This window comes from Morganella morganii, from assembly GCF_041099235.1.
Classification (GTDB): domain Bacteria; phylum Pseudomonadota; class Gammaproteobacteria; order Enterobacterales; family Enterobacteriaceae; genus Morganella; species Morganella morganii_E.
In genome coordinates, this window is the sequence record NZ_JBFZSO010000006.1 from 57,672 (window position 1) to 114,837 (window position 57,166).

Annotated in this window: 55 protein-coding genes and 1 pseudogene (2 of these 56 only partly in view); 29 read left to right on the forward strand and 27 right to left on the reverse strand. The window is 50.3% G+C overall.

Features of this window, described 5'->3' with window-relative positions:
• The 8 genes from AB7038_RS11480 to AB7038_RS11515 form a co-directional block, all read right to left on the reverse strand.
• Positions 1–84, reverse strand: partial view of a fimbrial protein gene (locus tag AB7038_RS11480; RefSeq protein ID WP_369453344.1) — the 5' end (the start) only. It extends 456 nt beyond the left edge of the window; 84 of the gene's 540 nt are visible here — the first part of the coding sequence; the start codon lies at positions 82–84; the stop codon falls past the left edge of the window.
• A 3-nt stretch (positions 85–87) separates the two neighbouring features.
• Complete coding sequence (locus tag AB7038_RS11485) at positions 88–654, reverse strand: hypothetical protein (protein WP_369453345.1); 567 nt, start codon at positions 652–654, stop codon at positions 88–90.
• On the reverse strand, positions 632–1,309 hold the full coding sequence (locus tag AB7038_RS11490) for a fimbrial biogenesis chaperone (RefSeq protein WP_369453346.1): 678 nt from the start codon (positions 1,307–1,309) through the stop codon (positions 632–634). Before AB7038_RS11490 ends, AB7038_RS11485 begins: the two co-directional genes overlap by 23 nt.
• 85 nt (positions 1,310–1,394) lie before the next feature.
• Positions 1,395–1,946 carry a fimbrial protein gene (locus AB7038_RS11495; protein ID WP_369453347.1) on the reverse strand — a complete coding sequence of 184 codons (552 nt, stop codon included), beginning with the start codon at positions 1,944–1,946 and terminating at the stop codon, positions 1,395–1,397.
• An 856-nt stretch (positions 1,947–2,802) separates the two neighbouring features.
• Positions 2,803–3,600, reverse strand: coding sequence for an energy transducer TonB (locus AB7038_RS11500; protein ID WP_369453348.1), 798 nt, complete (start codon positions 3,598–3,600; stop codon positions 2,803–2,805).
• A gap of 3 nt (positions 3,601–3,603) precedes the next feature.
• Complete coding sequence (locus tag AB7038_RS11505; RefSeq protein WP_368889584.1) at positions 3,604–6,546, reverse strand: TonB-dependent receptor domain-containing protein; 2,943 nt, start codon at positions 6,544–6,546, stop codon at positions 3,604–3,606.
• A gap of 40 nt (positions 6,547–6,586) precedes the next feature.
• Positions 6,587–7,936, reverse strand: a complete 1,350-nt coding sequence (locus tag AB7038_RS11510) for a surface lipoprotein assembly modifier (protein ID WP_369453349.1) — start codon at positions 7,934–7,936, stop codon at positions 6,587–6,589.
• A 63-nt stretch (positions 7,937–7,999) separates the two neighbouring features.
• Positions 8,000–8,776 carry a Slam-dependent surface lipoprotein gene (locus AB7038_RS11515; RefSeq protein WP_368889582.1) on the reverse strand — a complete coding sequence of 259 codons (777 nt, stop codon included), beginning with the start codon at positions 8,774–8,776 and terminating at the stop codon, positions 8,000–8,002.
• A gap of 441 nt (positions 8,777–9,217) precedes the next feature.
• On the opposite strand from AB7038_RS11515, the gene umoA reads away from it, so the two are divergent.
• Positions 9,218–9,649, forward strand: coding sequence for a UmoA family flagellar biogenesis regulator (umoA, locus tag AB7038_RS11520; RefSeq protein WP_369453350.1), 432 nt, complete (start codon positions 9,218–9,220; stop codon positions 9,647–9,649).
• A gap of 85 nt (positions 9,650–9,734) precedes the next feature.
• Entirely contained in the window at positions 9,735–10,499 is a 765-nt protein-coding gene (locus AB7038_RS11525) for a GNAT family N-acetyltransferase (protein WP_369453351.1), read from the forward strand.
• Here AB7038_RS11525 and fdhD read toward each other — a convergent pair whose 3' ends face one another.
• The gene (gene fdhD / locus AB7038_RS11530) at positions 10,500–11,330 is read right to left on the reverse strand and encodes a formate dehydrogenase accessory sulfurtransferase FdhD (RefSeq protein ID WP_369453352.1); all 831 of its coding nucleotides are present in this window, start codon (positions 11,328–11,330) and stop codon (positions 10,500–10,502) included.
• 166 nt (positions 11,331–11,496) lie between these two features.
• On the opposite strand from fdhD, the gene fdnG reads away from it, so the two are divergent.
• From fdnG to AB7038_RS11565, 7 genes are all read left to right on the forward strand, one after another.
• Positions 11,497–14,544: a formate dehydrogenase-N subunit alpha gene (gene fdnG / locus AB7038_RS11535; RefSeq protein ID WP_369453353.1), complete on the forward strand. Its 3,048-nt coding sequence runs from the start codon at positions 11,497–11,499 to the stop codon at positions 14,542–14,544.
• Between the two features lie 11 nt (positions 14,545–14,555).
• A complete protein-coding gene (gene fdxH / locus AB7038_RS11540; protein WP_004236694.1) occupies positions 14,556–15,497 on the forward strand; it encodes a formate dehydrogenase subunit beta in 942 nt (313 codons plus the stop codon).
• Complete coding sequence (gene fdoI, locus AB7038_RS11545; protein ID WP_004240169.1) at positions 15,497–16,147, forward strand: formate dehydrogenase cytochrome b556 subunit; 651 nt, start codon at positions 15,497–15,499, stop codon at positions 16,145–16,147. Before fdxH ends, fdoI begins: the two co-directional genes overlap by 1 nt.
• A gap of 138 nt (positions 16,148–16,285) precedes the next feature.
• Positions 16,286–17,212: a formate dehydrogenase accessory protein FdhE gene (fdhE, locus tag AB7038_RS11550; protein WP_369453354.1), complete on the forward strand. Its 927-nt coding sequence runs from the start codon at positions 16,286–16,288 to the stop codon at positions 17,210–17,212.
• 20 nt (positions 17,213–17,232) lie between these two features.
• Positions 17,233–18,615: an L-seryl-tRNA(Sec) selenium transferase gene (gene selA / locus AB7038_RS11555; RefSeq protein ID WP_369453355.1), complete on the forward strand. Its 1,383-nt coding sequence runs from the start codon at positions 17,233–17,235 to the stop codon at positions 18,613–18,615.
• A complete protein-coding gene (gene selB, locus AB7038_RS11560; RefSeq protein WP_368889575.1) occupies positions 18,612–20,474 on the forward strand; it encodes a selenocysteine-specific translation elongation factor in 1,863 nt (620 codons plus the stop codon). The genes selA and selB overlap by 4 nt, the downstream gene beginning before the upstream one ends.
• 24 nt (positions 20,475–20,498) lie before the next feature.
• Positions 20,499–21,629, forward strand: a complete 1,131-nt coding sequence (locus tag AB7038_RS11565) for a GT-D fold domain-containing glycosyltransferase (RefSeq protein WP_369453356.1) — start codon at positions 20,499–20,501, stop codon at positions 21,627–21,629.
• 59 nt (positions 21,630–21,688) lie between these two features.
• Here AB7038_RS11565 and AB7038_RS11570 read toward each other — a convergent pair whose 3' ends face one another.
• Positions 21,689–22,117 carry a TOBE domain-containing protein gene (locus AB7038_RS11570; protein ID WP_004236685.1) on the reverse strand — a complete coding sequence of 143 codons (429 nt, stop codon included), beginning with the start codon at positions 22,115–22,117 and terminating at the stop codon, positions 21,689–21,691.
• Positions 22,118–22,155: 38 nt separating this feature from the next.
• Entirely contained in the window at positions 22,156–22,815 is a 660-nt protein-coding gene (locus tag AB7038_RS11575; protein WP_368889573.1) for a helix-turn-helix transcriptional regulator, read from the reverse strand.
• A gap of 90 nt (positions 22,816–22,905) precedes the next feature.
• Here AB7038_RS11575 and AB7038_RS11580 point away from each other — a divergent pair, with 90 nt between their 5' ends.
• The 3 genes from AB7038_RS11580 to AB7038_RS11590 all read left to right on the forward strand — a co-directional run bounded on the left by AB7038_RS11580 (position 22,906) and on the right by AB7038_RS11590 (position 26,343).
• Entirely contained in the window at positions 22,906–24,309 is a 1,404-nt protein-coding gene (locus AB7038_RS11580) for an MFS transporter (protein ID WP_369453357.1), read from the forward strand.
• 102 nt (positions 24,310–24,411) lie between these two features.
• A complete protein-coding gene (gene accA / locus AB7038_RS11585) occupies positions 24,412–25,371 on the forward strand; it encodes an acetyl-CoA carboxylase carboxyl transferase subunit alpha (protein ID WP_369453358.1) in 960 nt (319 codons plus the stop codon).
• 63 nt (positions 25,372–25,434) lie between these two features.
• On the forward strand, positions 25,435–26,343 hold the full coding sequence (locus AB7038_RS11590) for a LysR family transcriptional regulator (RefSeq protein ID WP_368889570.1): 909 nt from the start codon (positions 25,435–25,437) through the stop codon (positions 26,341–26,343).
• On the opposite strand, the gene AB7038_RS11595 is transcribed toward AB7038_RS11590, so the two are convergent.
• Positions 26,337–26,780 (reverse strand): DUF411 domain-containing protein, encoded by a 444-nt coding sequence (locus tag AB7038_RS11595; RefSeq protein ID WP_368889569.1) that lies wholly within the window; start codon positions 26,778–26,780, stop codon positions 26,337–26,339. The two genes, AB7038_RS11590 and AB7038_RS11595, sit on opposite strands and share 7 nt — an antisense overlap.
• 121 nt (positions 26,781–26,901) lie before the next feature.
• Here AB7038_RS11595 and AB7038_RS11600 point away from each other — a divergent pair, with 121 nt between their 5' ends.
• The 3 genes from AB7038_RS11600 (at position 26,902) to AB7038_RS11610 (ending at position 30,184) form a co-directional block, all read left to right on the forward strand.
• The gene (locus AB7038_RS11600) at positions 26,902–27,363 is read left to right on the forward strand and encodes a hypothetical protein (protein WP_368889568.1); all 462 of its coding nucleotides are present in this window, start codon (positions 26,902–26,904) and stop codon (positions 27,361–27,363) included.
• 107 nt (positions 27,364–27,470) lie between these two features.
• Positions 27,471–28,463: a dicarboxylate transporter/tellurite-resistance protein TehA gene (gene tehA, locus AB7038_RS11605; protein ID WP_368889567.1), complete on the forward strand. Its 993-nt coding sequence runs from the start codon at positions 27,471–27,473 to the stop codon at positions 28,461–28,463.
• A gap of 320 nt (positions 28,464–28,783) precedes the next feature.
• Entirely contained in the window at positions 28,784–30,184 is a 1,401-nt protein-coding gene (locus AB7038_RS11610; RefSeq protein ID WP_123569609.1) for a nucleobase:cation symporter-2 family protein, read from the forward strand.
• Positions 30,185–30,235: 51 nt separating this feature from the next.
• On the opposite strand, the pseudogene AB7038_RS11615 reads toward AB7038_RS11610, so the two are convergent.
• The 3 genes and pseudogenes from AB7038_RS11615 to AB7038_RS11625 all read right to left on the reverse strand — a co-directional run bounded on the left by AB7038_RS11615 (position 30,236) and on the right by AB7038_RS11625 (position 32,402).
• Positions 30,236–30,858, reverse strand: a pseudogene (locus tag AB7038_RS11615) (LysE family translocator).
• Positions 30,859–30,958: 100 nt separating this feature from the next.
• The gene (locus AB7038_RS11620; protein ID WP_369453359.1) at positions 30,959–31,435 is read right to left on the reverse strand and encodes a hypothetical protein; all 477 of its coding nucleotides are present in this window, start codon (positions 31,433–31,435) and stop codon (positions 30,959–30,961) included.
• 103 nt (positions 31,436–31,538) lie between these two features.
• The gene (locus AB7038_RS11625; protein WP_368889556.1) at positions 31,539–32,402 is read right to left on the reverse strand and encodes a YicC/YloC family endoribonuclease; all 864 of its coding nucleotides are present in this window, start codon (positions 32,400–32,402) and stop codon (positions 31,539–31,541) included.
• A 124-nt stretch (positions 32,403–32,526) separates the two neighbouring features.
• Here AB7038_RS11625 and rph point away from each other — a divergent pair, with 124 nt between their 5' ends.
• Both rph and pyrE read left to right on the forward strand, forming a co-directional pair.
• Entirely contained in the window at positions 32,527–33,255 is a 729-nt protein-coding gene (gene rph, locus AB7038_RS11630) for a ribonuclease PH (RefSeq protein WP_072871569.1), read from the forward strand.
• Positions 33,256–33,335: 80 nt separating this feature from the next.
• Entirely contained in the window at positions 33,336–33,983 is a 648-nt protein-coding gene (gene pyrE / locus AB7038_RS11635) for an orotate phosphoribosyltransferase (RefSeq protein ID WP_368889555.1), read from the forward strand.
• Between the two features lie 72 nt (positions 33,984–34,055).
• Here pyrE and slmA read toward each other — a convergent pair whose 3' ends face one another.
• The 3 genes from slmA to coaBC all read right to left on the reverse strand — a co-directional run bounded on the left by slmA (position 34,056) and on the right by coaBC (position 36,404).
• Positions 34,056–34,649 (reverse strand): nucleoid occlusion factor SlmA, encoded by a 594-nt coding sequence (slmA, locus tag AB7038_RS11640; RefSeq protein ID WP_004236671.1) that lies wholly within the window; start codon positions 34,647–34,649, stop codon positions 34,056–34,058.
• 104 nt (positions 34,650–34,753) lie between these two features.
• Positions 34,754–35,212: a dUTP diphosphatase gene (dut, locus tag AB7038_RS11645; RefSeq protein WP_004236669.1), complete on the reverse strand. Its 459-nt coding sequence runs from the start codon at positions 35,210–35,212 to the stop codon at positions 34,754–34,756.
• A complete protein-coding gene (gene coaBC, locus AB7038_RS11650) occupies positions 35,190–36,404 on the reverse strand; it encodes a bifunctional phosphopantothenoylcysteine decarboxylase/phosphopantothenate--cysteine ligase CoaBC (protein ID WP_368889554.1) in 1,215 nt (404 codons plus the stop codon). The genes dut and coaBC overlap by 23 nt, the downstream gene beginning before the upstream one ends.
• A 196-nt stretch (positions 36,405–36,600) precedes the next feature.
• On the opposite strand from coaBC, the gene radC reads away from it, so the two are divergent.
• The 5 genes from radC to AB7038_RS11675 all read left to right on the forward strand — a co-directional run bounded on the left by radC (position 36,601) and on the right by AB7038_RS11675 (position 40,034).
• The gene (radC, locus tag AB7038_RS11655; RefSeq protein WP_368889553.1) at positions 36,601–37,275 is read left to right on the forward strand and encodes a RadC family protein; all 675 of its coding nucleotides are present in this window, start codon (positions 36,601–36,603) and stop codon (positions 37,273–37,275) included.
• A 247-nt stretch (positions 37,276–37,522) separates the two neighbouring features.
• Positions 37,523–37,759, forward strand: coding sequence for a 50S ribosomal protein L28 (rpmB, locus tag AB7038_RS11660; RefSeq protein ID WP_015422374.1), 237 nt, complete (start codon positions 37,523–37,525; stop codon positions 37,757–37,759).
• 11 nt (positions 37,760–37,770) lie between these two features.
• Positions 37,771–37,938, forward strand: coding sequence for a 50S ribosomal protein L33 (gene rpmG / locus AB7038_RS11665; RefSeq protein ID WP_004236665.1), 168 nt, complete (start codon positions 37,771–37,773; stop codon positions 37,936–37,938).
• Positions 37,939–38,144: 206 nt separating this feature from the next.
• Positions 38,145–38,789 (forward strand): hypothetical protein, encoded by a 645-nt coding sequence (locus tag AB7038_RS11670; protein ID WP_369453360.1) that lies wholly within the window; start codon positions 38,145–38,147, stop codon positions 38,787–38,789.
• Between the two features lie 12 nt (positions 38,790–38,801).
• Positions 38,802–40,034: an O-antigen ligase family protein gene (locus AB7038_RS11675; RefSeq protein ID WP_369453361.1), complete on the forward strand. Its 1,233-nt coding sequence runs from the start codon at positions 38,802–38,804 to the stop codon at positions 40,032–40,034.
• A 19-nt stretch (positions 40,035–40,053) separates the two neighbouring features.
• Here AB7038_RS11675 and AB7038_RS11680 read toward each other — a convergent pair whose 3' ends face one another.
• Complete coding sequence (locus AB7038_RS11680) at positions 40,054–40,953, reverse strand: sugar glycosyltransferase (RefSeq protein WP_369453362.1); 900 nt, start codon at positions 40,951–40,953, stop codon at positions 40,054–40,056.
• 207 nt (positions 40,954–41,160) lie between these two features.
• Between AB7038_RS11680 and mutM the strand changes: the two genes are divergently transcribed.
• Positions 41,161–41,970 carry a bifunctional DNA-formamidopyrimidine glycosylase/DNA-(apurinic or apyrimidinic site) lyase gene (mutM, locus tag AB7038_RS11685; RefSeq protein WP_369453363.1) on the forward strand — a complete coding sequence of 270 codons (810 nt, stop codon included), beginning with the start codon at positions 41,161–41,163 and terminating at the stop codon, positions 41,968–41,970.
• Here the strand turns inward: mutM and coaD are convergent, their stop codons facing one another.
• Genes coaD through waaA form a run of 3 tightly spaced genes read right to left on the reverse strand, consistent with a single transcriptional unit; the run spans position 41,971 to position 44,509 of the window.
• Entirely contained in the window at positions 41,971–42,456 is a 486-nt protein-coding gene (gene coaD, locus AB7038_RS11690) for a pantetheine-phosphate adenylyltransferase (RefSeq protein ID WP_004236659.1), read from the reverse strand.
• Positions 42,453–43,232 (reverse strand): glycosyltransferase family 2 protein, encoded by a 780-nt coding sequence (locus tag AB7038_RS11695; protein ID WP_072871555.1) that lies wholly within the window; start codon positions 43,230–43,232, stop codon positions 42,453–42,455. Before AB7038_RS11695 ends, coaD begins: the two co-directional genes overlap by 4 nt.
• On the reverse strand, positions 43,232–44,509 hold the full coding sequence (gene waaA, locus AB7038_RS11700; protein ID WP_052926518.1) for a lipid IV(A) 3-deoxy-D-manno-octulosonic acid transferase: 1,278 nt from the start codon (positions 44,507–44,509) through the stop codon (positions 43,232–43,234). Before waaA ends, AB7038_RS11695 begins: the two co-directional genes overlap by 1 nt.
• A 225-nt stretch (positions 44,510–44,734) precedes the next feature.
• Between waaA and rfaQ the strand changes: the two genes are divergently transcribed.
• From rfaQ to AB7038_RS11720, 4 genes are read left to right on the forward strand one after another with little or no spacing between them, the layout of a single operon-like run.
• Positions 44,735–45,808 (forward strand): putative lipopolysaccharide heptosyltransferase III, encoded by a 1,074-nt coding sequence (gene rfaQ, locus AB7038_RS11705; RefSeq protein ID WP_369453364.1) that lies wholly within the window; start codon positions 44,735–44,737, stop codon positions 45,806–45,808.
• Positions 45,805–46,932 (forward strand): glycosyltransferase family 4 protein, encoded by a 1,128-nt coding sequence (locus AB7038_RS11710; RefSeq protein WP_368889548.1) that lies wholly within the window; start codon positions 45,805–45,807, stop codon positions 46,930–46,932. Before rfaQ ends, AB7038_RS11710 begins: the two co-directional genes overlap by 4 nt.
• A complete protein-coding gene (locus AB7038_RS11715; RefSeq protein ID WP_369453365.1) occupies positions 46,932–48,053 on the forward strand; it encodes a glycosyltransferase in 1,122 nt (373 codons plus the stop codon). Before AB7038_RS11710 ends, AB7038_RS11715 begins: the two co-directional genes overlap by 1 nt.
• Positions 48,054–48,064: 11 nt before the next feature.
• Positions 48,065–49,042 (forward strand): polysaccharide deacetylase family protein, encoded by a 978-nt coding sequence (locus AB7038_RS11720; protein ID WP_369453366.1) that lies wholly within the window; start codon positions 48,065–48,067, stop codon positions 49,040–49,042.
• A gap of 2 nt (positions 49,043–49,044) precedes the next feature.
• On the opposite strand, the gene rfaC is transcribed toward AB7038_RS11720, so the two are convergent.
• From rfaC to rfaD, 3 genes are read right to left on the reverse strand one after another with little or no spacing between them, the layout of a single operon-like run.
• Positions 49,045–50,022: a lipopolysaccharide heptosyltransferase RfaC gene (gene rfaC, locus AB7038_RS11725; RefSeq protein ID WP_368889545.1), complete on the reverse strand. Its 978-nt coding sequence runs from the start codon at positions 50,020–50,022 to the stop codon at positions 49,045–49,047.
• Complete coding sequence (gene rfaF, locus AB7038_RS11730) at positions 50,007–51,068, reverse strand: ADP-heptose--LPS heptosyltransferase RfaF (RefSeq protein WP_368889544.1); 1,062 nt, start codon at positions 51,066–51,068, stop codon at positions 50,007–50,009. The genes rfaC and rfaF overlap by 16 nt, the downstream gene beginning before the upstream one ends.
• 10 nt (positions 51,069–51,078) lie before the next feature.
• Positions 51,079–52,017: an ADP-glyceromanno-heptose 6-epimerase gene (gene rfaD, locus AB7038_RS11735; protein ID WP_072871542.1), complete on the reverse strand. Its 939-nt coding sequence runs from the start codon at positions 52,015–52,017 to the stop codon at positions 51,079–51,081.
• Between the two features lie 178 nt (positions 52,018–52,195).
• Here rfaD and AB7038_RS11740 point away from each other — a divergent pair, with 178 nt between their 5' ends.
• Both AB7038_RS11740 and AB7038_RS11745 read left to right on the forward strand, forming a co-directional pair.
• Entirely contained in the window at positions 52,196–53,752 is a 1,557-nt protein-coding gene (locus AB7038_RS11740; RefSeq protein WP_279797262.1) for a phosphoethanolamine transferase, read from the forward strand.
• A gap of 116 nt (positions 53,753–53,868) precedes the next feature.
• Positions 53,869–54,798 carry a hypothetical protein gene (locus tag AB7038_RS11745; protein WP_369453367.1) on the forward strand — a complete coding sequence of 310 codons (930 nt, stop codon included), beginning with the start codon at positions 53,869–53,871 and terminating at the stop codon, positions 54,796–54,798.
• A 28-nt stretch (positions 54,799–54,826) separates the two neighbouring features.
• Here AB7038_RS11745 and AB7038_RS11750 read toward each other — a convergent pair whose 3' ends face one another.
• The gene (locus AB7038_RS11750; RefSeq protein ID WP_369453368.1) at positions 54,827–55,882 is read right to left on the reverse strand and encodes a divergent polysaccharide deacetylase family protein; all 1,056 of its coding nucleotides are present in this window, start codon (positions 55,880–55,882) and stop codon (positions 54,827–54,829) included.
• 6 nt (positions 55,883–55,888) lie between these two features.
• Positions 55,889–57,166: the 3' portion of a murein hydrolase activator EnvC gene (gene envC, locus AB7038_RS11755; protein WP_052005518.1), read on the reverse strand. The gene runs 6 nt beyond the window's last position; the window shows 1,278 of its 1,284 coding nt (coding positions 7–1,284); the start codon falls outside the window, past its right edge; it ends in the stop codon at positions 55,889–55,891.

Below are 57,166 nucleotides of genomic sequence, written 5' to 3' on the forward strand. Positions count from 1 at the left end.
GTATGTGATTTTATCCGCAGCCAAAGAGACAGTAATTCCCGGAAGAAAGGAAACAAAGATTATCAACAGTAATTTTAGTTTCATAACTTAATCCTGCAAATAAATTAAACTGACAGATGCAGCAGATATTCCGGGTTTAACACCATGACTACGTTTTACGAGACTGACATGATAATTTATGTTGATCAGGTCATCAGACTGACTGTGAAATACAGCGATATCATTATTATTTTCACTGTTTTGGCAGTTTTTATTATCACTGTCACAGGCCTTTAACGTAAATCCTGTATTTGTTTCATTATTCTTACTGTAAAAAATGCCGTTTTCGACCACGGTATCGTTTGTTGCAGATGTCTGTATTTTAATTTCTTTCTGACTTCCCGGTACGAAATTTTTGCATTTTACCGTGTAGGAAAATGTTTCAGTAATAACCGGTGTTTTAATACTGGTTTTTTCGACAACGCTTGGCATCAGGTAACCACCCCCGGTTAAATCGATAACTTTATTAAAATCATTGCTGTCATCAAATTCACAGGTGCCGACGACGACCTTTGTTTTAAAGATAACTTTTGTTCCGGCAGTCCACCCTGTCGTTTGAAAAATGAATATTCCAGATGCTAATATAAAAATATTAAATATTTTTTGAATATTCATTAGTGCCACCAAGCTCATTAATCACAAACCATGTTACTGTGCCGTTCTTATGAGGTGTTATATAAAGTGAATCTGAATAAGGTGCAATGATATTGTTTTCTGCGCTTAACTTTATAAGTGACTGATTAACCTTTAGTTTCTGTAGATTAATATAATAAGGTGAATTATTTATCAGCTTTATGCCGTTTCCGGCAGGCTTTATCTCCAGACCTGCATAGGATTCTTTTGAACCTGCTGTCAGTCCGGCCGGGCGATAAAAGACTTTAATGATGTTCTCAAACCCTATTTTTACACCGGTTTTCTCATTGGTGGCCGGAACGTTTCTGGAGTGAAAATAGTACATAGATTCACGGTCAGCCGGAAAATTTCCGGGAATAGCCTGCACTTTTATTTTATTTGCAGAATTTCCGCCCAGTTTAAAGACCTGAGGTGTTATAACAAAAATATTATTACTGACAGGGTTTTTGTCTAATTGTTCTGTAATATAATTTGCGACAAGGTACGTTTCATCGCCTGTGTTTCTGACGGTAACAGTTGACGTGTTGGTATCTGCGTTAATAATAATACGGGTTTGATTTAATCCGACACCGGCAATAGCAGAAGAAGATAACAGAACAGCAAAACCAGAAATCAGGATTTTTTGAAAAAATTTCATAGAGATCCTTAAAAATAATAGGTAATAACTGCGATATTATTACCTATTTAATATAATTAATTATTATCAGTGTATTGCAGGTAACTTAGTTATATGCAACACCAAAGGTAACAGGTACGTTCAGCATCTGAGGGTTCAGGTTAGTGCCGGTTACGGTTGCAAACAATTCTGCTTTTACAGGAACAGTGTAGCTGCCGTCTTTTGCAAACTTAACTTTGTCTAATGCTGTTTTATCGTTAGCTTTCAGAGGAACCGGGTTGTTTGAACCGTCGATTGCTGACAGTTTTACACCGATCTGAGACGCTTTGGTGTCTGCAAACAGGTTCGGGTTACCTTCCAGGGTATTACCTGTTGCAGAAAGGTGCAGTGCAACACCTTCCGGATCAGTCGCATCATCGCTGCAGTTGGTCAGGTTTAAGTTAAAGTTCTCAGCAGACAGCGCATTGCTGATGTCAGTTACTGACTGAGCAGCATGAGTACCGAGATCAACGTTTTTCTGTGATGCGCTGACGTCACAGGTTGCATTGGCAATTGCACCGGTGAAGGTTACGGTTGCGTTTTTTTCAGCCATAGCGTTAGCTGATGCAATGGTTAACAGGGTCGCGGTTGTTAAAGCTGCTAATTTATTAAGTTTCATATTTTTTCCAGAGAATTTAATCTTATTTATTGTGTTGATGTTTTCCGGGCAAAGATCACTATTATTATGATAATGATACTTGTCCGGTTTTTGGGGTAAAAAATGTAATTCTTAAACGTAATGACAACGAATCTGAAATAATTTATTTTCACGTAACTAATATATTGACATCAGTTTTTAATGTTAAGTTTATATACCCAAATAATGATGGGTATATTAATTAAGTAATTATTTCTTTCTTCTTTTCGATGATTGAAATTATAGGGATAAAATTTTTGCCAGCAAGTACCCACAATATATGTATTCTTGGTATTGTATTCTTACATTTTCCTTAGTGCGATATAAAATATCATAATTTCGTCAAAAATCGAATCATACTCGTTATTAAATCTGAATTTACATCGCTAATGGATTAAATAATATGCTTTATTGTAATTTGTAAGATTTTCTTTCAGTTAATATAATATTTATGGTTTTTTCGTTTTTTACTTCGATGGTTTTGTGTGTTTTTAATGTGATGGGTTTCGTTTTATGTATTGTTTTTTAAGGTGTTTTTTTATTTTGTCAGAAGAGGGGGACTGTACGTTACTTATGATCTTAATGTGTTTTTTTAGTTATAATTAATTATAAAAAAACAAATACATTTCTATTTGTGACTTATTTTTCTATGAATAAGTATATGGTTGTGTTCTTTTTTGTTAATTAATTATGTATTTTGTTATTTTAAATAGTCCCGGCGGGAAGGTGTGACATATTTTTTTTAAAAAACAGCGCGCAGTGGTAATAAGCCGCAATACTCCTGTGTAAAACAAGGGGCTTGCGGCGGATACGGTATGTATGTCAGCCGGAAAAAATATTAAAACCCGTTATTTAGCTGAAAACGTAAGGAATAGGTAATATTCCGTTTGGCTCCCTGTGGCGGGGGCCCTATCGGAGCAATATTCATAACAGCGTCTGCCGCGGCGTCATCCAGCAGCTTATAGCCGGAAGTGCGGGTAACCCGTGGTGCAAAAGGTTTGCCGTTATCGTCGAGTGAAAATGAGATAGTGCTGATCCCCCGTTGCCCGGCGCTGCGGGCCCGGCGGGGGTAATATTTTTGTTCCTCAATTTTTTGTCGCAGCAGGTTAAAGTAATCCTCCTGTGCTTTCCGGTTATCAGCGCCTGCGGTGGCAGAATTTGTCGGGGATACCGCCTGCCCGCCGGACTGCTGCTGTGTGGTTTTATCTTCTCCGGTATCTGCGGTGGTTGCTGTGGTAACCGGTTCTGATTTCTCCGTTTTTTTGTTCACGGTTTTTACTGCCGGTTTTGCTGATGGTGGTTTGGTTGTTTTCTCCGGTGTTGTCCGGCGGGCAGTTGCCAGTTCTGCCTGAGACGGTGATTCCTGTGGTGGTGGTAATTGTTCCGCTTCCGGCTCTGTTTCCTGATATGCCGGTGCTGCATTCATCTGAATGATAACGGAAGCCGCCGGGGTTTGTCCCCGGTTATCAATCTGATGCTGTTGCGGGGTAGTCACCCGGGGGCTGCCCGTGATGAGCAGCCCGGCGACGGAGAAACACACACCGATCGCAGCAGCAGACACCATCTGCTGCCACGTTCCGGTTCTTTCCCGGGAAAACAGGAAAGACGGATGCGGTAATGCTATTGCGCCGTACATAAATCAGAACCTCGCGGAGACATTGAATTTTACGGCCCGGCCCGGTGCAGGCATCATCGAACGGGTGAGCGGGTCGAGGTAATATTCATTGGTCAGGTTGGTGGCGGTCAGCTCCAGAGCAACATCCGGGGTGATTTTATATTTGGCATAAGCATCCACCGTCAGTACCGAATTCCAGCGCATCGGGTAATTATTAAAATTGCTGTATTTTTCCGGAATAATACCCATCAGGTGTTTCTCCTGGCTGTTTTCCACCGCACTGTGGTAGAGCCAGCGGCTGCCGATTTCTAATGACTCCTGCAATAAACGCCCGCCGAGGTTAAAGGTTACAGAATAATGCGGCTGAATTTGGGTACGCAGGAACCCGCCCGGATAACCGCCGTCAATGCATGACGGAATATCTTGCAGCCCTGTCGGGTCCATAAAGGCATGGGATGTTTCATCACAGACTTTATTGGTGAGGTTATAGGTCACACCCAGATCACTGAAGATCCAGCCATGATCATAGCGGGCCTGGATTTCAATCCCTTTCAGGCGCTGTTTATCCATCTGTGTAAAACGGAAATAGTTATCACGATCAAAGACATTGAGGATATCCGTATGGAAATAATTCAACCGGATATCTGCGTGACGGTCAGCGCTGAGCAGTGATTTTCCGTTAAAAACCACACCGTATTCCCGGGTTACCGCACGTTCCGGTTTATAACGGTAACCGATATGCGGGGCAGAGAAACCGGAAAAGCCGACAGTATCCTCAAACAGGCTCGGCATACGCACGGTTTCCGCATAGCGGCCATACAGACGCAGATCATCGGTCAGGTGAACCGAGGCAGACAGCATCGGTGTCCAGGCGCTGGCCTGGCGGCGGGGTTTTTCTTTCCAGGTGTGGGTGACGGGTTGTTCTTCTCTGTCACCATGCTGAATAGGATGAGGGCCATATTCATAGAGATAAGTTTCCTGCCCGGTATAGGGATCAATACCCCGCAATGCGGTATCGATATCCGGCCGGTCTTTCTGTTTCAGGCGTCCGTCACTGGTATCTACCGGCCAGAATGCCCGTTCATGTACCATTGGCCGGTCTTTTCGGTTATCAAGATAATCACGACGCCATTTCGGGTATATAGACTGAAAAATTTTTCCTCGTATTGCTTGTTGTTCTTCCGGAGTCAGTGCGTGCCACATACCCTGCTGCCGTTTTTTATAAACCTGTGATTCTGCTTCGGTCATATTCCGGAAATAATTCAGGTAATAACCGGTAACCTCATAGTCTTGTTTACAGTAAGGGTCTTTACGGGCGGCGCACTCATTAGAAAGATCATCGACACTCCAGTATACGGTTTGTCTGCCGCCGGCACTGAGTGACAGCCAGGAGACCGGCTGCCAGTCCAGACTGACGGATTGCTGATATTCAAAGCGGCGGCCTTTACGGGCGGGAACAGCGAACATAAAGAGTTTATAGTTTTCCAGGCTGGTATTACTGTCCAGATGCTCAAACTGCATATTGGCGGCCAGGGTTACCGACAGTTCCGGGGTAAAGGCAAACTTATTGCTGAAATCCAGCCCGTAGCGCTGATTCTGTACATTCAGAGCAGCGGTGTTAATCAGTGTTCCATCGATTGCCGGGGTGATGGTGCTGATATCCCCCTGTTTATAGCCGTAGTCCATATTTTTCGGGTAGCGCGGCCAGCCGCCGGCGGAGTTGGTATTACTGGTGGTCAGGGTGGTCCACAGGCGGATATCAGAATCAATATAGGCAAGATGTGCCGGTTGTGATTTCAGATGGATATAACCGGCCTGTGCATGCAGATCAGCCAGCGGCCACTGCGGAATAATATTATCCTCAGCGCGGATCCAGCCCAGCCGGGAAGGCATAATATCGCCGAAATCCGAGCGGGTATCGCGCCAGCTAAGTTGCAGCGCGTGGTCATCATTCAGATACCAGGTATTTTTTATCAGCCAGGATTCCGTTTTTGCTGATGTGTTGGGAACTTCATTGCCTTTGCGGTAAATACGTGACACAAACGGCATATACGGGTCATAGGTTTTATTAGATGTTTGCAGAATACCGATATCATTGTCAGACATTTCATTATTATAGTTTTCGCTGTGGCGTTTACCGGCAAAATAGTTTCCCCGGTCGCGGTAAGCATAAGCCAGTAACAGATCCATATTTTCCTGACGGGTACCCACAGCCAGACGCCAGGCATAATCGCTTTTATTCAGTGCGGGGGCATTATCACGATTTTCGGGGGTTAAATGGGTGCCGGGGTCGTCAATAATAAGCCAATCGAACTGCATATTATCCACAAGGCGGTAATCTTCCCCGAGCCCCAGATTGGGTATCCGGGCTTTGGTGGTGTTACTGCTGTTTTCCAGTATCAGTGCGGCACCAAACTGGTCACCGTTTTTCACCACGTCATCGATGGTGAGTGTTTTCATAGCAACACCGCCGCCTACTGATGTTTTCAGGAGCGGGTTAAGGGACGGGCCTTTTTCAATCTCAATTTCACTGATCAGCATCGGGTCGAGGTAGTTACGGTTATTGGCACCGTTATAACCCCGGTACACCGTCACGGCCTGTTCGGTGCCGTCGATAGTGACCGGTACACGGCCCGGCCCCTGTATTCCGCGGATATTGACATCCAGCGCATTACCGTTGCGGGCATCACCGCTGAATACCCCGTTGGCGCCTTTAAGAATATCGGCGGCGGAGGCGCCTTTATAGCGCTCTATTTCTTCTTTGGTAAGGATCAGGGTGGAGACATTTTTGTCATAGATTTTATCTTTGGCGCTGTCAGCAGCAGTCTGTTCATTACGGAGCGTAATGTCGCCCAGGTGCTGATTTTTTTCCTCTGTCGCCAGTCCCGGCAGCGGGACAAATAACACGGGCAGAAGCAGTGTGATGGTTTTATATGGATGACCAGATAATGGTGAATGCGAAGACATAACGATTCCCGGATGATAAAAAAGAAATAATCAGAAAGGGTTAAAACAGCCGTTCGAAACGCAGCATGATTTCAGTCTGCCGGTAGCTATAAAGCCACGGTACAGAACTGCGGTTACGGGTGTGGATCAGCGAAAGCTGAGGCGAAATCTGCGCGAATGACGGCGGGTAGAGCGCGAGTGTTGTGCTGTACTGTCGGGTGAGATCCTCCCTGGCCTGGCGGTGTAACGGATGTGTGTGGCGATAACGTTTACGGGTGTAAACGGCATGAACAGACTGGGACACAAACGGGTGCCACAGGTAGGTCAGGCCGGTATGCAGGGCAGCCGTCCGGTAATGTTTATAGGGATCATTTTTTTTGTGAACGGTGGTTTCTGCCTGTAAATACAGCGTGGCTGCCGGATGCGGACGCCAGGTTATCTGCGGCATCACCTGGTATTCAGTGCCGCTGTGTGAATGCAGATAAGGCTGATAACGGTGCTGTCGCAGTGCCGCCAGTCCGCCCAGTGACCACTCCGGGCTGAGTTGCTGATTCAGATATGTTTGTAAGCCGTAAACGGAGGAAAAACGGCGTCCGGCGGAAAAATGCTGCTCCAGCAGCGGGGTCAGTTGCCATAAAGTATGGCGATCCTGATAGTGATAACCCGTTTTAGCGGTTAGTGTTACGGTATTAGCTACCTGATTTGCGGCATCATACCGGGTGGATACCCGGTAGTGCTGTGTCAGAAAATGGGAGCCGGACAGCGGTGTCAGCCTGCGTAAATCCCAGTCGCTGCGCCATTGTAAGACGGCATGGGGGATCTGCGGGATAAGGCTGGCATAACAGGAACCATCGGAGCTGTAGTGCAGGCAGTGTGCTTTCGGCAGCGGGGTCTGATAATAATTATCCGTGTAATGGCTGCCGGCACTGAGCAGTAATGACCAACTGAGTGCCCGGGTGAGTTCGGTAATGGCGCGGGTAATTTCCGGATAGTGGGGAGAGGTCACCGGCAGGCGCTGACTCAGTTCCCGGAACAAAAGCAATGCGTTCCCGATCTGACGATCGGCCCGGTAGCTGCGGGCCAGTTCCAGTTGTGCGGCAAAGAAATCGGGTTTCTGTTGCAGAATGGTATTATATAACCCGATAGCAACCCCGGGGCGCTGGTTTAAATAGGCCAGTTTTGCCCGGCTGAAGATAATCAGTAACGGGTCAGCCTGGTGTTCCTGCTGATAAACGGATAAGTAATGATAAATCGCTTTGAGATTATTTCTCTTTAGTGAGATATATAAATTTTGTGCAGTGTTATTTTCTGAATGATTGTTTTTTTGTATAGTTGCAGATACCGGTAATGAAAAAACAAGTAATAATAAAAAAAGAATAAATCCGTAAATTAACTTTATCTGCGACGACATATTTATATCCGCTAAACACCAGGAACAGATAATCTGTTCCTGGTGAAATGTATCAATAATGAATCAGGACTTGGTTCCGCCGAACGCGATATTCTTCGCTTTATCACTGCTGAACTCAGCATAACCGGCAACCTGTTGTGCATTGTCACCAAAGAAATGCCCGTTGGTTGTACCGCTGACGGTTGTGGTATCGGTACCGGTGGTGCTGACAGATGCAGTACCATCAAAGGCTGAACCACTGACAGTGCCGCTCAGACTATAGCTGAGGCCGGTTGAGCTGAGAGAGCCGGTAAAGGTATTAGCATCAAAATCCGTGCTGAATGTACCGCTGATCTGTTCGCCGCTGCTGTAGCCACTGAGTCCTTTAATGCTGTACTGTGCTGTCCCTTCGGATGGCATAGCTGCGGTGATATCTTTCCCTGCGTAATACACCATATGGGAATCATCGCTGAAATCAGTACCGGAAACCCATTCACCGTAATAAATATCGGCATCGGCTATTTTGGCAAAGTTAAAAGAGCCCATATTGCGGTGTGACTGAGGAGTGGAGGTGATAACAGAAACACCGTTATCGTTTGGTGCTGCACGGTTGGGTCCCTGCAGTCCGGCAAAGCTGACTTTCATTCCGTTGTGCATGCCGGAATAACCGATTCCCGGTTCTCCGCCCGGTGACGGATGTCCCTGACGTTCTGATGCAGCGGTTACGCCAACTGTGATATAAGTGCTCTCTGGTTTTTCTGAACTGCCATAGCCTGCATCAGCCTGAGCCTGTACCGCGGAGAATGCGGCACACAGGGTAACCAGTGTTGCCAGCGGGGTTTTCATGTTGAATGTATTCATAAACTAAATTCCTTGTAATTTAATGAATGACCGGGTGAATGAAGTGTTTTTCCGGTGTGATTACCGGAAGACAAATAAACGATAAAGGAGAATGAATTTTCTGTAAATGAGAATTATTATCATTTGTTTGCAATGAGAATAATTTGATTAGAGTGCTAATTAAATAACGAATTAAAAAATCACTATTTTTTATTTTTTGTGACAGATTTATTTCAAATATAGGAATGAAAATATGTGATGCATATTCAGAGTTTTTTTATGCGGTAAATAGAGTTACTAATTCATAAATATCATTAAAAGCGATGGGTTATTTTTTTCTTTTATTGATAAGGTGATTTTAAACGCAATAATAATGCCTTCAATTAACGGCTGTTATCGCATTTGATTTGGTATTTGTGTTTCATACTGTCCGGTGTTTTGAGCTGAACGGATAATCTGATAATGAAACAAATGCCGATGTTTTTGTTGTTAACGGTGCTGGCCTGCGGATCCGCATCGGCCACATGGCCGCAAATCGGGAGAAGTGATTTTTCTGAGCGTTATGAGGTGATTACCCTGACACCGGATATGCCGGTGCCCGGTGCGGCGGATAATGACCCGGCAACAAAAGGTCTGCGGCTGATCGGTCTGCGGCGTGACGGTAACGGGGAGTACACTGAGGTCACCCGGCAGTTTTCTCCGGGAGCGACAAAACACATCCGCTATAAAGGACGGCAGTACCGGGTGGTCGGGGATGTTTACCGCGCGGATAATCTGTCAGATACCGGACGCTGGGATAAAGGGCAGTCAGTGGTGACGGAAGAGTATTATGAGATTCTGGACAAAAACGGAAAACGGACAGGGAAGGGATTCCGGTTTTCCCGGTGGGACTAAGTGCGGAATTATAAAGCTAACGTTAATTATTTTTAGCTGAAAACCATTAATATATACGCAATAGGGTATGTAAGCGGAGAATCTTATGTCGTCAGTCCGGGTCCTCAGTGTTGCACAGTGTCATGAATCACTGCTGGACAGTGCAGAAGCGCTGGTTGCGGAGCAGTGGCCTTTATTTATGTTATCCAGTCCGGTCGCTGATCAGTACTGGGATACGCTGTATCTGGAGGAAAACCGGCCTTTTCAGCAGGTTGCGGTTGCCACTGTTGCAGGAAAGGATCAGGTTATCGGGCTTCTGAGTGCCGTTCCGTTCTATTTTCCGGAAGATGCGCCGCTGACTGATCTGCCGGATGAGGGCTGGGATGCGGTGCTGACGCTGGGCGCAACGGACACCCGGAAACCGACATTTGTATCAGCACTGGCGGTAACGGTTGACCCGGATTTCCGCGGACGCGGTATTCCCGCACTGCTTATCACCGCGCTGAAAGCAGCGGCTTCACAGGCCGGGCTGAGAGGCGTGGTGGTTCCGGTGCGCCCGGTGTTCAAAGCCCGTTATCCGTTACAGGATTTCGCGGAGTATTGTCAGTGGCAGACCCCGCAGGGCGAGCCGTTTGACCCGTGGATCCGCACACATGTCCGGCTGGGCGGACAGATTATCAAACCGGCGATGCGCTCGATGGATATTACGTCATCCGTTGATAACTGGTCTGAATGGACCGGTATGGCCTTTCCGCATGCCGGTCAGTATATTGTGCCGGGCGCTCTGGTGCCGGTTCAGGCCGATCCGGATAATGACCGGATCATTTATCATGAACCGAATCTGTGGATGTATCACCCGCTGGCTGAGTAGTCAGGGGATCAGGCGTTCCGGGTGGGTATAGATGGTGGCCCGCCCTTTTTTACAGAACCCGGCCAGTGTCAGGCGGCAGCGTTTGGCGGTTTCAATCGCCAGCGTGGTCGGGGCGGAAACGGCAAACAGAATTTCCGCACCGCATTGTGCGCTTTTTTGTACCATCTCATAGCTGGCGCGGCTGGATACCAGAATCACACCGTCTGTCCATTGCGCTTTTGCCCGCATACCGAGCAGTTTATCCAGCGCCACGTGACGTCCCACATCCTCACAACCACCGAGTAATTCTCCCTGCGGAGAGATCCAGCCTGCGGCGTGGGTGCAGCCGGTCAGTTTTCCGATTTCCTGTACCTGCGGAAGCTGGCTGAGTGCCTCATCAAGATGACTGAGGGAAAAGGTCTGTGTGAAATCCAGCGGCGGGATCGGGCGGAAAATCTCACTGATTTGCTCGGTGCCGCAAATACCGCAGCCGGTGCGTCCGGCCATATTGCGGCGGCGCTCTTTCAGTCCGGCAAACCGGCGGGATGATAATTCCACATGGACTTCAAATCCGCCGTGGCAGGCATCCGTGATCTCAATTCCGCGGATATCGGCAGCGGATTCGATAATGCCTTCGGAAAGCGAAAAACCGACCGCAAAATCATCCAGGTTTTTCGGGCTGGCCATCATCACCACATGGGATATGCCGTTGTACACCAGAGCAACCGGCGTCTCTTCCGCGACCCAGTCATTTTCATTATGTCCCGGTTTACTTTTTTGTTGCACGCTTGTGAGATGCGCACCGCGAATTAGACAATTATGTAACGATTCTATGGAATAAATGTCATCCATCAGATGAATTCCTGCGCTTAATAATACATAATAATAGTATGGGTAAAAGTTTACACCATTCCACCAGGCAATGAACCTGATCGCACGCACCACTGTGCGGATAAAAAGAAAGTTCGCTGCGGCGTATTGTGCAGCGGCATAAGAGCAATGTAATAAGGAGATCTCCATGCAAGTCAGCAGAAGGCAGTTCTTTAAGATCTGCGCTGGCGGTATGGCGGGTACAACGGCAGCGGCTCTGGGTTTTGCCCCGGCGGTCGCTATTGCCGGTTCGCGTCAGTATAAGCTGTTGCGCGCGCGCGAAACCCGTAATACCTGCACGTACTGTTCCGTCGGCTGCGGGCTGTTAATGTACAGTCTGGGTGACGGGGCAAAAAACGCCAAAGAATCCGTTTTTCACATTGAAGGGGATCCGGATCATCCGGTAAACCGTGGCGCGCTGTGTCCGAAAGGCGCAGGTCTGATTGATTTTATCCACAGCGAAAGCCGTCTTAAATACCCTGAAGTCCGCGAGCCGGGTACCAACGAGTGGAAACGTATCTCGTGGAATGAGGCGTTTGATCGTATCGCCCGCCTGGTCAAAGATGACCGCGACAGTAACTTTATTGAAAAGAACAGCGATGGTGTCACCGTCAACCGCTGGTTAACCACCGGGATGTTATGCGCATCTGCTGCCAGTAACGAAACCGGATTTGTCACCCAGAAATTCTCCCGCGCCCTCGGCATGCTTGCCGTGGATAACCAGGCGCGTGTCTGACACGGACCTACGGTAGCAAGTCTTGCTCCGACATTTGGTCGCGGTGCCATGACCAACCACTGGGTTGATATTAAAAATGCCAACCTTGTTGTTGTGATGGGCGGAAACGCTGCGGAAGCTCACCCTGTCGGGTTCCGCTGGGCGATGGAAGCCAAAATTCATAACAATGCCAAACTGATCGTGATTGACCCGCGCTTTACCCGTACTGCGGCTGTGGCGGATTTCTACACTCCTATCCGTTCCGGTACCGATATTGCGTTCCTGTCAGGTGTAATTAAGTACCTGATGGAAAATGAAAAAATCAACCGTGAATATGTTGAGGCGTACACCAACGCCAGCCTGATCGTCCGTGAAGATTATGCGTTCGATAACGGTTTGTTCAGCGGCTATGATGCGGAAAAACGTCAGTACGATAAAACCACCTGGAATTACGAGCTGGATGAAAATGGTTTCGCCAAACGCGACACCACATTGCAGCATCCGCGTTGTGTCTGGAATTTACTGAAAGAGCACGTCAGCCGTTATACCCCGGATGTGGTGACCAATATCTGCGGGACGCCGAAAGAAGACTTCCTGAAAGTCTGTGAATATATCGGCGAAACCAGCGCGAAAGACAAAACCGCCTCATTCCTGTATGCACTGGGCTGGACACAGCACACCGTTGGTGCGCAGAACATCCGTACCATGGCCATGATCCAGTTGCTGCTGGGTAACATGGGGATGCTGGGCGGCGGCGTGAACGCGCTGCGCGGTCACTCCAATATCCAGGGCTTAACCGACCTGGGTCTGCTGTCTCAGAGCCTGCCTGGCTACCTGACACTGCCGTCTGACAAACAGACTACACTGGAAAGTTATCTGGCTGCCAACACGCCGAAACCAACGGTGCAGGGCCAGGTTAACTACTGGGGTAACTATCCGAAGTTCTTTGTCAGCCTGATGAAAACCTTCTACGGCGACAAAGCGCAGAAAGAGAATAACTGGGGCTTTGACTGGCTGCCGAAGTGGGATAAAGGCTACGACGTTCTGCGTTATTTCGACATGATGGATAAAGGGGAAGTGAATGGCTATATCTGCCAGGGCTTTAACCCGTTAGCCTCATTCCCGAACAAAAACAAAGTAGTTAAGGCGCTTTCAAAACTGAAGTTCCTGATCACCGTCGACCCGCTGAATACCGAAACATCGAACTTCTGGCAGAATCACGGCGAGATGAACGATGTGGATCCGGCTCAGATTCAGACCACGGTGTTCCGTCTGCCGTCCTGCTGTTTCGCGGAAGAGAACGGCTCTATCGTTAACTCTGCCCGCTGGTTACAGTGGCACTGGAAAGGCGCGGATGCCCCGGGCGAAGCTATCAGCGACGGCGAAATCCTCTCCGGTATTTTCCACCGTGTCCGCAAACTGTATGAATCGGAAGGCGGTAAAGTCCCTGAGCAGGTACTGAACATGACCTGGAACTACTTCGATCGCGATAATCCGACCCCGGAAGAAGTCGCGCAGGAGAGTAATGGTCTGGCGCTGGTCGATCTGAAAGATACTGACGGCAATGTGATTGTGAAGAAAGGCGAGCAGCTCACCTCCTTCGCACAGCTGCGTGATGACGGTACCACGGCAAGCGGATGCTGGATTTTCGCCGGCAGCTGGACACCGCAGGGTAACCAGATGGCACGCCGTGATAACGCTGACCCGACCGGGCTGGGTAATACCCTTGGCTGGGCGTGGGCATGGCCGCTGAACCGCCGCGTGATTTATAACCGTGCATCTGCGGACCCGGCGGGTAAACCGTGGGATCCGAAGCGTCAGATTCTGGAATGGAACGGCAGCAAGTGGATCGGTATGGATGTGCCGGACTACAGCAACGCCGCACCGGATTCGGATGTCGGGCCGTTTATCATGCAGCCGGAAGGGATGGGCCGCCTGTTTGCTATCGATAAGATGGCGGAAGGGCCGTTCCCTGAGCACTACGAGCCGATTGAAACTCCGCTCGGTACTAACCCGCTGCATCCGGATGTGGTTTCCAACCCGGCAGCCCGTGTCTTCAAAGATGACTGGGCGCAGATGGGTAAAGCAGCGGAATTCCCGTATGTCGGTACAACTTACCGTCTGACGGAGCACTTCCACTACTGGACCAAGCATTCACGGTTAAATGCTATCACTCAGCCGCAGCAGTTTATCGAAATCGGTGAGCGTCTCGCGAATGAGAAAGGCATTTCCCACGGCGATACGGTCAGAGTCAGCTCCAAACGCGGTTATATCAAGGCGAAAGCAGTGGTCACCAAACGCATCCGTACCCTGGATGTAAATGGTCAGAAAGTGGATACCATCGGTATTCCGATTCACTGGGGCTTTGAGGGTGTGGCGGTGAAAGGCTTTATTACCAACACACTGACACCGTTTGTCGGGGATGCGAACACCCAGACGCCTGAATTTAAAGCCTTCCTGGTTAATGTGGAAAAGGTGTAAGGAGATAAATTATGTCAATGCAATCACAGGACATTATTCGTCGCTCTGCCACCAATTCCCTGACCCCCGCACCTCAGGTGCGGGATTTTAAGGAAGAAGTGGCGAAGCTTATCGACGTGACCACCTGTATCGGCTGTAAAGCCTGCCAGGTGGCCTGTTCGGAGTGGAACGACATCCGTGACAAAATCGGTACCAACGTGGGGGTGTATGACAACCCGCAGGATCTGTCCGCCAAGTCATGGACTGTCATGCGTTTCTCCGAAGTGGAAGAGAACGGCAAATTTGAGTGGCTGATCCGTAAAGACGGCTGTATGCACTGTGCGGACCCGGGTTGTCTGAAAGCCTGTCCGGCAGAAGGCGCAATCATTCAGTATGCTAACGGGATTGTCGACTTCCAGTCAGAGCACTGCATCGGCTGCGGTTACTGTATCGCGGGCTGTCCGTTTAATGTGCCGCGTATCAACGAAGAAGATAACCGCGCTTATAAATGCACACTGTGTGTTGACCGCGTGGATGTGGGTCAGGAACCGGCGTGTGTGAAAACCTGTCCGACCGGGGCGATTCATTTCGGCTCGAAAGAGGATATGAAAGCGCTGGCCGGTGACCGTGTGACTGAGCTGCAAAGCCGTGGTTACGCCAAAGCCGGTCTGTATGATCCGCAGGGCGTCGGCGGTACGCACGTAATGTATGTACTGCACCACGCGGATAAGCCGCAGTTATATCACGGCCTGCCGGAGAACCCGGAAATCAGTGCCGCGGTGAAATTCTGGAAAGGCGCGTGGAAACCACTGGCAGCAGTCGGTTTTGCGGCGACCTTTGCGGCGGCAATCTTCCATTATGTGGGTATCGGCCCGAACCGGGTATCAAAACGCGAGGAAGAAGAGGCCCTGAAAGATATTCAGGATGTTCCGGCAAAGACTGAGCAATCAGCAGGTCAGGAGGAGCAGAAATAATGCAACAGGATGATCGCGAAAAAATTATCCGCCACAAACCAATTGAGCGTGTGAATCACTGGGCTGTGGTCATTTGTTTTCTGTTCACGGCCATCAGCGGGCTCGGGTTTTTCTTCCCGTCGCTTAACTGGTTTATGAACATTCTGGGTACCCCGCAGTTATCACGTCTGCTGCATCCGTTTACCGGTGTGGTAATGTTCTTACTGTTTGTGTTTATGTTTTTCCGTTACTTTAAACACAACTTTATCAACCGTGATGATATCGAGTGGGCGAAGCAGATCGGCAAGATCATGAAAAATGAAGAAGCCGGTGATGTCGGTCAGTATAACCTCGGTCAGAAAGGGGTGTACTGGGCGGCCAGTATCTGCCTGTTCCTGCTGTTGCTGAGCGGTATCGTTATCTGGCGTCCTTACTTTGCGGAATATTTCTCCATTCCGGTGATTCGTATCGCGCTGCTGGTACACTCCATTTCCGCTATCGGGCTGATTATCACCATTATTGTTCACGCGTATGCGGCAATCTGGGTGAAAGGGTCAGTGCGTGCGATGACGGAAGGCTGGGTAACGCGCGGCTGGGCGAAGAAACACCACCCGCGCTGGTACCGTCAGATTGTGGCAAAAGAGCGCGAAGAGGATAAAAAAGGTCAGTGACCGTTTTTAAGCTTCTCGTGTGACCATTCAGAAGGCAGGGATTTCCCTGCCTTTTCGACATTTTAAGGCAGCCGGTTCATAATAGGTTTTATTTGCCGGACCGGCTTATCCTCTCCATATCAGAAGAAGAGCAATATCATGAGTATCCGAATTGTATCCAAAGAAGAGCTGGGACAGGCTCAGAAAAATGAAAAAGGGATTGGCTTTATCCCGGCCGTACTGTTTCCTAATCTGAAGAATTTGTATCAGCGCCGCGCCGAACGTTTTGATGAGCTGGCCAAAGATAACCCGTTTGCGGATTACCTGGAATTTGCGGCTGAAATCACCCGCGCCCAGCAGAAAGCCCTGTATGACAATCCGCTTGAAATGGATATGGATGCCCTGATGGCCGCCAATATGCCGGGCAAAGCCCTGCTCGACTGCCGCACCTTTCAGCGCACTGAACATTGGCGCAAACTGCTGAAAAGCATTATCGCCGAGCTGTTGCCGGTCGCGCCGGATCATGCCCGTCCGACCCTGGAAAACCTGGAAAAAGCCTCTGAAAATGAGCTGGAAGATATGGCAACCGCCTTGTTTAATCAGGAATTTTCTGCTGTATCACCGGATAAGTCCGTGTTTATCTGGGCAGCATTATCCCTGTACTGGGCACAGATGGCGTCGATGATCCCGGGCAAAGGCCGCGAAGAGCACGGTGAACACCGTCAGTTCTGCCCGGTCTGTGCGGCAATGCCGGTCTCCGGGGTAATCCAGATCGGCACCACGCAGGGGCTGCGTTATCTGCACTGCGGATTATGTGAAACCGAATGGCATGTGGTCCGTATTAAGTGCACCAACTGCGAGCAGACCCGTGATCTGAATTACTGGTCTCTGGAAAGTGAACAGGCAGCGGTGAAAGCAGAGAGTTGTGGTGATTGCGGCAGTTACCTGAAAATCCTGTCACAGGAAAAAGACGCGAAAGTGGATACCGTGGCAGATGACCTGGCAACCCTGATCCTGGATGCCCGGATGGAAGAAGAAGGATTTGCCCGCAGCAGTATCAACCCGTTCCTGTTCCCGAACGAATAAGTCAGTGAAGTGAGTCCGCTATGAACGAACGTGCATTATACAGCCAGATACCTGCCATTGACGGGTTATTACATGAAACACCGGTTGCCGCGCTGACAGAACAGTACGGACAGACCTGTATCGTCAGTGTGCTGCGGGAGATGCAGGATGATGCACGTGACGCGATCCGTGAACGGCAGCAACTGCCGGATTGGCACGATTGCTGGGCGGATGAACTGTCCCGCCGCCTGAACGGCGAGCGGGAAGCACTGCGGCCGGTCATCAATCTGACCGGTACCGTGCTGCACACCAATCTCGGCCGGGCATTACAGGCGGAAGCGGCTATTGAGGCGGTGACTAATGCCATGCGCTGGCCGGTCACGCTTGAATATTCCCTTGATGATGCCGGGCGCGGTCACCGTGACAGCATTGTCGCGGAGCGCCTGTGTCAGCTGACCGGCGCGGAAGCGGCCTGTATTGTCAATAATAATGCGGCGGCGGTATTACTGGTGCTGGCGACGATGGCGGCCGGGCGGGAGGTGATTGTTTCCCGCGGAGAGCTGGTGGAAATCGGCGGTGCCTTCCGCGTGCCGGAAGTGATGAGCCAGGCGGGCTGCCGCCTGAGAGAAGTCGGCACGACAAACCGGACGCATCTGCATGATTATAAAAATGCCGTCAGCGAGCAGACGGCGCTGCTGATGAAAGTTCACACCAGTAATTATCATATTGAAGGTTTTACGGCAGAGGTCTCCGGGCAGGAACTGGCGGAACTCGGCCGGGAACTGACTATCCCGTCGGTGATTGATCTCGGCAGCGGTGCTCTGATTGATATGACACAGTGGGGATTGCCGGAAGAGCCGATGCCGCAGCGCTATCTGGCGCAGGGAATTGATATTGTGACTTTCTCCGGTGATAAACTGCTCGGCGGGCCGCAGGCGGGGATTATTCTCGGCAAAAAAGCGTGGATTGAGGCGATACAGCGCCATCCGCTCAAACGCGCCCTGCGGGCAGATAAAATGACCCTGGCGGCGCTGGATGCCACGCTGCGTCTGTACCGCCGCCCGGAAAAACTGGCGCAGACGCTGCCGTCACTGCGCCTGCTGACCCGGTCTGCTGACGATATTTATGATATGGCACAACGGCTTGTGCCGAAAATTCAGGCATATTACGGTGATGAATGGGTGATCCGCGCAGAGCCCTGCTCCTCGCAGATTGGCAGCGGATCCCTGCCGGTGGAACGCCTGCCCGGCTGGGCAGTGACGTTTACCCCGCAAAACGGAAAAGGCAGCGCCTTAGCCACCCTGACGCAGTCTCACCGTCAGCTGACCATTCCGGTGATCGGGCGGGTGAGTGACGGGCGTCTGTGGTGGGATCTGCGTTGCCTTGAAGATGAAAACCGACTTTTACAGGCACTGTTACCATGATTTTTGCTACAGCCGGCCATGTTGACCACGGAAAAACGGCCCTTATTCAGGCGGTAACCGGCGTGGATACCACCCATCTGCCGGAAGAGAAAAAACGCGGAATGACCATCGATCTCGGCTATGCCTACTGGCCGCAGGATGACGATACGGTTATCGGTTTTGTGGATGTGCCGGGCCATGAAAAGTTTCTCGGCAATATGCTGGCGGGTATTGGCGGGATCCGCCATATCCTGCTGATTATTGCCTGCGACGATGGTGTGATGGCACAGACCCGCGAGCATCTGGCGATTTTGCGCCTGGCTGGCCGTCCGCAGATCTCTGTGGTGCTGACCAAAGCAGATCGCGTCCCGGCGGAGCGGGTTGAGGAAGTCCGGCAGCAAATCACAGAGCTGCTGTTATCTGACGGCTGGCCGGAAAGCCCGGTTTTTGTCACCTCATCCCATACCGGCGAAGGGCTGGATGCACTGCGGGCGCACCTGCGTCTGCACCATCAGCAGCAATCTTCTGACAGCCGGACAGAAAAACGTTTCCGGATGGCGATTGACCGTGTTTTCAGTGTCAAAGGTGCGGGGCTGGTGGTGACCGGTACCGCGCTGGCCGGGCGTGTCAGCACCGGTGACACATTATGGGTGACCGGCAGTGACAAATCTGTCCGTGTGCGCGGCATTCATGCTCAGAACCGTCAGCAGGAACAGGCTCAGGCCGGCGATCGTGTGGCAATCAACCTGAGCGGTGATGTCAGCAAAGAGACGGTTTCCCGCGGCGACTGGCTGCTGAGCGAAAAACCGGTGCAGTCCGCACACCGCATTCTGGCGGAAATTGAAACAGATGAGGGTCTGAAAAGCTGGCAGCCGGTGCATATTCACCATGGTGCCAGCCATATCACCGGACGGGTTTCCCTTCTGAGTGACGATAACACCTGTCCGCTGCTGGCGGAAATCACCCTTGATACCCCGCTCTGGCTGGCGGAAGAAGACCGGCTGATCCTGCGTGATATCAGTGCGCAACGCACACTGGCGGGTGCCCGGGTACTGAATTTATCCTCTCCGCGACGCGGAAAACGCCGTCCGGAATTTCTGGCATGGTTATCAGAACGGGCAGCGGCACAGGATGATCGTGACGTTCTGCTGTGCGAACTGCCGCGCGGGGAGGTTTCTCTGCCGGTATTTGCCTGGGCGCGGCAGCTGACAGCAGAAAAACTGACGGAATGTACCGCCGGGCTGAATCTGCTGATCAACGACGGTTATGCCCTTTCGGCACAACGGGTTGAAACGGCAAAAGCCATTCTGCTGGCCACCCTGGCGGATTATCATCAGTCACACAGCGACCAGATGGGCGTTGGCCGTGACCGGCTGAAACGGATGGCATTACCGGTGCTTTCTGATTCCATCGTATTTCCGGTTATTGCACAATTACTGGATGAAAAACAGATTGTCAGAACCCGTGGCTGGCTCCATCTGCCGGGATTTGGTCTGGCTTTCGATCCGGCTCAGGGCGCGCTCTGGCACAGTGCGGAACCGCTGTTTCAGCAGGAGCCGTGGTGGGTTCGTGATCTGGCCGTTAAACTCGGCATTGATGAAACTGCTGCCCGTCAGTTTCTGAAAAAAGCCGCACAGCTGGGTCATATTATGGCGATTGTGCCTGACCGCTATTATCACCGGTCACAAATCACGGAGTTCGCGCAGGTTATCCGTGAATATAATCAATCACATGAAGAAGGTATCGGCGCGGCACAATTCAGGGATAAATACGGCATGGGGCGTAAGCTGGCCGTACAGATTCTGGAGTTTTTTGACAGAACCGGTTTTACCCGCCGCAGAGGAGACAAACATATTTTGCGGGATGAGGGACTGTTTTAATTTTCTTCAAAAGGGATTTCAGGCATGAAAATTGATTTGGAAAATTTTGTCAGTGAATTCAATAAAGATAAATTCCCGAGTTATTACGTCAGAAATGCACAAATGTATGGCTGGGAAATAGCCTGTATTGAAATTGAAACCGGGGCATTTAAGGTTGCGCTCGATATTGATTTCAGAGGAAATGTCTGGCTGGTATTCAGGGATTATGAATCACTGGCTCTTTTTCAGAAGAGCCTTAAACGTGATTTTGATTTTAAAACATTGATTTATGATGGCCGGAATAAGAAATATGAATTCAGCCGGATCCCGCTGGATGAAACAGATACTGTCTCGATAGCCCGCGGAATTACCAATGAGATTATCGGTTTTTATAATGATATAGCTGCCGATTTTTATGCCCGCAAACAGACGGAGCTGACCTGTGCTATTGAATCTCATCAGTACCGTGATCTGCTGAATAAAACGCTGGATGACATGTGTCATTTCTTTAAAGGAAAGCGTTTATCCGCGCTGGAAACGGTACAGCGGATAAAAGAGCAGCAGTGCGGGTTTACCCGCTATGATAATGATGAAATCCTGCTGATGCAGGAAAAAGGCGTTTATTATCAGAAAGCAAATAAAATGCTGATGCATGAATTACGGAATATCAGCACCGGTAATTACAATACACTGGTGTGTTTTCCGGGGATGCAGACTGAGAGCGATTCATGGCTTAAATTCTGGTCTCAGTACTGGTTTCTGACAAAATGTTATTTTGATCAACCGGTTTACGGTGATACCCGTGCCACGACTCAGGACGGTTTTTATCAGTCCGGCAAAAAACTGGCGGATGCCTGGATGGATATCTGGGCCGGTAAAAACATCTGCATTGTGGCGGTGGAAAAAGTGGTGCCGGATCCTGATCATTTCCTGTTTTCAAATACAGGGAACAGAGAGGTAATCCGGGTAAAAGACACGGATGCTTATAACGATATTGATCCGCTGACCGAACAGTGTCTGATGAAGCAAGATATTGATCTCTTTCTGATTGCGGCGGGCGCGGCAGGTACGGTGCTATCTGCAAGGCTGGCAGACAACGGTAAAACAGCGCTGGATATCGGTAATCTGGTCAGCAGTTATAATACGGTTTTCCCTGAACAGCTTCAGGCGGGGTAATGACCGGCTGATAATAAGACAGGCCGCATTTGCGGCCTGTTTTGCACTGTATGCCGGAATCAGGCTTTAGTGGCTAAAATGACGCTGGAAGCTTTTATCAGTGCGACAATTTCATTACCTTCATGTAATTCCATTTCATCGCGGCTTTCATTGGTAATAACTGCTGTCAGCGGCAGACCTTTTTCGGTTCTCAGATGAATCGTGCTGTTTACCGCGCCATTCACCATTTTGCTGATTTTGCCGCGGAACTGGTTGCGGGCGGAAAAACGCAGGCCGCAATCCGGATTTGCCAGTACCACCCACGGCGCTTTAATAATCGCGACCGCTTCTTTTCCTTCGCGGATCCCTAATACGTCACAGCTCTCTTTGGTGATGACGGTTGTCAGAATTTCACCATGCTCAAGTGTTAATTCCACTTCATTATTAACAGCGCCGGCAACAACACGGGATACTTTACCGGTGAGCTGGTTACGTGCGGAAATTTTCATTGTGTGACCTCTTTCCTTTTAGTGATTAACTGAAATGGTTAATCTTCCTGTTGTATCACACGATATACGCAGCGGCGAGAGTCTGTGAGTAAATATTCGACCCGTTCCACACTTGCATTTAAAACTGTCTGAAAGAGTTCCAGCTCGGCGCGGCAGAATCCCTGACACATGCGGGCAGCGGAGCAGATAGGGCAGTGGTTTTCAATAATCAGCCAGCTTCCTTCCGGTTCTTTTTCCCACTGTGCCATATAGCCTTCCTCTGTGCGGATGGCAACGAGGCGGATAATGCGTTCTTCCAGAGTTTCTGCGCCCCGGAGTTTATCAAAATAGTCGCGGCGGGCTTCGTTCTCACGGGCGGTAATAATTTTGCCGATAGCATCCTCACCGAGTTCGCGGCGGATGGTGGTCAGGATTTTGACCGTCAGCTCAGCGTGACAATCCGGAAAGCGTTTATTGCCCAGTGCGGTCAGGTGCCAGCGCTGCACCGGACGGCCGACACCCCGGCATTCGGAATGTGCCTCAACCATGCCGTCCCGGGCCAGTTTGGTAAACTGCTGACGGGCGGCTTCCCCGGTGGTGCCCAGGTGCTCCCCGGCCTCGGATGCCTGCATCGGGCCATGCTTTTTCAGAAGAATAAGCAATTTTTCTCCGACAGATTGTGCGGAACTGAGGTTGCTTTCCAGGTTAGTTCTTGACATATTCTCGTGCCCGGTATTTATTTATCCAAGTTAATTCTTGTTTAATTTATCGTATTCAGCAAAGTATCACAAGACTAAAGGATGGTTTCTATGTTGCCCGATGACAGCCGCTGGCGTGATCTCTTCTCAGGGAAAAACGCCGCGATTTCAATCGCTCTCTCGTTCGGTGTTGTTATTCACGCCGTTAATATCTTAATGGCGACCACCATTTTGCCATCCGTCGTTGCTGATATCGGCGGCCTGAATCTGTATGCCTGGAATACCACACTGTTTGTGGCGGCATCCATTATCGGTTCTGTACTCTCCGCCCGGCTGCTTGCCGTATACGGTGCCCGTATCGCTTACCTTATCTCGGTGGTGGCCTTTTTCGCCGGCAGCCTGGCCTGTGCACTGGCTCCCCGGATGGAAATTATGCTGCTGGGGCGCACCATTCAGGGCTTCGGCGGCGGTGTTATGTTCGCACTGTCTTATGCCATGATCAATTTAGTTTATGTTCCGGCACTGTGGCCGAGAGCCATGGCACTGATTTCCGGGATGTGGGGTGTTGCCACATTAGTCGGTCCGGCAGTCGGGGGTATTTTTGCCCAGTTAAACGCCTGGCGTTTTGCTTTTGGTGTGATGTTGCCGCTGATGGTTATCTATGGGCTCTTTTTGCTTACGATTATGCCGAAAAAGCAGAAAGATGACGGCACCCGGCCGCGTCTTCCCCTGATCCAGCTGACATTACTGACTGCCGCTGTGCTGGTGGTCTCCGCCGGGAGCCTCAGTCCGGATGTGTTCCTGAATGTGGGCGGCGTGGTAGTCTCGCTGCTGTTACTGATTGTGCTAGCGCTGATTGAGCAGCGCAGCCGCATCCGGTTACTGCCGGAAAACACCTTCCGGCGCGGCAGCCATCATGCCGCGCTGTATATCACTATCTCTCTGCTGGCTATCGGGATGACCTGTGAAGTGTTCGTGCCGTACTTCCTGCAGCGCCTGCACGGCCAGTCGCCGCTGGCATCCGGTTATATGAGTGCTCTGATGGCGCTGGGCTGGACTGTCAGTGAGATCATCAGTGCCGGATGGAAAGGGGCGAAAATGCGAGCCAGTATTCTGCTCGGGCCGGTTTTTGTGCTGGCGGGGCTGGTTCTGCTGGCGCTGACGCTTTCTGTGCCGTCTGCCGGTACATGGGGCATCATGTCGCCGATCCTGCTGGGGTTATCGCTGGTCGGGTTCGGGATCGGGTTCGGCTGGCCGCATCTGCTGACCCGGATTTTACAGGTGGCCGCGCCGGCGGATAAAGAGATAGCCGCCGCCTCTATCACGACCGTGCAGCTTTTTGCCACAGCACTGGGTGCGGCGCTGGCGGGAATGATTGTTAACATCAATGGTTTCAATGACGGTACATTGACGGGCGTGATGTCTTCAGCCTACTGGCTGATGATGTTACTGGCGATTGCCCCGCTGATTGCGATTTTCACCGCCCGTCGCTGCGCGGCTATTTCTTACTGCTGATTATCCCGTTTCTGATAATAGTGTATGCCGGAATGAGGACTGTATCCTGTTCCGGCGTTTTTTTACACTGACCGGATGTTTTCTGTCAGGGTAATGTCCGTTATGTCTCAGTATCATCTCGAATTTGAAAAATCAATCATTGAGCTGGAAGAAAAAATCGCCGCATTGCAGTCATTTAAAGAGCGCAGCAGCGATTTGGGGTTTGATCCGGATGATGAAATCGCCTGCCTGCGGAAAAAATGCGAAAAGCTGACCCAATCGATTTATGCGGATCTCGGCGCATGGGAAATTGTCCGGCTGGCCCGTCATCCTCTGCGGCCCTATACCCTGGATTATATCCGTCTTATTTTTACGGATTTTCAGGCGCTTGCCGGTGATCGCGCCTTTGCCGATGACAAGGCGATTGTCGGCGGGCTGGCACGCCTTGAAGGCCGTCCGGTGATGGTTATCGGTCATCAGAAAGGGCGGGATACCAAAGAAAAGTTACTGCGAAACTTCGGCATGCCGTCACCGGAGGGCTACCGTAAGGCGCTGCGCCTGATGAAAATGGCCGAACGTTTTCATATGCCGGTGCTGATGTTTATTGATTCTGCTGGTGCCTATCCCGGTGTGGGGGCGGAAGAGCGCGGACAGGCGGAGGCGATTGCCCGTAACCTGTTTGAGCTGTCGCGGCTGAAAACGCCGGTGATCTGCTCTATCACCGGTGAAGGCTGTTCCGGCGGGGCGCTGGGGATTGGTGTCGGCGATCGTATCAATATGCTGCAATACAGTACCTATGCGGCGATTTCGCCGGAAGGGTGCGCTTCCATTCTGTGGAAAAGTGCGGATAAAGCGCCGCAGGCTGCTGAGACCATGGGGATGACCGCCCCGCGCCTGAAGGCGCTCGGTATTATCGATACCATTATTCCCGAACCGGCGGGCGGTGCTCACCGCAACTATCAGCAGGCGGCGGATAATCTGCGTGAGCAGCTGTTGCAGGATCTGGTGGCGTTATCCGCCTTACCGGAAGACGAATTACTGGCGCAGCGCTATCAGAAATTAATGTCTTTCGGCTATTGCTGAGGACAGATTAACCTGTTTGTGATAACAATAGGGATGAATATCTCTCACAACGGGGACGCTGTCATGGCGGTTGATCTGAATTTACTGCCGGTTTTTCTGGCGGTGGCGGAGCAGGGCAGTTTTACCGGTGCGGCCACCCGGCTGGGTATGCCGTCATCCAATGTCAGCCGGGCCATCAGACAGCTGGAAACTCAGACCGGATGCCGCCTGATCGAACGGACAACCCGGCGTATGCGCCTGACGGCACAGGGGCAGCAGTTGTATCAGTGCGCCGGAAAAACGGACTCCATGCTGCAGGAAACCTTTTCACAGATCCGCAATGATGATGTACTGACCGGTTGTTTCCGGCTGACGGTACCCGGTGAGGGCTGCGGGGAAATGCTGGCGCCGGTACTGGCCCGTTTTGCCGCACTGCATCCGGATTTGCAGATCCGGTGTGATACCCGGCTGACACCGGCGGATATTATCAGCGATGATATCGATCTGCTGCTGACCTATCAGCGCGGGGAGATGGCAGACAGCAGTTATCACAGCCGTCTGATTCAGTCATGGTCGTGTGTGGTGGTGGCAGCACCTGCATTACTGGCGCGGACCGGCATCCCGGTTTCCGCTGCTGAGCTGACACGGCTGCCCTGTATTTCCAGCCTGAGTGCCCTGAACGGTCAGCCGTGGGTTTTCCGCAAACCGGATGGCGGGTGGCTGACTGTGCGCATTAACAGCCGCTATCAGGTTAACGGTGCGGCACTGGCAGCGGCGGCAGCTGTTGAAGGGCTGGGTTTTGCGATTCTGACCGGGCATTTGTGTCAGCAGGCTTTCCGTGACGGCACATTGCAGGCTGTCCGGCTGAATGAAGAACCGGCTCTCATTGAGCTGAGAGCCGTCTATGCCAGCCGCCGTGAAGTTTCACCGGTTGTCGACAAATTCCTGCATTTTCTTGAATGTTCGCTGCGGGATCAGGATACTAATCAGTAGCTGCGGAATACGGTCTGTTTTCCGTCCGCATCATAGGCGATCACATCATACGGCTCTTTCATGTCCTTGTATTCCATGCCGAGGCTGCCGACCGGCATCCCCGGGACAGAAATCCCTTTGGCACTTTCCGGCAGCGTATCAATGGCATCCAGGCTGTCCGCCGGGACGTGACCAATCACATATTTACCGTTCAGTGTGGCGAGATGGCAGCTCATCAGGTTCGGGGTGGCACCGGAATCAAGCATCATTTTCTCCAGCTGTGCCTGCGGAATAATATTGGTTTCCACATCATAACCGGCTTTTTCCACTCCTTCCGCCCACTGGCCGCAGCAGCCGCAGGTCGGGGATTTATACACGGTGACGGTTCCTTTCGCTGCCATGGCACCGGCAGAGAGTGTGGTTAATAATAAAGATAACGCCCAAACGGATTTTTTCATCGGTATTCCCTGTCATGAGTCGGATAATAATGATGAGATTAATGGTTTACCTTAGGGGAAGGTCAATACAGGGGAACGTATAGTTATGCGGAGAAGTGTAAAGGTTTAAACGGAGGTCATAATGGTAACGCACCTGACATTACAGATAACAGCAACAGAAACCCGGATTTTTTCCTCAGAGGCCGGTGTGCAGCTCCCGCTCGGCGACAGTGTGATTGACGGGTTTGTTTTTCAGCACTCGCCGGTGACAGCTTATGAAGCGGAAGTGGCGATTGAGCATATTGAAAACCGGATTATCCCGGCACGGGCGGCATTGCCGGCGGGAGACCTGATTTTGCATTGCCCGGATCCGCGGCTAAACTATTTACTGACCGGTGATGAAGCGGATTTCTTATCCACAGAGGAAATAGAACGCGCGTTTAATGAGATCGTGAATGTCATCAGCGGCAGCCCGGTATCATCAACATCACTCCCTTCAGACAAACAATTCACGGCGTTTTTACTGATTATCCGTGAGATCACCCATCACTGGGGGCTGGCAGGTCTGATTCCGGAAGTCACCGGAAAAAATGATACGATTTAACATGTATACAAAATGACTCTTATCAAAATAAATTATAAAATTTGTATTATTATTTAGTCCCCGGGGCTGCTGCTCCGGCGATTGTATGATGACAGAGCAGAACAGATATGAGCATTACACTGATAAATAAGATTAAATCCGTTTCTTCCCGGTTTTCGGCCGGGTATTTCGGCATGGTCCTGGGGCTGATCGGCACCGGGATGGCATGGCGCTATGCAGCGGCTGAGCAGGGGTATCCGGCAATCATCGGCGAGGTGATTATTGGTGCCGGTTGTACGGTCTGGCTGGTGCTGATCTCTCTGTTTATTATCCGCAGTTTTTGTTTCCCGGAAAAAATGACCGACGAGTTCCGTCATCCGGTCGCCAGCGGGTTCTCTAGTCTGTTACCGGCAACCACTGTGCTGGTGGCGATGGGGCTGACACCATATTTCCCGCTGTTTTCCACCGGGTTGTTTGCCCTCGGCGCGGTAGCACAACTGTCTTACGCCGCGTGGCTGGTCGGCTCCCAGTGGAAAGGGGAATACCCGAAAGCGGCAACCACCCCGGTGCTCTATCTGCCGACTGTCGCCAATAATTTTATCTGTGCCATGGCGTGCGGCGCTCTCGGTTTTACCGACCTCGGTATTCTCTTCTTCGGTGCGGGAGTTTTCTCCTGGCTGAGTCTGGAACCGGCGATTCTGAAACGGATCCGCAGTGACGGGCTGATGGATGAAAAATCGCGCCTTTCTTTTGGTATTCAGCTGGCACCGGCACTGGTGGCATGCAGCGCCTACCTGGCGGTAAATCAGAATCACATTGATTTCTTTGCCAAAATGCTGCTCGGTTACGGGTTACTGCAACTGGTGTTTATGATCCGTCTCATCCCCTGGTTTACCCGGCAGGCATTTACCTTATCATTCTGGAGTTTTTCATTCGGTGTGTCGGCACTGGCGAAATCCTCTCTGAATATCAGTATGTCTTCAGATAATGAATTTATTCACCTGCTGGCATTCACTCTGTTTATCTTTTCCAACGCCTTTATCCTGTTGCTGGTGGTGAATTCGCTGCGTCTGCTGGTCAGAAAGCAAATCACCCGCGCCCGTATCCGCGAAGAGAATTAATGTTCAGCCGCCGTTTCCCGGCGGTTATCAATTTGATTATTTATTAACCACCATTCTCATAATGATATCTGCCCTGAAAACCGCCGGCGTCCCGCGATGTTCCGCATGGAGAGTGAACAGTTTCACAAAGTCATCAAAAACACCGTTATCAATCACATTTTATAACCCTGCTTCCCGCTAATCCGTCCTCTTGGTGTGGTTATTGCTTTATCTGTTAATACAGATTGCATGACAGCCATCTGTTCTCCACAAGAGTCCTAAATAAAACAGATAGTTATTAACAGAGTCAGATAGTCAAATTCACGTACAGGAGAGAAGAGATGTCTGATCAACAAAACACAGCATCTGATCTTATTTACCAGCTCGAAGATAAGCCCCCGTTTTTACAGGCGATTATTGGTGCCGTGACCCATCTGCTGGCCATTTTCGTTCCGATGGTCACACCGGCACTGATTGTCGGTACAGCCTTACAGTTATCGCCTGAGACCAATGCGTATCTTGTTTCCATGGCCATGATCGCCTCCGGTGTCGGCACCTGGCTGCAGGTAAACCGCTACGGCATGGTCGGTTCGGGGTTATTATCGATTCAGTCAGTTAACTTTTCATTTGTGACAGTGATGATTGCCATCGGAACCAGCATGCGGGCTGATGGTGTTGATGAAGAGCTGTTACTGTCCACTATCTTCGGTATCTCGTTTGCCGGTGCATTCTTAGTTGTGGGATCGTCTTTTATCCTGCCCTATCTGCGCCGTGTCATCACCCCGACAGTCAGCGGTATTGTGGTTCTGATGATCGGGCTGAGCCTGATAAAAGTCGGGATTATCGATTTCGGCGGCGGCTTCTCTGCCAAGTCCTCCGGTACCTTCGGCGATTATCAGAACATCGGTGTCGGGTTATTGGTTCTGCTGGTTGTTATCGGGTTTAACTGCTGTAAAAGCCCGCTGCTGCGTATGGGCGGGATCGCGATCGGGCTGATTGTCGGTTATATCTGCGCCCTGTTCCTGGGGATGGTGGATTTCAGTCAGATGAGCAAAGCCGCGTTTATCACGATCCCGGTGCCGTTCAAATATGGTTTCTCGTTTAACTTCGCCCACTTCCTGGTGGTCGCTATTATCTATCTGCTCAGTGTGCTGGAGGCAGTCGGTGACCTGACGGCAACCGCGCTGGTGTCCGGGCAGAAAATTCAGGGACCGGAATTCCAGTCCCGTCTGAAAGGCGGGGTAATGGCGGATGGTCTGGTATCTGTGGCGGCTTCCGCGATGAGTTCTCTGCCGCTGACCACCTTTGCCCAGAATAACGGGGTTATTCAGATGACCGGGGTGGCTTCCCGGCATGTCGGAAAAATCATTGCGGTTATCCTGGTAATCCTGGGGCTGTTTCCGGGGATCGGCTGGTTCTTTACGACGATTCCGGCACCGGTGCTCGGGGGAGCGATGACACTGATGTTCTCCATGATCGCCATTGCCGGGATCCGCATTATTTTGTCAAATGGTCTGCGCCGCCGCGAAACCCTGATTGTGGCGACCTCGCTGGGCCTGGGGTTGGGTGTTTCTTATGACCCGGCGGTTTTCCATGTCCTGCCGACATCCCTTTATGCACTGGCAGAAAACCCGATCTGTATGGGCGGTGTGACAGCTATTATTCTGAATTTAATTATTCCGATCAGTAAAGAAAAAGAACCGGATGATATTGAAGAATCGGTGAGGGAAGAAGAAGTTTAATCAGTACGGCCTGACAGCCCGCTTATCTTTGCGGGCTGTCAGTATTCGGACTTACCGGTGACTGAGTGCCAGCTTCACGGCAAAAAACATAAAAAGCCCGCCGGTCAGGCGATCCATCCACCGGATAAAGCGCCGGGATTTCAGCAGGCGTGAGGCGTAACCGGTCACTATAATCAGAGTCAATGACCAGAGCGTACCAATAACCACATGAATAGTGACGAGCAGAAATGTCCAGGCTATCAGTGGTTGTCCGGCAGGAATAAACTGCGGCAGGAAAGAGACATAAAATATCCCCATTTTCGGGTTCAGCACATTACCCAGCATTCCCCGGATAAACCAGTTACTTTGCGGAGCAGAAACATCCCTTTGTGTTGTGCTGAATGACTGGCGGGGGTGCAAAATTAATTGAATACCCAGCCAGAGCAGATAAAGTGCCCCGCACCATTTAACGATATCGTAAGCCGTGGCAGACGCGGCGAGCAGTGCACCGAGACCCAGCGCCACGAAAAGCCCCCGGATAAAACAACCCGCATCAATACCGAGAGCCGCCTGAAAGGCTTTTTTCCGCCTTCGGCCGCCGCGGTGCGTAATATCAGTGCGGTATCAAGACCCGGAGTCAGGGTTAACAGTAAAGCAGCGAGAGAGTAAGCAAGAAGGGCATCAGTTACGGACATTTTTTCAGCTCCGAAAGCACATTACAGTAGGGAAAAAACGGAGCCGGATCAAGTGCCGGATTAGTGTATTTCTCTGGTAACCCCGGTTTCCCGGAAAGAGCTAAAAAAGCGGTTTAACGATATTTTCCCAATAAGTATCAACTATCACGATAAGAGAAACGGCAAAGAAAAAATACGCTACCATGATTTTCCATACTTTTTTGAAGACAGTAACTGATTTACCAAATTTCCTGTTTTTCTGAACATCAGAGAGTTCTTTATACAAGTTTTCTTTTTCTTTATCTGACATTTTTTCACTGCGGATTTTTTGCAGCAGGCGTGTTTCAGTTTTTGTTGTATAACTGCTTTTTCCGGCTATTACGGCAAATTTTTCTATAAAAAATGCGGCCCCGATAAGGAACCCGATAAGCCGGAAATGCACATCGGGGACACCCCAGCAAGCCAGTGTTAATAATAAAGTCCATTCCCCGACTCTGGTTTTCTGTAAAGAATCCCACCAGTCAAACATCTCTTTTTTGTATAAAACAATGGCGTCCATTAATTCAATATATTGCGGAGAATGCTTATTACTGTTCATTTTGTCCTCATGAGTACCATTGAGTATTGTTCTGACAATAAAAAAGCCAGCGAATACAGGGTATCTGCTGGCTCGTTGATATGCTCTGATTTACTGTGAAGCGTTACTCAATGTTTTGAATCTGCTCACGCATCTGCTCGATCAGCACTTTTAGTTCAATCGCGGAACCGGTGATATCGGCATTGATGGATTTTGAGGCGAGGGTGTTAGATTCGCGGTTGAATTCCTGCATCATAAAGTCCAGACGGCGACCGACGGCCTCTTTTTTCTTCAGGATATTATGGGTTTCTTTCACATGGGCATCGAGGCGATCTAACTCTTCCGCCACGTCAATGCGCTGTGCCAGCAGGATCAGTTCCTGCTCGAGACGGTTCGGATCCACCTGGATTTGCGCATCGTCCAGTTTGCTCTGCAGACGTTCACGCTGCCATAACAGGATATCCGGCATCTGTGCACGGACTTTGCGGACTTCTTCGGTCACACCGTCGAGGCGCTGTTCGATTAAGGTCTTCAGTGCCGCACCTTCACGTTCACGGGCATCGATAAAGGCGGTGATGGTGTCATCGAGAGCGGCCAGCAGTTCTTCACTGATGGTGTCCAGATCCTGTTCCTGTGCGGACATCACACCCGGCCAGCGCAGAATTTCCAGCGGATTGATTTCCCCTTCGTGACTGTAGTTTTTAACCCAGTTTGCGGCAGCAACCAGCTGTTTTGCCAGGTCTTCATTCATATTCAGCCCGCTTTGCGCGTTGCTGCTCAGGTCAAAGCGGAGGTTACACTCAACTTTACCACGGGTCAGACGCTGGCGCAGACGCTCGCGGATCACCGGCTCCAGGCTGCGGAGTTGTTCCGGCAGGCGGATGTAGGTTTCAAGGTAGCGCTGGTTAACAGAGCGGAGTTCCCATGCGGCCGTGCCCCACGGGCGTTTGACTTCCTGACGGGCAAACGCGGTCATACTACGGATCATGATATCTGTCCTGTGATGGATTTATTGCTCTGATTATAGCGCTGTTATGGTGTTAAGGCATAGGCATTCACCGGTTTAAGCCGTATAATGCGCCCCCAACAGTTAACTGAACCGGAGAATCACTATGAGTCAGTCATCACGTCCCGCTGGCCGGGGAACAGACCAGGTGCGTCCTATTACTATCACCCGTCATTATACCAAACATGCCGAAGGCTCTGTGCTGGTGGAGTTCGGTGACACTAAAGTGTTATGTAATGCCTCCGTTGAAGAAGGTGTGCCGCGTTTCCTGAAAGGTCAGGGACAGGGCTGGATCACGGCCGAATACGGCATGCTGCCGCGCGCAACCAATTCCCGTAATGCCCGCGAAGCGGCCCGTGGCAAACAGACCGGCCGCACAATGGAAATCCAGCGCCTGATCGCGCGTTCACTGCGTGCTGCGGTTGATCTGACCAAACTGGGCGAGTTCACCATCACCCTCGACTGTGATGTTATCCAGGCTGACGGTGGTACCCGTACTGCAGCGATCAGCGGTGCCTGTGTGGCCCTCGCTGATGCGCTGAATCAGATGGTCGCAAAAGGCCAGCTGAAAGCCAGTCCGCTGAAATCCATGGTTGCTGCTGTTTCTGTCGGTATTGTGGACGGTGAGCCGCGTTGTGATCTGGAATATGTCGAGGATTCTGCGGCAGAAACCGATATGAATGTGGTCATGATTGATGACGGACGGATGATTGAAGTCCAGGGCACGGCAGAAGGCGCGCCGTTCAGTCATGATGAGTTGTTATCACTGCTGGCCCTCGCAAGGGGCGGGCTGGAAACCATTTTCACCGCCCAGAAGGCGGCATTAGAAAATTAATCAGAAGGCGACGTGATAGTCGCCTTTTTTATGCCTGTGATTCAGGCACGTTATCCGTCAATCAGAATCAGGAGATCCCGATGAAAGCTTATCAGCGCGAATTTATTGAACTTGCGATGAAAAAACAGGTACTGAAATTTGGTGAGTTTACGCTGAAGTCCGGCCGGAAAAGCCCGTATTTCTTCAATGCCGGGTTATTCAATACCGGGCGGGATTTGGCACTGCTCGGACGCTTTTATGCGGCAGCATTATGCGACAGCGGCGTGCAGTACGATGTCCTGTTCGGGCCGGCCTACAAGGGAATTCCGATTGCAACGACGACAGCTGTTGCACTGGCCGAGCATCATGATCTTGATATGCCGTACTGTTTTAACCGTAAGGAAGCCAAAGATCACGGGGAAGGCGGAACACTGGTCGGCAGCCCGCTGAACGGACGGATTGTGGTGGTGGATGATGTGATCACCGCCGGAACGGCGATCCGTGAGTCGATGGAAATCATCAGACAAAACAATGCCACGCTTGCCGGTGTGATGCTGAGTCTTGATCGTCAGGAAAAAGGCAAAGGCGAGTTATCGGCGGTTCAGGAAGTGGAGCGCGATTATGGTTGTCAGGTATTTTCCATTATCACGCTGAATGATTTAATCAGCTATCTGACGGAAGATCCGCAGATGGATAGCCATTTACAGGCTGTACGGGCTTATCGTGAGCAGTACGGGATTGAAATCTGAGCCGGACAGCAGGCAAAAAAAAGCCCTCGCCCAATAAAACGGGCGGGGTGAGTAGTTTAACTAAAAACGGTATTACTGAAGTTGTGCAAGGATCAGCGGCCAGCGGGCTTCAAATTCCTGTGTTGGCCGGTACTTAAATTCTGAGCGTACAAAACGGGACAGCATGCCTTCGCAAAAGGCGAGCAACTGAGATGCTAACAGGCTTTCGTCATAAGTAAAACCGCTGCCGTCACGGATTCGCTTTTCTTTTAAGACCTGACGCAACTGAGCTTCGATTCGTTCATACAACTGATTAATTCTGCTCTGTAATTTATCCTGCTCAAACATCAGTGCGTGACCGGTCATGATACGGGTCAGACCTGGGTTCTTTTCAGAGAATCCCAGAATCAGCATCAGAATCAGTTTTATCCGCGAGATAGTCTCTTTTTCATCCTGAAGGATGAGGTTTATCCGCGAAATCAGTGAGTCCTCAATAAATACGATCAGGCTGTCGAACATTTTTGTTTTGCTGGAAAAATGACGATAGAGCGCTGCTTCTGAAACACCCACACTGGCGGCAAGTTTGGCGGTTGTTATACGCTGACTGCCGTCACTGGACTCAAGCATCAGCGCAAGCGCCTGCAGGATCTCCTCGCGCCTGTTCTTCTTTTTTGTACTTTCTGCCATGTCAGATAAAACCCCTGCGTTAACGCAAAAACAAATCTGCCGACTGACAGCCGTACACCAGTACTGCTGTCAGAAAAGCGACGGAAATAACGGCGTTATTAGTATTATTGACGGCCTGAATGGCCAAATCCGCCGGCTCCGCGCTCACTTTCGGTAAATTCTTCAACAATATTGAATTCGGCCTGAACAACAGGAACGATAATCATCTGTGCGATACGCTCGCCCGGCTCAATTGTGAAGGTGGTATCGCCACGGTTCCAGACGGATACCATCAGCTGTCCCTGATAATCAGAGTCGATTAAGCCCACCAGGTTGCCGAGAACCACACCATGTTTGTGGCCGAGCCCGGAGCGTGGCAGTACCATTGCCGCCAGGGACGGGTCTGCAATATGGACAGCAAGGCCGGTCGGCAGTAACAGTGTCTGGCCCGGCTTCAGTTCAGTGGCTTCATCCAGGCAGGCCCGTAAATCCAGACCTGCAGAGCCCGGCGTGGCGTAGGCCGGTAACGGAAATTCCCCGCCGATGCGCGGATCAAGAATCTTAATGTCGATTTTTTTGGTCATAGTGTTTCAGTATTTCGTCCAGTAAATGGTGGCTGAGCTCTGATTTGCTCATGTTCGGTAAGCTGATATCGCCGGTATGCCAGTACAGATGCAGGGCATTGTTATCACTGTTAAACCCTTGGTTTTCAACAGAAACATCGTTGGCGCAAATCATATCGAGCTGCTTTTTCACCAACTTGCCGCGCGCGTATTCTTCCACATTTTGGGTTTCAGCTGCAAATCCAATCACAAATGGCCGGTTTTTTTCCAGTGCACCGACACCGGCTATCACATCCGGGTTTTTTACCATCGTGAAGGTGATTTCGTCGCCCTGTTTTTTAATTTTCTCAGGCGCAACCGCTTTGGCGCGGTAATCCGCGACGGCGGCACAGCCAATAAAAATATCCTGCTGCGGGGCTGTTTTTTGTGCGGCATCATTCATTTCACAGGCACTGCTGACATCAATACGTTTAACACCCGGTGGTGTCGGTAATGTGACAGGCCCGGCAATCAGCGTGACATCCGCGCCGCGTGCTGCGGCAGCTGCCGCAATGGCAAAACCCATTTTACCGGAGCTGTGATTGCTGATAAAACGCACCGGGTCGAGTGCTTCACGCGTCGGCCCTGCGGTAATGGCCAGACGGATGCCGGACATATCCTGTTTTTTACGGAAGTGCTGTTCTGCCCGTGAGACTATCTCTGACGGATCCAGCATGCGTCCCGGACCAATATCACCACAGGCCTGGCTGCCGCTGTCCGGCCCCCAGACGGTAAAACCGAGCTGTTCCAGGTGTGCGAGATTTTCCTGAGTGGTCTGTGCGCGGTACATCTGCTGGTTCATGGCCGGTGAAACGGCAATGGTGGCATCAGATGCCAGGCAGATAGTGGTGACCAGGTCATTTGCCATGCCGGCGCTCAGGCGGGCAATCAGATCGGCGGTGGCGGGCGCGAGAATAATGAGATCCGCCCATTTCCCCAGCTCGATATGACCCATTGCCGCTTCCGCAGCCGGATCAAGAACGCTTTCGGCTACCGGGAAGCCGGAAACGGCCTGGAGTGTCAGCGGGGTGATAAATGCGGTTGCCGCAGGTGTCATGGCGACACGGACAATGGCCCCCCGGTCACGCAGACGGCGGACAATCTCAGGGGCTTTATAGGCTGCGATACCACCACTGATACCCAGAACTATCTGTTTTCCTGTCAGTTCGGACATTGTGTTTTATCCAGTTATTTTTCGGAGATACGCGATTTTACCACAACACCGCCGTATAGGTAGGGTGCTGTGTATTTATCCAGCTAAATAATATTTTTTCTTCGGCGCGCCTCGCAAAAATGGCGTGTTTTATGCGGAAAAACCGCCGGAGCTGACATACTTTTTCCGGTGAAACAGGGAAACCGGCGGGGGAAAAATGGATAACATAACCGGAAATACGGCGCTGATGCCGAGAGAGAAACTGATTGCTTACGGCGCATCCGTTCTGAGTGATTCAGAATTGCTGGCTATTTTTTTGCGTACCGGCACTCGTGAGCGGCCGGTGCGGCAGTTTGCGGAGTATCTGCTGGAGGTTTTCGGGTCACTGCACCGGTTGCTGACAGCAGGGTATGAGGAATTTAAACCTCTGCACGGGATCGGGGACAGTAAGTTTTGCCAGATGCAGGCGATTGTTGAGTTGTCCCGGCGCTATTTCAGCAGTCAGTTTCAGGAAACACAATTTCTCAGCAGTGCCTGTACGGTAAAGGCCTATCTTAACCAGCAGATGGCCTGGCAGGAGCGGGAAGTCTTTGCTGTGCTTTTTCTCAACAATCAGAACCAGCTTATCCGTTATGAAGAGATGTTTTCCGGGACGGTAAACTGTGTGGAAGTCCATCCCAGAGAGATTTTGCGCCTGGCGCTTAAAGTGAATGCAGTTTCTGTGATTCTGGCGCATAATCACCCCTCCGGTAACGAAAACCCCAGCCGGGCTGACCGTCTGCTGACAAAAAAAATTGTTCAGGCATGTGAGCTGGTGGGGATTAACGTGTTGGATCACCTGATTATCGGGAAATTCAATATGTTTTCGTTTGCAGAACACGACCTGATCTGAGCAGTTTTTTTCTCAGAAACACACGATCTTTACTGTTCGGGTCTTGAGCGTTTGCACCGGAAAGCGTATACTACGCCACCTTTGAGGATCTTGGGTTTGGCGAGAAGAGCCTATCTCAGCATATTTTTGCTGGTTGACAGAGCAATTTCCCGGCGAGTCAAAAGTAAGCTGAGATGGGCTCCTAAGCCTGACGAGGCAGCCTCACCCAATACAAAGCTCGAGCTGATTAGATTTTTGGAGAATAGACATGTCCCGAGTCTGCCAAGTTACTGGCAAGCGTCCGATGAGCGGTAACAACCGTTCTCACGCATTAAATGCGACCAAACGTCGTTTTCTGCCGAACCTGCACTCTCACCGTTTCTGGGTTGAGTCTGAAAAACGTTTCGTGACTCTGCGTGTATCTGCTAAAGGTATGCGTATCATTGATAAAAAGGGTATCGAAGCTGTTTTAGCTGATTTACGTACCCGCGGTGAGAAGTACTAAGGAGCTGAAAAATGGCTAAAGGTATTCGCGAAAAGATCAAACTGGTTTCTTCTGAAGGTACAGGTCACTTCTATACCACTACGAAGAACAAACGTACTATGCCTGAAAAACTGGAAATGAAAAAATTCGATCCGGTTGTTCGTAAGCATGTAATGTACAAAGAAGCAAAAATTAAGTAATTTCTGCTTCCTGATTGAAAAAACCCGGCTCCGGCCGGGTTTTTTATTGGAAAGCGGATAAGAAGGTATCAGCAGTATATGTTATGATTTATAATTAGAACAAAGAGTTATATTTACAATTAATGTTGGTTAATATAGTAAACTATCTTACTGAAAAAGAGCAGGGTATACTTCAGCATATCAAAACGGATGTATCAGGTGAACGCATGAAAATTGTTACAGTATTAAAATCCGGAGGGGACTACAATGAAAACCATGTACGGTGGCTATATAGTCAGCTACCTGAGGGTTATGAAAAAGTATGCCTTACCGATCTTTCTATTCCTGGTATTCAAACGATTAAGCTAAGTAAAAACCTGCCGGGATGGTGGTCTAAGATAGAGATGTTTGACCCGGATAAAATACAGGATGATATTTTTTATTTGGATCTTGATATGGTTATCTTAGAAGATATTAGTGAATTACTGTCTAACAAACAATTGACTATGTTGAGTGACTTTTTTTTCCCTGAGAAGACTAAAAACTCAGCAATTATGTATATCCCTCATGATGAAAAATATAAAGTATGGGAAAGTTTTAATCGTTATCCGGATCTTTTTATGAAAAGATATAAAGAGGGAGGAGACCAGGAGTTCATTAATAAAATATATCCTCATGCAAAAACATGGCAAGAATTGTACCCGGGTAAAATTGTCAGCTATAAAAAACATGTTGTGAAAAAATCTAAAAAAAATGAGCATGCAACCGGAAATGGAGATATTCCACAAGGTACAAAAATTGTTTGTTTTCATGGGAAGCCCCGGCCATGGAGTTGTGGTGAAAAATGGGTCCCTGAGTTGATTATTAAATAATGTGGATGAAACATGTTAAAGCTCAATAAGATTTTTTCACCATTTTTTTTATTGTGTTTTCTTATCCTGACGTCTGCATTGGCATTACCGGATAAAATAGTAGGCAGGAATTTATTTTATACTTCTACTGTGTTTTTAATTATTTCATATATTTTAAATTATAAAAAGATAGTAATTAAAAAGGAAAGTATACTATTGTTTTTATCATTTTTAGCTGTCTCTGTTAGTCAGTTTACATGGGTCAAGTTATATCCGCCAGTATCTTCTGAATATATAATGGCTAATTCTAATTACCCAAGAACGGCGCTGTATTTATTTATTGGGTCATTTATAGTATTACTATCTCCCTCATTGTTAAATCTGGTTCAATATAATAAAAAAAATTGTAAAATCATTATTTATATCGCGCTCGTTTCATTGTTTTACATGGGAGGGAAAGGGTTGTTTTATATGATCTCTGATCCTACAGGAAGACTAAGGATTAGCAGTGCTGCGACAATTTCCGCATACTTATTTATGCTACAAAGCCTATTTACATTATACATTGTAAATATAATTTCTTTCAGAAACAATATTCTTTATATTAGTATTATTTTTATTTTCTCATTTATTGTTATTTTATGTACACAAACAAGAACGGTCATTATTCTTTATCCAATCTTAGTTTTATTATTTTTTATAGTAAACAAACAATTTTCATTTAAGAAACTAATATTTAGTGGAGTGATGATAGTTGCATTAGGATATCTATTCATTGGATACGTTTTTCAAAGTGTCGAAGACAGAATGTATAGTGCGTATCATGAAATTTCAGGTTATAGTGAAAACAATAATAGCTCTTTTGGTGCCCGGATAACCATGTGGAAGTCAGGACTGCATGCTGCAAAGATGCATCCGACAGGGCAGAGTATTGATAGCCGTTTACAGGAAGTAAATGAATATATATCACAGCATGAAAATGGAAATCCGGAAGCAATACGGAATCTAACCTATCATCTTCATAATGACATTATCGAAAGTGCTTCACTACAGGGTATCTGGGGTGTTATGGCACTCATCTTTTTATTTATATCGATGAATATATTTTTTTACTATAAAGGCACCTGGTTGAGTGCATTTCCATTACTTATTTTAGCAGTGAGTGGAGTAAGTATGGTTGATACACTTTTTATCGATGATAGATTTATTATTATGTTTTGTATTTTAACAGTATTATTTACTACAAGAATAAAGTCAAAATCATGAAGAAACGAGGGTGGTGAAATCACCCTCTACTTTTTAAATAATAATTAAAATCATACTTTTTAAAAATAGAATCAGGTATAGAACTTACTGATGATAAGTTTATTATGGATATGTTTTTTTTGTCGAGTATAGACCCGGCAAGTGACATGGCTGGAATGATAATATCAAATAATTTGTTACTAAGATATGAAGGTGCTTTATTATCATTATTTTCATAAAACCGTGGCTTTTCGAAATTATTCATATCTAAACCAGCTATTAATATTTCATTAAATCCGATAAATGGTAATATCTGTAATGACCAGTAAGAAACTGTTCCTGCATCAAATATCCCTTTTCTGATATCTGATGAAAAAGCGATATCTTTAAATGAGTCATTGAAGTAGATGTTTTCCATGCCCCTATATTTTTCAGGAGTGGTTTTTTCTTCATATGTTTTAAAAAGAGCATCTTCTATAAGAGCGAGCTTACAGTACACATTAATTCCATATCTGTCAAAAATCCTTTTCATACCATGTATAGTCGTGAATAACGTAATTTTTTTGTCAAAAACGATTGATTCTACGAGGCTTATATTATTGTCAAAAAAAGCCATATCAACGATTGTATACAATGAAAAATTGACTTTGTCAGCCAGATGATAGGCGCCATTTACGCCCATTACATGCATACTTTCCGGAATAAGTGAGGTATCTATATTTTTTATTGAAGGACCGGTAGCCAGTAATAAAACAGTACCACAGTAATAATCTTTAAGGTCACTTAATGTGTTGATAGCAATCGATTTTTTCCGGTAAGTTAATTTTGATATTTCACCGGTTTCTGATCTGGTTATTTTAAAATAAGGCCAAATGTTTTCATTATGCCGATATGAGCGTCGATGCGTATATCTGTATAGCTGCTTGAAAAAAACTCTCATAATCTATGACCATTTTAAGATATTAATGATTGATATAAGAAATGCATGCATATCATACTTTTTTTTATACTGGAATGATAGTTATTGAAATTTGATATTTTCAAAGTAATGTTATGTATGTAATGTTAGTATCAGGTATTTTATTATATAACAATACGCAGAACATATTTCCTTTGGCAGGTCACAATATATTGTTAAGGAGCACTTATGCCTGAATTACCCGAGGTCGAAACCAGCCGGCGCGGCATTGAGCCGCATTTGGTCGGTAATACAGTGCGTTATGTTGAAGTCCGCAACCGGCGGCTGCGCTGGCCGGTGTCAGAGCAGATTGAGCGCCTGAGTGACCGGCCGGTGCTCAGTGTGCAGCGCCGTGCAAAATATCTGCTGATTGAGTTGCCGGAAGGGTGGATTATCATTCATCTGGGAATGTCCGGCAGTTTGCGTATTCTTTTGGAAGAAACGCCGGAAGAGAAACACGACCACGTGGATATGGTGCTCGGTGACGGCAAAATTCTGCGCTATACCGACCCGCGCCGTTTTGGTGCCTGGTTGTGGGCAGATGATTTGGCAACCAGTCCGGTACTGGCGAACCTGGGGCCGGAGCCGCTGAGTGATGATTTTGACGCCGCGTATCTGTTCGCCAAATCCCGCAAACGAAACACACCAGTTAAAAGCTGGCTGATGGATAATAAAATTGTGGTGGGAGTGGGGAATATTTATGCCAATGAATCCCTCTTTTTATCCCGCATTCATCCGCTGCGTCCCGCTAAAGACCTGACTATGGATGAGGTTACCCGCCTGGTTACCACCATAAAGCAGATATTGACTGAATCCATCAGACAGGGCGGCACCACGCTGAAAGATTTTTTACAGTCGGACGGAAAACCCGGTTATTTTGCCCAGGAACTGTTTGTGTACGGAAAACACGGAGAATGTTGCCCGAACTGCGGACAGAAGATTGAAGTGGTGAAAGTCGGTCAGCGGAGCACGTTTTTCTGCCCCGCCTGTCAGCACTGATTATACCTTACCGAGTTTTTGCATCATCGCCTGTGCGACGGACTCCGGCAGAAATGCAGAGACATCGCCGTCGTGCAGGGCCACGTCTTTAATCAGGGATGAAGAAACAAAAGAGAGATTCTGCGACGGCAGGAGGAAAACACTCTCGAGATCCTGCGCAAAATGGCGGTTCATATTCGCCAGCTGCCATTCATATTCAAAATCAGCAACAGACCGGACACCCCGGATCAGCACATTGGCATTTTGCTTTTTGGCAAAATTTGCCATCAGCTCAGAAAACCCCAGAACTTCCACATTCGGGATGTGAGAACACACGTCTTTTGCCAGTGCAACCCGCTCATCGAGGGTAAACATCGGATTTTTACGGCTGCTGTTGGCGATCGCCAGCAGGATATGATCAAACATTTTTGAGGCGCGCTCAAGAATATCAATATGTCCGCAGGTAATCGGATCAAAAGTGCCGGGATAGATTGCGCGTGTTTTCATGATGCTGACTCATCGTTGTTACTGACGGACCACAGAGTGGCGTATTTATTAAAGGTATATTGTGCGTTCACAAATGCAAGGATAAGCCCCTGTCTGCCGTCCAGGAATCCGGCTCTCAGCAGCCAGGTTTTACAAAACGCACCGGCGGTGTGAGTCAGCACAGAGAGAAAAGAGCAGCGTTTACCGGCCAGATGACGGGCTTTTGCCCAGTCCGCAGCATAGCGCAGCTGCTTTTGCTGAAACTCCGGTAAATCGCGGCAGGTCAGGTGTAATACATCCCCTTTCAGTGTGATGACATTGGCACCCTGTGTCTCCAGAGATTCATGAACTGCATTACTGTTGTACTGATATTGCTCACGCGGATATAACCGCAGGACATGATCCGGATACCAGCCGCTGTGCTTCATAAAACGCCCGAGAAACAGATTCCGGCGGGCAAAACGATACACTGTATTTTTCTGCGGTGCGGCAAGTATCTGCTCAATGGATTGTTTCAGCTCCGGCGTGACCCGCTCGTCGGTATCGAGCATCAGGATATAATCCCCGGTGGCATACTGCTGGGCAATCTGCCGCTGACGGCCGAATCCCGGCCACTCCCGGTTTTCATACACCTGAGCCCCGGCATGGCGGGCGATGGTCAGTGTGTCGTCCTGACTGCCGGAATCGAGCACAATGATTTCATCCGCCAGTCCCTGAACGGAGGTCAGGCAATCACCGATAACATCGGCATTGTTTTTACTGATCATCACAACAGAGAGACGTTTTTTATCTGTCATCAGTGGCTCCGCGGCGGAAGATACGGCCCGAGCAGCTGCATGAGACGGTGCAGTGCGCCCTGATTTTCATGAAGCACCTCAGCGGCATGCCGTCCGCAGTACAGCCGGTAATCCTCATCATTAAGCAGATTACTGACGGCGTCACTCAGACTTTGTTCATCGGTGACAGTCAGCAGAGCATCGGCTTGTTGTAATTTGCCGCAGATATTTTTGAAGTTGAAGGTGTGCGGCCCCATCAGTACCGGCAGGGCATGGGCGGCAGCTTCCAGCGGATTATGTCCGCCGCGTTCAACCAGGCTGCCGCCGACAAACGCGATATCCGCCAGTCCGTACAGCAGCATCAGTTCACCCATGGTATCCCCGACCACCACCTGTGTTTCCGGTGAAGGAATGGTGTTGCTGCTGCGCATGACATAGGTCAGACCGGCTTTTTCGGTCAGTTCCCGTGCTTTGGCAAACCGCTCCGGATGGCGCGGTACCAGGATCAGCAGCAGATTCGGAAAGCGGTTCAGCAGGGTTTTATGGGCGCTGAGGATAATTTCCTCTTCACCTTCATGAGTGCTGGTTGCGATCCAGACCGGACGGCGGGCCGCCCACTGACGGCGCAGGGTAACGGCTTTGGCGGCCAGTTCCGGTGTGACAGAAATATCGAACTTCAGGCTGCCGGTCACATGCAGTTGCTGGCGGCGCAGGCCGAGTTCAATAAAGCGTTCTCCGTCTTCCTGATTCTGCGCGGCCACCAGGGTGATCCGGTTCAGGATGGTTTTCACGAAACTGCCTGCTTTTTTATAACCGGCGGCCGAGCGCGCTGACAGGCGGGCATTGGCAATCACCAGCGGAATTTTCCGGCGGTGCAGTTCGGTTATCATGTTCGGCCACAGTTCGGTTTCCATCACGATCACCAGTTTCGGCTGAACAGTATTGAAAAACCGTTTCATTGACCCCGGCAAGTCGTAAGGCAGATAGACGTGGTAAACATCATCACCTAATGCGGATAAAACCCGCTCTGAGCCGGTCGGTGTCATGGTGGTGACAGTGATGGGTAACGTCGGATAATGGTGACGCAATGCACGGACCAGCGGCACTGCGGCGAGTGTTTCGCCGACAGAAACCGAGTGCAGGATGATACCGCCGGTGCCGGTTTTCCCTTTACAGAAACCATAACGTTCGCCCCAGCGTCTGCGGTAGGCCGGGGAGCGGCGGCTGCGCCATAACAGACGTAACCAGATAAGAGGTTGGATCAGGTAAAGCAGAACCTGGTATACACGCAGTAACATTTTATCAGTTTCGCAGATAAGATTGCGGCAATAGTAGCATAAAACTAACACGAATAGCGCATTAAAAAGCATAAACCCGGCGTCGCTGACGGCGGGATCCCCGCTGTCCGGCACAACGCACTGCGCTATCTGTTAATACTGCCGGGAACGATTTGTGGTAATCTGTGCCCCAGAGATTGATACATCTTATTCCCTGATTTCTGTCTGACCCTAAATGGAACTCTTATGCAAACAGCATCAGCGCCGGTACAGCGTATTTTAGTGATAAAACTCCGTCATCACGGCGATATGCTGCTGATAACACCGGTGATTAATACTCTGAAAGCGAATTACCCGGATGCTGAGGTGGATGTCCTGCTGTATCAGGAAACCGCACCGATGCTCAGCCGTCATCCCGGCATCAGCCATATTTTTGCCATGGACAGAGCCTGGCGTAAAGAGGGAACCTGCAAACGTATCGGGCACGAGTGGCGCTTACTGAAATCACTGCGCCGCCGCCGTTATGACATGGTGGTGAATCTGGCGGATCAGTGGTACAGCGCAATTGTGACCCGTTTCACCGGGGCCCGTATCCGTATCGGGCTGGATTTATGGAAACGGCAGAGTATTTTCTGGAAAAAGTGTTACACCCTGCTGGCGGATACCTCACAGGAATCTGTCATGCATACGGTGGAGCAGAATCTTAACGGATTAACCCCGCTGAATCTGCCGGTGACTGATAACCATGTCACCATGGCGTATTCAGAGGAAGACCGGCAGAAGACTGAACAGCTTTTGCAGCGCAAACAGGTGACCGGTGACTATATTGTGGTGCAGCCGACATCCCGCTGGTTCTATAAATGCTGGGATGACGACAAGATGAGTGAGGTTATCCGCACACTGGCGGATGAAGGACATCAGATTGTGCTCAGCAGCGGGCCGGATCCGCGCGAAAAATCGATGATTGCATCTATTCTTGCGCCGTGTCAGCAGGCGGTGGCCGACGGAAAAATTGTGTCCGTTGCCGGAGAACTGACACTGCCGCAGCTCGCGGTACTGATTGATCGTGCAAAACTGTTTATCGGTGTGGACTCTGTGCCGATGCATATGGCTGCCGCCCTGCAAACGCCGGTGATAGCTCTGTTCGGCCCGACGAAACTGGTGTTCTGGTCGCCGTGGCAGGCAACCGGCGAAATCATTAAAGCATCGGATTACGGGGAACAGCCGGACCCGGATGATGTGGACACCGGGACTGACGAACGTTACCTGAGCCCGATCCCGGCAGACGCAGTGATTACAGCGGCACGGAGATATTTATGAAAAATATGCGTCTGGCGATTGTCCGTCAGAAATACCGTCCGGACGGCGGCGCGGAGCGTTTTGTATCCCGGGCCCTGGAAGCGCTGGATAACCGGAATCTGGAGCTGAATGTTATCACCCGCTCCTGGCAGGGCGCTGCGGCTCCCGGCTGGCATATTCATGTGGTGAATCCGCCGAAATGGGGACGGATCAGCCGTGAGCGGGGATTTGCGGATGCTGCCCGTGCCTGCTGGCAGAATGAAAAATTTGATATTGTTCAGAGCCATGAACGTATTGCCGGTTGTGACATTTTCCGGGCCGGGGACGGTGTGCACCGCCGCTGGCTGTTGCAGCGGGCTCGGGTTCTGCCTGTCTGGCGGGCGAAACTGTTGTTTGCCTCGCCGTACCACCGCTATGTGATGAAGGCGGAGCAGGAGATGTACCACGATCCGCACTTTAAGCAGGTGATTTGTAATTCGGAAATGGTAAAAAAAGAGGTGATGGAAGACTTTGGTTTGTCAGAGTCGCAAATAACCGTCATCTATAACGGAATTGATTCTGAAAAGTTTCATCCGCTGCCGGAATCAGAGCGTCTTGCGCTCCGGCAGACTTATCAGATCCCGGCGGCGGCAAAATGTCTGGTGTATGTCGGTTCCGGGTTTGAACGCAAAGGACTCGCGGCAGCGATTATGGCGGTCAGCCGCAATGATGCGTATCTGCTGGTGGTCGGCCAGGATAAGGCAGAAAAAAAATATCGTCAGCTGGCGGCATCCCTGGGCTGTGCGGATCGCATCCGTTTTACGGGTATGCAGAAACAGACACTGCCGTTTTATCAGATGAGTGACGGGCTGCTGCTGCCGACGCTGTATGATCCGTTCCCGAATGTGGTACCCGAAGCGATGGCCTGCGCACTGCCGGTGATCACCAGTACCACCTGCGGCGGGGCGGAATTTATCACGCAGGGCGAAGAGGGTTTTGTCTGTGATGCGCTGGATATTGACGGCCTGGCAGAGGCGGTCTCACAACTGCCTTGTGATCATCTGAGCAGCCGGATGTCTGAATGTGCACGGCAGCGGGTTTTACCTTATACACCGGCGGCGTTATCACAGCAGCTGATCGATCTCTACGGGCGGGTCCTGGCATAATGAAACAGCATATTTTATTTATTATTGACGGTTTACCGGGCGGCGGCGCTGAACGGGTGGTGCTGAGCCTGAGCCACGGACTGGTTCTGGCCGGTTATGATGTCACTCTGTTATCACTCAGCAATACCCGCGATTATGATATTCCGGAAGGGGTGGATTATCAGGTCTCTGCGGATACGTACCGTGGCTTGTTCCACCGCCAGACCGAAATCCGGCGTCGTGCCGGAAAGATGGATGCTTTCTTATCTGAACTGTTTGCCCGCAAAGGTAAACCGGTACTGGTGGTGTCCAATCTGCATAAAACGGACCGTATTGTCGCTGCATCACAGGCACTGACCGGGCTGAATGTCTGGTTCTGCCTCCATGGGATGTTTTCAGCCAGCTATCTCGGCAATAAAACCGGCCTTCGCCGCCGTCTGAAACAGGCAAAAATACGCCGGGTATATAACGGACAGAATATTATCGGCGTCTCCGGTGCGGTGTGCCGGGATCTGTGTGAGAACGTCGGCGTGACGCCGCAGCAGTGCGTGACCATTTATAACCCGTTTGACGTTGCGGATATTCAGCGCCAGTCGCAGAAAGATAACCCGTATCAGGGGCAGGATTATATTATTCACCTCGGGCGTTTTCATGAGGTGAAGCGGCAGGATAGGTTACTGACCGCGTTTGCGCTGGCTAATCTGCCGTGCAAACTGCTGCTGGCGGGACAGGGCAGCGAACACGCCACACTGACGCTGAAAAACCAGGTGACTGAACTGGGGCTGGAAGGCCGGGTGGAATTTATCGGTTTTCAGTCAAAACCGATGCCGATTATCCGTGGTGCGAAAGCCGTGGTATTAAGCTCCGACAGTGAAGGGTTATCTTCTGTTCTGATCGAATCGCTGATCTGCGGCACGCCGGTGGTCAGTACCTATTGCCCGGGTGGAGTCAGAGAGATCATGACCGGCGAACTGGCAGCGTATCTTTCTGATATGACACCGGTGAGTCTGGCGGAAAAAATTCGTCTGGTTTATGAACATCCGCCGGTGATCACCCCTGAGATGTATCAGAAATTTGAGCAGCAGACGATTGTCAGCCAATACTGTGATTTAATTCAGCCAGTCCCGTCAACACACGCGTGAGGAGCACAACTATGGCGAAACCCGCTTTTATCATCACCCTTGATACGGAAGGAGATAACCTCTGGGAATCCGGTCCGGTGATCACCACGCAGAATACCCGGTTTTTACCGCGCTTTCAGACATTGTGTGAGAAATACAGTTTTAAGCCGGTCTGGCTGACCAACTACGAAATGGCGACGGATGATGCCTATATTGAATTTGCGCAGGATGTGATTGCCCGGCAGACAGGGGAGATCGGCATGCATCTGCATGCCTGGAACAGCCCGCCGCTGAAGGCACTGACGGCTGATGATGATCGCTTCCAGCCTTATCTGATTGAATACCCGGATGATGTGATGAAAGAAAAAATTAACGTCATGACATCGCTGCTGGAAGATAAATTACAGACCAAAATGGTCAGCCACCGCGCGGGCCGCTGGGCATTCAATGAAAAATATGCCCGTTTGCTGGCAGAATTTGGTTATCAGACGGATTGCTCTGTGACACCGCGGGTGAACTGGGCATATACTCCGGGAGCACCGGCACCCATCGGTAACGGCGGCACCAATTACCTGAATTTTCCGTCTGAAGCCTATTTTATGGATCTGAATGATATCCGTCGTCCCGGGGATTCATCGCTGTTACAGGTGCCGATGAGTGTGCAGTTCCGTCATTCCCCGCTGATGAACGGCCTGAAACAGTTTTATGATAAGTTACGCGGCAAAAAACGCTCGCCGTCCGTGAACTGGCTGCGACCGAAAGGCGGGAATCTGGCACAGATGCAGCAGGTGGTGGATGCCTGCCTGGCGCAGGGAAATGATCATATCGAGTTTATGCTGCATTCATCTGAATTTATGCCGGGTGGCAGCCCGACATTCAGGGATGAGGCAGCGATTGATGCACTGTATGATGATCTGGAGCAGCTGTTTGCGTATATCGCACAGCGGGCAGAAGGGATGACGCTGGCGGAGTTTTATCAGCGGAAACTCGCACAGCGTCACGCATCATAATCTTAACGCGGCATGTGCTCTGCCATGGCGGCGAGCACATCATCCGCACTGACAGAGGATAAATCCCCGTCCTTTGACGTCAGGGCAAACTGCCCTTTACCGTAACCACCGATCAGCCCCGGATCCGTCGGGCCGTACAGGGTGATATTGGGTTTATCCAGCGCGGCTGTCAGGTGGCTCAGCCCGGTATCGACTGAAATCACCCCTTCCGCACCGGCGATTTCTGCCGCCACATCCGCCAGTGATAATTTCGGCAATACATGCACATGGGTAAATCCTTCCGCCAGACGCAGTGCCCGTTCCTGTTCATGCGGTGCACCCCACGGCAGGCGGATATGCAGATCAGTGTCAGCCAGTTGTGCAAACAGCGCCCGCCAGTGTGACTCCGGCCAGTGTTTGGCATCACGGGTGGTGGCGTGGAGACAGACCAGGTACGGCACGGTATCCGGTGAGATTGTCCGGTTATTCAGAAAATGGGCGGCAATCGCGTAATCCCCCTGTGTCTGCGGTTTCTCATAGCCGAGACTCAGGGCAAAAAGCTGGCGGATCCGTTCAACAGCATGCTGTGTTTTGCTGACAGCGTGTTTTTCATCATAGAAAAAACCCGCCAGCGGCTCGCGGATACTGTGCCGGTCGTAGCCGTGTTTGCGGCCATGTGCCAGCCGCGTGACCAGCAGGGCACTTTTAATCAGTCCCTGGGCATCAATCACCGCATCATAGGTCTGTGACTGAACAGCTTCGCGGAACCGGCGGCGTTCATCACGGATATCGCGGCGGAACCAGTTTTTCCGCCAGCGGCGGATAGCGACCGGAATGACGCGATCAACAGCAGAGTGCCAGCCCGGGATCTGGGCAAAACCCTCTTCAACCACCCAGTCAAAAGTGATCTCCGGGAATGCCTGCACGGCATCGGTCAGTGCAGGCAGGGTATGCAGCACATCGCCCATCGATGAGGTTTTGACGATTAACACACGGCGCATGGCGGAGAACTCTTCAGCAAATCATCCAGTTCAGACAGAACCCGCTCCGGCTGAATATCAATCAGGCTCTGATGATAGCCTTCATGCGCATCCCCTTTGCGGACTTTGTGATAACCGGTGATCAGACGGATTACACGTGCTTTATCTGACAGCGGCGGCGTGAAATCCGGGCTGCTCGGGCCGTATAAGGCGACCAGCGGGCGATCCAGTGCGGCGGCCACATGCATCAGACCGGAATCGTTGGTAATAATGGCATGACACCCGGCGATCAGATTCACCGCCTGTTCCAGCGAGGTTTTTCCGGCCAGATTCAGGCAGTTTTCGCGCTGCTCATCACTGAGCATGGCAAGGATTTCCTCACCGGCAGCGTGATCTTTTTCTGAGCCGAACAGGACTATCTGAAAATCACGTTCATCAATCAGTTTCTTCGCTAATTCACCATAGTGATAATGCGGCCAGCGTTTGGCCGGGCCAAATTCGGCCCCCGGACAAAAACCGACGACCGGGCGGTGATCACTGATATTAAACGCAGCCATGCTCTCGGCAATATCCTCATCCCGCACCACCAGCTTCGGCCACAGCAGAGGCTGCGGCAGAGCCGGGGCGGCAGGGACATCCGCTTTATCATACGCGAGGGCAACATAACGCTGCACCATCAGCGGAAAAGCGGCTTTGTCGAGCTTCCGGTGATCGTTGAGCAGGCCGTAACGCATCTCGCCCAGCCAGCCGGTGCGCACAGGGATTTTCGCAAAAAACGGCACCAGTGCCGATTTTAACGAGTTTGGCAGCACATAAGCACGATCATACTTATTATCACGCAGAGAATGACCGAGCCGGCGGCGCTCACCGAGCGCCAGTGCACCGTGGCCGATCGGCATGGCGATAGCTTCATCCACCTCCGGCATTTTTGCCAGCAGCGGACGGCACCACGCGGGTGCCATCACATCAATCGTTGCCTGCGGATAACGTGTTTTCAGGGTACGGTAAAGGCTTTGTGACATCATCATGTCACCGACCCACGATGGCCCGATCACCAGAATTTTCATGTGCGTTTAATTAATTCCCCTGATTTAACCAAGCCATATATTCACGGACACCTTCGGCGACCGTTTTGAACTCACCCGGGTAACCGGCTGCACGCAGATTAGTCAGGTCAGCCTGGGTATATGCCTGGTAGCGGCCTTTCAGTTTTTCCGGGAACGGGATGTAATCCAGTGCGCACTGGCGGTCACTGTGGAAACCGGTCACGGCATCGGCGACAGCCTGGAAAGATTCCGCGCGGCCGGTGCCGCAGTTGAAAATACCGGATTTGGCATTTTTCCAGAACCACAGGTTTACATCCGCCACATCACCCACATAGATAAAATCGCGCAGGAAGTTTTCACTGCCGGAGAATAATTTCGGGTTTTCGCCGTTTAAAATCTGATTATTCAGATGGAACGCGACACTCGCCATGCTGCCTTTATGGCCTTCACGCGGGCCGTAGACGTTGAAATAACGGAAACCGCAGATCTGGGACTCTGCTTCCGGCAGGATTTCACGGACATACTGATCAAACAGGAACTTTGAATAACCATACACATTTAATGGTTTTTCGTACTGCCGATCTTCAATAAAGTTATCGCTGCGCCCGCCGTAGGTGGCGGCAGAAGAGGCATACAGGAACGGGATCTGACGATCCAGACAATAATGCAGCAGTTCTTTGGAGTACTGATAGTTATTATCCATCATGTACTTGCCGTCCCACTCGGTGGTGGATGAGCAGGCACCTTCATGGAATACCGCCTCGACATCCCCGAAATCATCCCCGGCCACAATACCGGCGATAAAATCTTCTTTATCCATATAATCGGCGATATTCAGATCGACCAGATTGACAAATTTAGTGCCGTCTTTCAGGTTATCCACGACTAAAATATCAGTGTAACCCTCATCATTCAGTGCTTTTACAATATTGCTGCCGATAAATCCGGCACCGCCGGTGACAATAATCATCACGCATTCCTCTGTTCGGTTCATTTAATAAAATGAAAAAATCACTGCTTTTATCATAGCATTGAAGGAGGGCAGACGTGGATGAAAAAATAGCGCTGACGGGAGTACCGCACAGTACAACCGAAAAAGTTAAGGTATTATTCAGTTTCTTTTATCTGTTTCCGGTCAGTATTACAGTATGAAAAAAATCAGTTTGTTATTAACTGCGCTTCTGGCCGTTGTTCTGTTTTATATCGATGATAACCACGGTGTGGCACACAGTATAAAAACGGTGTTGTTTACCGTGATGTTTCTGCTGACCTGCGGCTGGCTGACCCGCCACCCGGCCGGGCGGATTATTGCCGGTATACTGGTGCTGTTTTTCTGTATGATTCAGGGAATGCGGTTTTTTTTATGGCAGGTTTATCAGTCCGGATTCAGTGAAACACTGGCGGAAACCCTGATGGCAACCACCCCGGCAGAAGCCGGGGCAATGACACTGATGTACTGGCCGTATCTGGTGGTATTTTTCGCAGGAACGGTGATGTTTTACCTGTTTTGCCGGTATATCGGGCGCAGTTTTTCCGCACGGACACTGCGTAATACGGTTGTGGTTTTCCTGGCGTATCTGGTGATCAGCAGTTCACTTTATTATTTTAACGGTAAATACCGCTCGGATGATTTTGTCTGGGGGGAATCTCTGACCAAACACTCACCGTTTTATCCCCTCGGTACTTTTTTCCGTGTGCATCATATGCAGTTGCTGATCAATGAAGTCAGAACCCGGCAGCCGGTGTTCCGCTATGACATGGTCAATGATGAAATTGAAAACTATGTGCTGGTGATTGGTGAATCGGCCCGCCGTCATGATCTCAGCCTGTATGGCAGGGCAGAGGACACCACCCCGCTGGCGGTTGCGCAGCAGAAAAATATGCTGGTATTTACCAATGCGGTCTCTCCGGCACCGGTCACTATTTTATCTGTACCGGCATCGATCGCGAATGTACAGCCGGGGCAAACCGGTAACTTCGCGGATTATGCGGATAATATACTGACACTGGCTCAATCCGCCGGCCTGAAAACGTACTGGTACAGCAATCAGGGAGTCGGCGGAATGGGATACGGGCTGATTGCGGCCATTTCATTCCGGGCAGAGGTAACACGCCGGAATGAAATTATCATTGATGATCGGACACTGCTGCCGGATCTGGAGGCCGCACTCGCACAACCCGGGCGTAAACTGATTATTCTGCATCTCTACGGCAGTCACCCGCCGGCCTGTGAGCGGACAGAAGACAAAATACTGTTGCCGTTCTCCGGCGGACGGGAAGAAAACTGTTACCTGAATTCCGTCTATTATACGGATGCTCTGTTGGGTGATATTACTGCGCAGCTGGCGGACAGCCGCTCATCGATGCTTTATTTTTCAGATCACGGTATGGTCAGGAAACACCTCAGCGGTGATACTGAATATGTTCACGGCATTGCGGATCCGGTCAGGGACTCCTATGACATCCCGATGTATATCTGGTACAGCGAAAAACTGGCCGGGCAGTATCCGCGCGGGCGGAAAATAGAATCCCTCTATTCCGGCAGTGCGGATTACTGGCTGATCAGCGACTGGCTGGGGTTACGTCAGCATGATGAGCGGCGCTGTGTTTCCCCGCTGTCTGATTGTTATCAGCCGCCGGAGGATGTTCAGGTCATGGACGGCAATAAAGAACTGCACAGTTACCGCAGCCTGAATCAGCGCTGAATGCATCTTCCGTTTTTATTCCCGCCGGTGACATCTGAGGGTTTTCCGGCGATAATCTGTTATACACGGAACATGATTGATGATGTGCCCGGTCTGCGGGCTTTAAAGGAACAGACATGAACACGACCACCGTTTTCCGGTTACCGTTATTATTTGTACTGGCTTATATGCTTATCCTGGGTGGTTCGCTGATATTGGTTTCTTATCCGTCTGTCAGTGCCGGCTCGCCTGATTTAACATTAGCGGCGTATTTGTCGCGGGTATTTTCTTTTCAGCTGATCCAGCTGACCGGTATTTTCACCCTGACATCACTCCTTTTTTATCATAACCGGATAATACAACTGAACCGGAAAACGGTGCTGGCGGTTATCGGCCTGTCGATATTTCTGTATACGGTAAACAGTATTCTCGGCGGCTTTAAGGCGGCATTGGTTGGTTTGCTGGTGAATCAGGTCATTGCTGAGAAGATTGAGTTTGCCGATTTAATTCTGATGGTAAAAACCACCGATATTTTTCTGTATCTGCTCTCATTTGTATTACTCGCTGTCGCGACCCGTCTGGCTGCGAAATATTATCTGAAAACCAGCCAGCCGGCGGTGATTCCGGACGGCGCATTGCCGGATATTTACGCCCTGTTGTTCAGTACCGGGATGGTGTATCTGATGCTGATGACGACGTCATTTATGATGGCTGTGCTGTCACGGTATCAGTCCGGGATACAGCCGGAACTGATCTCTGAAAATGTGTATGCCACTGCGGCAGGCCTGCTGATTTCGTGCGGGATTATTTTTATTTTTGTCCGCCGCCAGTTTCCGCTGACCGGCGGGGTACTGCGGATCAGGCCGCTGGTGAAATCTGTTCTGCTCAGTACGGTATTCGGCCTTCTCGCCACGGCGGTCATCTCGGCCGGTACTGTTTTTATGATATTACTCAGTGACAGCTTCCGGAATTTCGGGGAAACGGAGTTATGGATTGTAACGCTGGTCTGTGCCGCACTGACACTGTGGATCTGCCGCGCGGTTATCGGTGTGATATTCCGCCGGTGATAATCTGATCATACCGTCGGTTGGGCTGTTACTGAGTCTTTGCCGCCGGTTCAGCCGGTACTTTTTCCGCAGCTTTCAGGTCAGTGCTGACTGCCGCAGGCGGTGCTGTATCCGGCAGCGCCATACGGATGGATAACAGGACTTCCGCCACTTTGCCGTTCATCTGATCTCTCAGGAGCGCTTCCGTCAGCAGATTGATATAATTGGTGTAAAACTCCCCGCCGATTTCTGCTTTACCCTCACACTGCTCTGTCATTGGTGTCAGCCACGGTTTTTCTTTCACCACCGGTTTGACCGGCACGACCGGTTTCTCCGGCTGCGGTTTCACGGCAGATGGCTTACCGGCATGCGTCAGCATATATCCCGGCGACACCAGCTCAATATCCGGCGGCAGCTGCGGGATGAGTTTATGCAGTGCGCGGACCGTCGACGGATGCGGATGCCCGATAGCGATCACCGATCCCTGTTTGCGTGCCAGAGCAACGGCCCGGTTCAGCTGTTTGCGGGTCTCTTCCTCTGTCTGCACATTATCCAGAAAAACCTGGCGGCGAAGTACGCGGACCGGTGTTCCCTGTGCGGCCAGCGTCGCTTTGGTGCTGCCGATGGTCACACTGTCGAGGAAATAAAAACCGGAGCCGGAGAGAGACGCCATCACATGCTGCATAGCGGTCAGATCAGAGGTCATCGCGCTGCCCATATGGTTATTCATCCCGGTGGCATACGGCACCCGGGCAATCGCGGCTTTAATCAGGGTATCAATTTCTGCGGCACTCATGGACGGGCGCAGAGTATCGCGCTCCAGCGGCTGTTTGCTGATCGGCGCCATCGGCATATGGATAAGAATTTCACGGCCCTGGCGGTGTGCTTTCTCCGCCATTTCTTTGCCGAACGGGGAGTTCGGCAGGATAGCAATGGAGACCTGCGGCGGCAGTTCCAGGATGCGGTTATCATCCTGTTTGCGGTAACCGAAATCATCGATCACAATGGCGAGCTGCGCCGCAGCGGCAGAAAACGTTATCAGTGACGAAGTGATAAAAAGTAACGAAGTCAGTAAGATATTTTTGGTTTTCTGCCGGTAAGTCACTGTGTGCTATCTCCCCAGCCAGGGCTGCGGGTTAACCGTCCGTCCCTGGCGCCGGATTTCAAAATAGAGGCCCGGTCTTTCCTGGCCTCCGCTGCTGCCCACCAGTGCGATCGGCTGACCGGCTTTCACCTGATCACCCACATTCACCAGCGCGCTCTGGTTATAACCGTAAAGGCTCATATCCCCTTTACCGTGCTCGACCACCACCATCAGGCCATAGCCCTGCAGCCAGTCTGCCAGCAGGACACGGCCATCCGCCACCGCTTTTACTTGTGTGCCTTCCGGCGCGCCGATCACCATACCTTTCCAGCGCAGTTCGCCGGAGATACTGTCACCGAACCGGTGCAGCAGCGGACCACGCACCGGCCAGATAGCCTGACCGGCCGGACGGCCCAGCCCTCCGGTGCGGGACATCAGCGAGCGCTCGTCCTGCGTCGGGGTATAGGTGGAGCCTTTTTTCTTCGCCTGAGCCTGTTTCTCGCGGATACGGGCGGCTTCACGGGCTTCTCGTTCCGCACGGGCTTTGGCTTCGCGCTCCGCTTTGGCTATCTTGTTACGCAGCTGGCTTTCGTTCTCCCGCATCACCAGCAAATCTTTCTGATCGGCTTTCAGCGAGCGTTCCAGCTCAGTCAGGGTGGATTTCCGCGCGGTCTGGGCACTATCCAGTTTTTTCTTTTCAGTCTGCTGTTTGCCGAGCAGGCTTTTATGCTCTGCGCGTTTTTGCTGCTCGGTCTGGCGGCGGGCGTGCAGCTGCTGAGTGGTCTCTTCCAGCTCTGCAATGGTTTTTTCCCGCGCGGCACCGATATAGGTGTAATAGGCGAGGATCCGCTCATCACGCTGGCCTTCCTCACCCTTGAAAATCAGTTCAATACCCTGATGACGTCCCTGGCGGAATGCTGCATCCAGCTGTTTTGACAGCAGCGCCCGCTGGGCTTTCTGCTTCGCATCCAGCTGTTTGATTTCTGCGCTGAGAGTGGTGATTTCACTGTCGAGCTGTTTCAGGGTTTTCTGCGTGGAATAGAGTTCACGGCCGGCAGCGGCGATATCCTTTTCCTGATTTTTCAGCTGGGTTAACAGATTTGCGCGTTTTCCCTGCTGCTCTTTGACGCTCTTTTCTTTCTCCGCGATATTCAGCTGGAGATTTTTCAGCTCATTCTTGCTGGCATCAGCGGTGGTTGTATTGGCGGCAGAAACAGCAAAAGAGACCGGCAACAGCAGAGCTGCCAGTAATGTGCGGACACCGGGGGACACCCGGCGGGAATGCGTGCGGAAAACGTGCTTATG

Excerpts from the sequence above, each read along its gene's own strand:
- AB7038_RS11485 (WP_369453345.1), bottom strand. The coding sequence starts at position 654 with ATGAATATTCAAAAAATATTTAATATTTTTATATTAGCATCTGGAATA.
- AB7038_RS11490 (WP_369453346.1), bottom strand. The coding sequence starts at position 1,309 with ATGAAATTTTTTCAAAAAATCCTGATTTCTGGTTTTGCTGTTCTGTTA.
- AB7038_RS11495 (WP_369453347.1), bottom strand. The coding sequence starts at position 1,946 with ATGAAACTTAATAAATTAGCAGCTTTAACAACCGCGACCCTGTTAACC.
- AB7038_RS11500 (WP_369453348.1), bottom strand. The coding sequence starts at position 3,600 with ATGTACGGCGCAATAGCATTACCGCATCCGTCTTTCCTGTTTTCCCGG.
- AB7038_RS11505 (WP_368889584.1), bottom strand. The coding sequence starts at position 6,546 with ATGTCTTCGCATTCACCATTATCTGGTCATCCATATAAAACCATCACA.
- AB7038_RS11510 (WP_369453349.1), bottom strand. The coding sequence starts at position 7,936 with ATGTCGTCGCAGATAAAGTTAATTTACGGATTTATTCTTTTTTTATTA.
- AB7038_RS11515 (WP_368889582.1), bottom strand. The coding sequence starts at position 8,776 with ATGAATACATTCAACATGAAAACCCCGCTGGCAACACTGGTTACCCTG.
- umoA (WP_369453350.1), top strand. The coding sequence starts at position 9,218 with ATGAAACAAATGCCGATGTTTTTGTTGTTAACGGTGCTGGCCTGCGGA.
- AB7038_RS11525 (WP_369453351.1), top strand. The coding sequence starts at position 9,735 with ATGTCGTCAGTCCGGGTCCTCAGTGTTGCACAGTGTCATGAATCACTG.
- fdhD (WP_369453352.1), bottom strand. The coding sequence starts at position 11,330 with ATGGATGACATTTATTCCATAGAATCGTTACATAATTGTCTAATTCGC.
- fdxH (WP_004236694.1), top strand. The coding sequence starts at position 14,556 with ATGTCAATGCAATCACAGGACATTATTCGTCGCTCTGCCACCAATTCC.
- fdoI (WP_004240169.1), top strand. The coding sequence starts at position 15,497 with ATGCAACAGGATGATCGCGAAAAAATTATCCGCCACAAACCAATTGAG.
- fdhE (WP_369453354.1), top strand. The coding sequence starts at position 16,286 with ATGAGTATCCGAATTGTATCCAAAGAAGAGCTGGGACAGGCTCAGAAA.
- selA (WP_369453355.1), top strand. The coding sequence starts at position 17,233 with ATGAACGAACGTGCATTATACAGCCAGATACCTGCCATTGACGGGTTA.
- selB (WP_368889575.1), top strand. The coding sequence starts at position 18,612 with ATGATTTTTGCTACAGCCGGCCATGTTGACCACGGAAAAACGGCCCTT.
- AB7038_RS11565 (WP_369453356.1), top strand. The coding sequence starts at position 20,499 with ATGAAAATTGATTTGGAAAATTTTGTCAGTGAATTCAATAAAGATAAA.
- AB7038_RS11570 (WP_004236685.1), bottom strand. The coding sequence starts at position 22,117 with ATGAAAATTTCCGCACGTAACCAGCTCACCGGTAAAGTATCCCGTGTT.
- AB7038_RS11575 (WP_368889573.1), bottom strand. The coding sequence starts at position 22,815 with ATGTCAAGAACTAACCTGGAAAGCAACCTCAGTTCCGCACAATCTGTC.
- AB7038_RS11580 (WP_369453357.1), top strand. The coding sequence starts at position 22,906 with ATGTTGCCCGATGACAGCCGCTGGCGTGATCTCTTCTCAGGGAAAAAC.
- accA (WP_369453358.1), top strand. The coding sequence starts at position 24,412 with ATGTCTCAGTATCATCTCGAATTTGAAAAATCAATCATTGAGCTGGAA.
- AB7038_RS11590 (WP_368889570.1), top strand. The coding sequence starts at position 25,435 with ATGGCGGTTGATCTGAATTTACTGCCGGTTTTTCTGGCGGTGGCGGAG.
- AB7038_RS11595 (WP_368889569.1), bottom strand. The coding sequence starts at position 26,780 with ATGAAAAAATCCGTTTGGGCGTTATCTTTATTATTAACCACACTCTCT.
- AB7038_RS11600 (WP_368889568.1), top strand. The coding sequence starts at position 26,902 with ATGGTAACGCACCTGACATTACAGATAACAGCAACAGAAACCCGGATT.
- tehA (WP_368889567.1), top strand. The coding sequence starts at position 27,471 with ATGAGCATTACACTGATAAATAAGATTAAATCCGTTTCTTCCCGGTTT.
- AB7038_RS11610 (WP_123569609.1), top strand. The coding sequence starts at position 28,784 with ATGTCTGATCAACAAAACACAGCATCTGATCTTATTTACCAGCTCGAA.
- AB7038_RS11620 (WP_369453359.1), bottom strand. The coding sequence starts at position 31,435 with ATGAACAGTAATAAGCATTCTCCGCAATATATTGAATTAATGGACGCC.
- AB7038_RS11625 (WP_368889556.1), bottom strand. The coding sequence starts at position 32,402 with ATGATCCGTAGTATGACCGCGTTTGCCCGTCAGGAAGTCAAACGCCCG.
- rph (WP_072871569.1), top strand. The coding sequence starts at position 32,527 with ATGAGTCAGTCATCACGTCCCGCTGGCCGGGGAACAGACCAGGTGCGT.
- pyrE (WP_368889555.1), top strand. The coding sequence starts at position 33,336 with ATGAAAGCTTATCAGCGCGAATTTATTGAACTTGCGATGAAAAAACAG.
- slmA (WP_004236671.1), bottom strand. The coding sequence starts at position 34,649 with ATGGCAGAAAGTACAAAAAAGAAGAACAGGCGCGAGGAGATCCTGCAG.
- dut (WP_004236669.1), bottom strand. The coding sequence starts at position 35,212 with ATGACCAAAAAAATCGACATTAAGATTCTTGATCCGCGCATCGGCGGG.
- coaBC (WP_368889554.1), bottom strand. The coding sequence starts at position 36,404 with ATGTCCGAACTGACAGGAAAACAGATAGTTCTGGGTATCAGTGGTGGT.
- radC (WP_368889553.1), top strand. The coding sequence starts at position 36,601 with ATGGATAACATAACCGGAAATACGGCGCTGATGCCGAGAGAGAAACTG.
- rpmB (WP_015422374.1), top strand. The coding sequence starts at position 37,523 with ATGTCCCGAGTCTGCCAAGTTACTGGCAAGCGTCCGATGAGCGGTAAC.
- rpmG (WP_004236665.1), top strand. The coding sequence starts at position 37,771 with ATGGCTAAAGGTATTCGCGAAAAGATCAAACTGGTTTCTTCTGAAGGT.
- AB7038_RS11670 (WP_369453360.1), top strand. The coding sequence starts at position 38,145 with ATGAAAATTGTTACAGTATTAAAATCCGGAGGGGACTACAATGAAAAC.
- AB7038_RS11675 (WP_369453361.1), top strand. The coding sequence starts at position 38,802 with ATGTTAAAGCTCAATAAGATTTTTTCACCATTTTTTTTATTGTGTTTT.
- AB7038_RS11680 (WP_369453362.1), bottom strand. The coding sequence starts at position 40,953 with ATGAGAGTTTTTTTCAAGCAGCTATACAGATATACGCATCGACGCTCA.
- mutM (WP_369453363.1), top strand. The coding sequence starts at position 41,161 with ATGCCTGAATTACCCGAGGTCGAAACCAGCCGGCGCGGCATTGAGCCG.
- coaD (WP_004236659.1), bottom strand. The coding sequence starts at position 42,456 with ATGAAAACACGCGCAATCTATCCCGGCACTTTTGATCCGATTACCTGC.
- AB7038_RS11695 (WP_072871555.1), bottom strand. The coding sequence starts at position 43,232 with ATGACAGATAAAAAACGTCTCTCTGTTGTGATGATCAGTAAAAACAAT.
- waaA (WP_052926518.1), bottom strand. The coding sequence starts at position 44,509 with ATGTTACTGCGTGTATACCAGGTTCTGCTTTACCTGATCCAACCTCTT.
- rfaQ (WP_369453364.1), top strand. The coding sequence starts at position 44,735 with ATGCAAACAGCATCAGCGCCGGTACAGCGTATTTTAGTGATAAAACTC.
- AB7038_RS11710 (WP_368889548.1), top strand. The coding sequence starts at position 45,805 with ATGAAAAATATGCGTCTGGCGATTGTCCGTCAGAAATACCGTCCGGAC.
- AB7038_RS11715 (WP_369453365.1), top strand. The coding sequence starts at position 46,932 with ATGAAACAGCATATTTTATTTATTATTGACGGTTTACCGGGCGGCGGC.
- AB7038_RS11720 (WP_369453366.1), top strand. The coding sequence starts at position 48,065 with ATGGCGAAACCCGCTTTTATCATCACCCTTGATACGGAAGGAGATAAC.
- rfaC (WP_368889545.1), bottom strand. The coding sequence starts at position 50,022 with ATGCGCCGTGTGTTAATCGTCAAAACCTCATCGATGGGCGATGTGCTG.
- rfaF (WP_368889544.1), bottom strand. The coding sequence starts at position 51,068 with ATGAAAATTCTGGTGATCGGGCCATCGTGGGTCGGTGACATGATGATG.
- rfaD (WP_072871542.1), bottom strand. The coding sequence starts at position 52,017 with ATGATTATTGTCACCGGCGGTGCCGGATTTATCGGCAGCAATATTGTA.
- AB7038_RS11740 (WP_279797262.1), top strand. The coding sequence starts at position 52,196 with ATGAAAAAAATCAGTTTGTTATTAACTGCGCTTCTGGCCGTTGTTCTG.
- AB7038_RS11745 (WP_369453367.1), top strand. The coding sequence starts at position 53,869 with ATGAACACGACCACCGTTTTCCGGTTACCGTTATTATTTGTACTGGCT.